This window comes from Rhizobium favelukesii (assembly GCF_000577275.2).
Lineage (GTDB): Bacteria > Pseudomonadota > Alphaproteobacteria > Rhizobiales > Rhizobiaceae > Rhizobium > Rhizobium favelukesii.
In genome coordinates, this window is sequence record NZ_HG916852.1 from 233,263 (window position 1) to 288,815 (window position 55,553).

Genomic DNA, 55,553 nt, shown 5'->3' on the forward strand with positions numbered 1-55,553 from the left:
CGGCCGCAAGTTTCTTCGAGAGGATCGAGGCGGTGATGAGCGGGATCGAGTCGACGGTCGCCGTCACATCCCGCACGGCGTAGAGCTTGCCATCGGCAGGAGCAAGGGCTCCGGTCTGCCCGATGATAGCGCATCCGACATCCTTCACGACCTTGCGAAAGAGGGTTGCGTCGGGGGTGATGGTGTAGCCGGGAATGGCTTCGAGCTTGTCCAATGTTCCGCCGGTATGGCCAAGGCCACGACCGGAAATCATCGGAACCGCCAGGCCGCATGCTGCGGCGATCGGCGCGAGCATCAGGGAAACGTTGTCGCCGACACCGCCTGTTGAATGCTTGTCGGCGATCGGACGGTCGATGTCGGTCCAGCTCAGCGTGTCGCCCGAGTGCGCCATTGCAAGCGTCAGGGCCACGACCTCTTCGCGCGACATGCCCTTGAACCAGACTGCCATGGCAAAGGCGCCGATCTGCCCCTCCGAGAGCTGGCCGGACGCAAGTGCGGCAATGAACGACTGAATGTCCCCTTCGGAAAGCGTCTCGCCGTTTCGTTTCTGGCGGATGATCTCCTGCGGGATCATTTCAATAGCTCGATGCAGCGGCGGGCGCGGATTGCGTGCCGCTAAGAACGGCAAGGATATCGTCGAGCAATCCGGACGCACCGAAGCGGAAGGTGGATGGCATGGGCCAATCCGGTGCCATGATCGTCTCCGCAAGGCTCAGATAGAGCGCAGCGTCTGCCACCGATCCGATACCACCCGCCGGCTTGAAGCCGACCTTACGGCCACTCTGGCGGATGACCCGCAACATGATGTCGGCAGCTTCCAACGTCGCATTGACGGACACCTTGCCGGTGGACGTCTTGATGAAATCAGCGCCGGCCTCGATGGCGAGTTCGGAGGCGCGACGGATCAGCGCCGCGTCCTTGATTTCGCCAGTCTCGAGAATGACCTTCAGAAGAACCGGATCCTTGCACTCGGCGCGGACGGCCGCAACCATGTCGGTGACGGCCTTGCCGCTACCCGTCATGAACTTGCGATAGGGGATGACGAGGTCGATTTCGTCGGCGCCATCGGCAATCGCCTCGCGAGTTTCGGCGGCGACGTCGGCAACTTCCATCTCGCCGGAGGGGAAGTTGACCACGGTCGCAATGCGCACCGGATGGCCTGTGCCGAGGACGGCGCGGGCGCGGGCAACGAAGCGTGGCCAGATGCAGATCGCTGCCGTGCTGCCAAAAGGGGTCTGAGCCCGGGCGCACAGCGCATCGATCTGCGCCTCGGTGCAATCATCCTTGAGGTTGGTGAGATCGAGGAGGGAAAGGGCGACGGCCGCCGTCTCCTTGCTGGAATGACTGGTCATTGTTCGCGTTCTCCTGCAATCATTTCTTTCAGTATGGCAGCGAGGCGAGCGCCGCCGATCGGAGCCATGTCCTTGGTTTCGTCATGGCTCAGTTCGCCGCCGGTCATGCCGGCTCCATAGTTGGTGATAACGGACGCTGCCGCAACCCTTAAGCCCAGCATTCGCGCGATAATGACCTCCGGCACGGTCGACATGCCAACGGCATCCGCGCCGAGAATGCGGGCCATCCGGATTTCAGCGGGCGTCTCGAAGCTCGGACCAGAAAACCACATATAGACGCCTTGCGACAATGCGATGCCGATCGTCGCTGCAGCCTTACGCATCTTGTCGGCTAGGCTTGCATCGTAAGCGCTTGTCATGCCCACGAAGCGTCGGTCACTTTCCTCGCCGATCAGCGGATTCATGCCGGAATAGTTGATGTGATCGGTGATCTGCATCACCGAGCCGGGCGGCATGTCGTTTCGCAAGGAACCGGCGGAATTAGTCAGGATCAAGGTTTCAATGCCAAGACCCTTGAGTACCTCGATCGGCAGCCGCATCGCGCTCGCATCGCCTTTCTCGTAAAAGTGGACCCGGCCGGACAGCATGACGACCGGGACACCACCAAGCGAACCGGCAACCACCTCGCCGGCATGGCCCGAAACAGCGCTGACCGGAAAGCCGGGCAAATCATGGTACGGAATGCGATGCGCGTCTGTCAGTTGGCCGACCAGCGAACCGAGGCCGGAGCCAAGCACAATGCCGTAGCGCGGCGAAAGGCCGCCGAGCTTGCCGGCAAGCACGTCCAGCGCGGCACTCATCCGAGTTCGGTCTCGAAGCTGAAGGGCAGGAGCTCGTCCATGGTCATCGTCTTCTTCACGCCGGCTTCGTCGCAGAGATAGATCTTCGTATCCTTGGAAGCGAACTCCGAGATCTTCTGCCGGCAACCGCCACAGGGCGGGCAAAGGGGCAGCTTCTCGGCGATAACAGCCATTTCGACGATTTTCTTGGCACCGCCCATGATCATGGCGCTGATAGCGGTCGGCTCCGCACACCAGCCCTGCGGGAAAGACAGGTTCTCGATATTGGCGCCGGTATAGACCTTGCCATCCTCGGCGCGGATCGCTGCACCGACCGGGAACTTCGAATAGGGGGCATGAGCGAAAGCCATGGCTCCGCGAGCGGCCTCGAAAAGATCGTGGGACATGTTCTCAACGTTCCTTCGTATAGGGGATACCCCCCGCCTTCGGCGGGATTGCCACGCCGATGAAACCGGCGAGCAGAATGCAGGTGAGGATATAGGGCAGCGCCTGGAAGATCTGCACCGGCACTTCGCCGATCAGAGGAACCTGCTTGCCCTGCATGAAGTTCGCCAGCGCATCGAGGAAGCCGAAGAGGAGGCAGGCGAACATGACGGGTACCGGCTTCCACTTCGCAAAGACCAGCGCCGCAAGCGCAATGTAGCCCTTACCGGCCGACATATCCTTGATGAAGGCTGCCGATTGCGCGATCGCCAAGTAGGTTCCGGAGAAACCGCAGAGGATGCCGGCGCACATCACCGCACGATAGCGCAGCCAGCTCACCGAAATGCCCGCCGTATCGACCGCGCCGGGATTCTCGCCCACCGCCCGCAATCGCAAGCCGAAGCGAGTGCGATAGAGGATCCACCAGGAGAGGGGAACGGCAAGGAAGGCAAGGTAAGTCAGGATGTTGTTGCCCGAGATCACGTTGGCATAGAGCGGACCGATGACGGGAACGCCGCGGATTGCATCGGCACCGGGCAGCACGATCGGAGCAAAGCGGGCGTCCGGAAGCAGCTGCGGCGTGCGACCGCCCTGGCCGAACCAGGCGCCGCCGAGAACGATCGTGATACCGGCGATGAAGAAGTTGATCGCCACGCCCGAGATGATCTGGTTGCCGCGATTGGTGATGGAGGCGAAGCCATGCACGAGGCTGAGCGCCATTGAGCAAATGATACCGGCACCAAGACCGAGCCAAGCTGAGCCGGTCAGGTAGGCGACGCACGCCGCCGCGAACGCCGAGCCAAGCATCTTGCCTTCGAGGCCAATGTCGAAGATGCCGGCACGCTCGGAGAACAGACCTGCCAACGCGGTGAAGATCAGCGGGATCGACAAGCGGATCGTGGAGCTCAGGACGCTGATGAAGATGTCATAATAATCCATCGTCCGTTCCCCCTCACGCGGCCTTGAACTGTTGGTAGGCGCGAACCATCGCAGGTCTGAACATGTATTCCAGCGCGCCCGCGAAGAGGATGACGAGACCCTGGATAACCAGGATCATTTCGCGCGTGATGTTCGGCATCTCGAAGGAGATCCAGTCGCCACCCTGATAGAGGATGCCGAAGAGGACCGCCGAGAAGATGATCCCGACAGGATGATTTCTTCCCATCAGCGACACGGCGATGCCAACGAAGCCGGCTCCACCGACAAACTCTACCTGCAGACGGGCCGAGGAGCCCATCACCGGATTAAGCGCCATCATGCCGGCCAGCGCGCCGGAGAGCAGCATCGCGATCATGACGGTACGGGCGTAGGGGATGCCGGCATAGGCTGCCGCGCTTTGGCTGACGCCAAGCGTCCGCATTTCGAAGCCGAGCTTGGTGCGCCAGATCAGCAGCCAGACGAAATAGGCGGCAATGAGCGCGATAAGGAAGGAGACGTTGAACGGTGCGGCGCCAAGCTTGGCGCCGAAAAGGTTCATAAGCCAGCCGAGTTTCGGCAATTGACCGCCTTCAAGGAATGTCCGTGTTTCCGGAGCCATCTTGCCAGGCACGATAAGCACATGCACCAGCAGATACACCATCAATGCTGCGCCGATATAGTTGAACATGATAGTGGTGATGACGATGTGGCTGCCGCGCTTGGCCTGAAGGAAAGCCGGGATGAAGGCCCAGGCGGCACCAAAGAGGCCCGCGCCCACCACCGCCACCGGCATGGTCACATACCATGGCACATAGTGGTCGAGCGCCAGCGCCACCAGCGCGCAGCCGAGGCCGCCGAGATAGGCCTGGCCTTCCGAACCGATGTTGAACAGGCCCGCGTGAATAGCCACCGCTACGGAAAGTCCGGTGAAGATGAAGCTCGTCGCATAGTAGAGCGTAAAGCCGATGCCTTCGCCGCTACCGAGCGCGCCTTCGATCAGCAGCGACAGGGCCGCAAGCGGGCTCTCCCCGATCAGCCAGACGACGAAGCCGGAGATCAGGAAGGCGACGAACAGATTCAACAGCGGGATGAGGCCGTAGTTGATCCAATTTGGAAGTGGAACTGAAGCGGTGCTCATGAAGGCCTCACGCGGCAATGCCGGCCATCATCAGGCCGAGGGTCTGTTCACCGGCATCGGGCGTCTTCTCGCCGACGACATGGCCGGCAAACATGACAAGGATACGGTCTGAAAGGGCGCGGATTTCGTCAAGCTCGACGGAGACAAGCAGGATCGCCTTGCCTTGGTCGCGCATCTCGATGATCCGGCGATGGATGAATTCGATGGCGCCGATATCGACGCCGCGCGTCGGCTGGCCGATGATCAGCGCCGTCGGATCGCGCTCGATCTCGCGCGCCACGACGATCTTCTGCTGGTTGCCGCCGGAGAAGTTCGCGGTCTTCAGCCGCGGGTTCGGCGGACGGATGTCGTATTTCTCGATCTTCTCCATGGCGTCCTTGCGGATCGCGTCGAGATCGAGCAGCGGGCCTTTGCTGTAGTCAGGATTGCGGTGGTAGCCGAGAACGGAGTTCTCGTATTCCTCGAACTTCAGCACCAGCCCCATGTGATGCCGGTCTTCCGGAATATGGGCAAGGCCAAGCTCGCGCAAGCGCGCCGGATCGGCTTTGTCGATCGTTTGCCCGTCGAGGAAGATTTCGCCGGAATGCGGCTTGCGGATGCCGGCAATCGCCTCCAGCAATTCGGACTGCCCGTTGCCGGCGACGCCAGCAATGCCGACAATCTCGCCGGCGCGGACATCGAAGGACACGTTGTCGACCATGATGACGCCGCGATTGTCCTTAACCGTGAGGCTGCGGACCGACAGGATCACCTTGCCAGGATTGGCCTCACCCTTCTGAACACGCAGCAGGACGCGGCGGCCGACCATCAGCTCGGCCAGTTCCTCGACGGTCGTCTCGGATGTCTTGCGGGTCGCCACCATCTCGCCGCGGCGCATGACGGAAACGGTGTCGGTGATCGCCATGATCTCGCGCAGCTTGTGGGTGATCAGAATGACGGTCTTGCCTTGGTCGCGCAGGACGCGAAGGATTTTGAACAGATGGTCGGCTTCGGCCGGCGTCAGCACGCCCGTCGGCTCGTCAAGAATGAGGATCTCGGCGCCGCGGTACATGGCCTTGAGGATTTCCACGCGTTGCTGCAACCCGACCGGAAGCTCTTCGATCAACGCATCGGGATTGACCTCGAGGCCGTAGTCCTTTTCCAGGCGCCGCAGCTCGGCCCGCGCAGAAGAGACTCCCTTGGCGAGCAGCGCACCGCCCTCGGCCCCAAGCATGATGTTTTCGAGCACCGTGAAATTGTCGACCAGCATGAAGTGCTGGTGCACCATACCGATCCCGGTGGCGATCGCAGCCTGGCTGTCCTTAATGGTCACGGGATTGCCGTTGACGCGAATCTCACCGCTATCGGCATGGTAGAAACCGTAGATGATCGACATCAAGGTCGATTTCCCGGCACCGTTTTCCCCGATGATGCCGTGAATCGTACCCTTGGCGACGGTAAGATTGATGTCTTTGTTGGCGTGAACGGCACCGAATTTCTTGTCGATGCCCACAAGTTCGATAGCGGGCGTGTCTGTCACAGCAGGCTCCAAATACGAAAAGGGCGTATGACGGAGTAACTCCGCCATACGCCCGTCTCAGTCACGGATCACTTCGGGCAAGCGTTGTCCGTCGTGTAGTCGTGAACCTTGATGGTTCCCGCGATGATGCCTTCCCTGGCCTTGTCGAGCGCAGCCTGCATTTCCGGCGTGATCAGCGCCTTGTTGTTGTCGTCGACGGCAGCGGCAACGCCGTCCTCCTTGACGCCGAGCGCCTGGACGCCGGCCGTGAACTTGTCACCCTTGACATCGCTGAAACCGTTGTAGACTGCGAGGTCAACACGCTTGACCATCGAGGTCAGGACGGAGCCCGGGTGAAGGTGGTTCTGGTTGCTATCGACGCCGATCGAGAGTTTCTTGTTGTCGGCAGCCGTCTGCAAGACGCCGAGGCCGGTTGCGCCCGCTGCCGCGTAGATGACGTCCGCGCCCTGATCAATCTGGTTCTTGGTGAGTTCGCCACCACGTACCGGGTCATTCCAAGCAGCCCCCGTCGTGCCGGTCATGTTCTGGAACACTTCGACATCAGCCTTGACGGAGCGTGCGCCCTGCTCGTAGCCGCATTCGAACTTGCGGATCAGCGGAATGTCCATGCCGCCGACGAAGCCGACCTTGCCGGTCTTCGAAGCGAGGCCAGCAAGTGTGCCAACGAGGAAGGAACCTTCTTCTTCCTTGTAGACGACGGAACGGACGTTCGGTTTGTCGACGACGGCGTCAACGATGACGAACTTTGTGTCGGGAAATTCAGCCGCGACCTTCTCGATGGCCGAGGTCCAGGCGAAGGAGACGGCGATAACCGGGTTGAAGCCACGGCTTGCGAAGTTGCGGATTGCCTGTTCGCCCTGGGTGTCGCCGGTCGGCTCGAAGTCGCGATAAGCGATCCCCGTTTCCTTCTTGAACTTCTCGGCGCCATTATAGGCTGCTTCGTTAAAGGACTTATCGAACTTCCCGCCGGTACCGTAGACGAGCGCCGGCTTGACGTCGGCGGCGAGCGCCGTCGTGGACATGGCAGCCACGGCCAGGAGAGTCAGAAGGGATTTTTTCATGAGTTGCAGCCCTATTGTTTCTAATTGTTTGGGTCCTCCCGCAAGCCTGTTCCAGGCATGTCTGCGGAACCACCGACCTCCCCCCGGAGGCCTGGCTGGCGCATCCTTGCATGGCTCAAAAAAAATTTCACGAGAAATTTTTCGGCTGGTAAAAATTTGCCGCAATTGCCAAAAATCAGCTCATGCGGGCTGATTTTTGCGCAAAATCATCGTTGGGCTGCGATTTTTCTAGCCAAGCGGGCAGCTTGAGCCGGTTTCGCGTAGGACCGCATATCCGTTCGGATTCGAGGCCAACGAGATAGGTAGCGACTTGGATTATGCAGCGAAACGGCCCGCGACCGGCGGCTTTTTGTAGCCCGCCATCCACAACAGAAGCGATAGCACCAGAAATACCGCGAAGGCCGGCTGAAGCATGAGCCACTGGAAGGCAAGTGTGTAGAACCGCGGGTGGATATAGTAGGCAATGCTCGATTGCAGTGCTTCCAACGACGACGGATTCAAATCCTGCCATGCGTCACCCATGGGCGTTATGACCACGGAAGAGGCGGCAACGGACTGGATTGAATCGATCGTTCCGGCAATCACGGCAACAGCCAGGGCAACAAGACTTGCCAAACGCAAAAGGAAACGCATCGATCTCTCCGGCCACTAATGCACCGGGCTCTCGCCCGGCCAGCCGCGCCATTCGCCACCCAAATTAAAGATAGTTACGGGTGGGTGGAACTGCAATGGAGGCCCTGGCCGCACTTTTACCGGAAGAAGTCAAAAAACTGTTAGATTTGGGTTGATCGGCGAAAATTCATCGGTATATATCGCGGCCGTTCCGACGATTTGCATCTTAGCCGATGCAGACCGCCTAAAGGACAGGTGGCCGAGTGGTTTAAGGCGCACGCCTGGAACGCGTGTGTACGTGAAAGCGTACCGTGGGTTCGAATCCCACCCTGTCCGCCATCTCACCTATTGTCCAGTGCGGAGACATAGGTAATAAAACGTGCCTAACACATGGGTGACAACCTCGTGCCGAACGGGTTGTCGATGGTTTGCAAAGTCCGCTGCTCCAGGTCGATATATCCCAGATCATAGTGCATGAAACTGACGAGCCAAATACCGTCGTCGACTTCCGTGATTCCGAGTTCTGGCCGGCCATGACGGTTGAGATATTGATCTTCTTGCGGTGCATGCAGATGCGGCCGCCCGAAAGATCGTGCGACAACTCTTTCAGATTCCACCCTCTCTTGCTTGCGTTCCGTTGGGCATCGGCAAGCGAACTACCCAACTCGAAATTGCGCAAGCCATGAAGTGTTTTGCGCGCACACTATGCCGCTGTTCGACACCGACGCGATCACCGCAAAGAAGAAGCGGCAAACTAAACACAAGGGATGGCGCATCATCAGAAGAGAAATTATGCTCGTCATCACGAATGGAACGCTTATCCGCAAGGGGCCCGATAGCTGACGACGCAGCCGTTTCTTCGGCGAGATCGTAGACACGAGCAATGGAGCATCCTATATTAGCAATTGGTACTACCTTTGACTAAGGAAGCTGGCATGGCATCTCCTACCTCGCTCAAGCTCGATGACGAACTGAAAGGCCGAGTCCAACACTTGGCCGAAGTCCGTCGCCGCTCGTCTCACTGGATCATGCGTGAGGCGATTGAGCAATATGTGGAACGTGAAGAGAAACGGGAGGCGCTGCGGAGTGAAACACTCAACGCCTGGGATGAATTTCAGGAAACCGGCCTGCACGTGACTGGCGATGAGGTCGAAAAATGGCTTTCGACCTGGGGAACCGACGACGAGCGCGCTCCACCTGAATGCCACAAATAATCTTCTCCCCGGCCGCCGTTCGTGACCTTGAAAGACTTCGGGAATTCTTGCGGCCGAAAAATCCCCTGGCGGCAAAGCGAGCGGGTGAAACTATTCTCAAGGGCCTACGGGCACTTGGCGCACATCCTTACATGGGCCGCCTCGTTGAGGATCTGCCTGATCAGTATCGGGAATGGCTCATTGATTTCGGTGACAGCGGATATCTTGCGCGCTACCGTATCGATGAGGATATCTTGACGGTCCTCGCCGTGCGCCATCAGAAAGAGGTTGGCTTTTGATGGCACCGTCGTATCGATTTTCCGGCAAAGCTCGCGTAGCCAAGAGCTTCAGTCGCAACATGGCGGCGGGGATCTCGGTTCGATTCCTATCAAGAGCCCAGAGCTGTCCACCGCATCTTCTTCAACAGCGGACCGCGTTCGAAACGCCAACCCCGGGTTCGCGATGTGTTCCGACCAAGCATCTCCAGACGCTCAGAGCACACCGCCTTAACAATCTGAAGTAGCAAATCGGTTTGCTTGGCAAGCCAGTCAAGAGCCTTCCCGCTGATCTCGAAATGCTTCGAATAACGGGGTTTTACATAGGCCTCGTTGAGGGTGTTGAACCAGGCGCGCTCACGATGCTGCTCGCGAGGAAAGGCTTCTGCCAGACGCCGTCCTGTTCTTCGGCTAGAGAGCGGAGGAATTTGATGTTGTGGGAAGGTGGACCGTAGTTGGTCGGCCGTGAAGAACTCGCAAGCCGTTGATTTGATCTAAGAATCGAGGGGTCTGCAGATTTTCTAATTGCAGGAAACGGCCGCCGAACAGGCTGTTTCCTTGCAAAATCAGTTTGAGGTTTCCCTGGTTGGCGAAGCGTGATTCACTGGGTTATCGCGATGAATCGGAGAGCCAGGAATGGGTAAACCACGCGAACGGCGCGAAACGGGTGAACAGGATTTGTTCCGATCCCGGCTGGACCAGATCATCAACATGAAGCACGAACTGGTGCGCCTGGCGCAGGCGATCGACTGGCCTGTGTTGGAAGCCCGCTTTGGGACGGTGTATTCGGACGGAGCGGGCATGCCGCCATTGCCGACGCGGCTGATGGCGGGGCTGGCCATTCTTAAGCACACGTTCAGCCTGTCGGACGAGGCCCTGTGCGAGCGCTGGGTGGAGAACCCCTATTTCCAGTACCTGTGCGGCGAGGAGTTCTTTCGGCACGACCTATCGTTCGACCGCTCCTCGATGACGCGCTGGCGGCAGCGCATGGGCGAGGAGCGGATCGCCGCGCTCTTGCAAGAGAGCCTGGCCGTGGCTGTCAAGACAGGCGCGATGAAGCCGCAGGATACGCGGCAGGTGATCGTGGACACGACCGTTCAACCGAAGAACGTCATGTTCCCGACGGATGCCAAGCTTATTCACCGGGCGCGCGAACGGTTGGTGCGGCTGGCGAAGAAAATGGGGCTGGATCTGCGCCAGACCTATCTTCGGGTCGGTAAATTCGCCCTGATCCAATACCAACGCTACGCTCATGCGAAGCAATTCAAACGGGCCGGCAAGGCACTGCGCAAGTTGAAGACCTATCTCGGCCGGATCGTTCGCGACATCGAGCGTCAGATCGCCGGTGACGAACAACTCGACGCGATCTTCAAATGGTCGCTCTATCAGGCAAAAACGGTCATCGAGCAGCGGCAACGTCAGCGTGGCCGCAAGATCTATAGCCTGCACGCCGACGAGGTCGAGTGCATTGGCAAAGGCAAGGCGCACAAGCCTTACGAGTTCGGCGTGAAGGTGTCCGTGGCCACAACACTGAACCGTTCAAAGGGCGGGCAGTTCGCCCTGCACGCGGCGGCGCTGCCCGGCAATCCGTACGACGGCCACACGCTCGCGACCGTCGTTCCGGATATGGAAAAGATGATCGGCAACGAGGTCACCCGCATTCTGGCCGACGCTGGATACCGCGGCCACAATGCTCCCGAAAGTCACAAGCTGAGGGTCTTCACCAGCGGCCAGAAGCGCCGCCTCACGCCCGCCATCAAGCGCCAGATGCGACGACGATCGGCGGTCGAACCCGTCATTGGACACCTCAAGAGCGAACACAGAATGGACCGCAATTATCTCGCTGGCGAACAGGGGGATGCCGTCAATGCCGTTCTGGCCGCAGCCGGATACAACTTTTCCCTCCTGCTGCGATGGTTCAGGCAGCTTTTGTGTCTGGTAGCCGCACTAATCTCCACGTCCCAGAGCCGATCGATACCGCAGCTCAATGTCTGATAGCGAGTTCTTCACGATCGACTAGTTGGTTGGCGTCAGCAGGACGCAGGAATAGGCCTGCTCGATCGATTGATGAAGCTCAAAAGCGGCCACGCGAAGCTCCTGCTCTGGAACATAGAACCGACATCCCTTCAGAAATGTCCGTGCCAGCGAAAACCGATCCACATAATGCTCACTCGCCACTCGCAATTGATCCGCCGGTGAGAGTGGCTTGGGTTCCGCAAGCGGCTCATCATCCAGTTCATAAAGGACGATACCTTCCTTGCGGATATCGGCGAAGAAATATTGTCCTTCCTTCAGGTAGGCGTTCACCTCGCGCCTGGAATGAACGATGAAGCTCACGGCGTTTCGATCGACCTTTCGTGGATCAACCGGTCGGGGGCCTTGTACCAGTAATCGGCGAACTCGCAGAGTTTGCGATTGTTGACGATGATCAGGAGATCGAAGTCCGACCGATAGCCCTTCATCGTGAAGGGTTCATCCACCCAGCCTCCCTTGGGCATAGGAGCCGAACAGGACGATCTTCAGGATACGACCGCGCTTCTTGAAGTCTGCAGTGCCGTCCGTCAGCGCGTCTTCAAATTCCTCATGGAGGATTTCCAGAATGCGGCCAAGCTCGCGCTGCTTGGGGTAGCGGAATATGATCGACGGACGACTGCATGGAAGACCGATAGGTGAAAGATCCTGCACCGTCCACCCGCAGTTTTAATAGTCTCCACCTTGCTTGAAGGACACGGGCGAGATACCCCGGACGTCGTGACGGGGGCCATAGCCGCAAAAGGCCTTGCCCGGAAGCAAGGCCTCTTTAATTCAGACCCAATCCGGCGCTGAGAAAGGCGCGACGGAAGGATCGCCGATCCTAGCCGACGGCAGCTGCGCTTTGGTCGCGCTTCGGCAACTTCCAACCCGGTCGGACAAAGTGGCAGGTGTAGCCGTTCGGAATGCGCTCCAGATAATCCTGGTGCTCCGGTTCCGCCTCCCAGAAGGCGCTCACCGGAACGACCTGGGTGACGACCTTGCCGGGCCACAGGCCCGACGCGTTCACGTCAGCGATGGTGTCTTCGGCGGTCAACCGCTGTTCCTCGTTGTCGTAGAATATCGCCGACCTGTAGCTGGCGCCGAGGTCGTTGCCTTGCCGGTTGAGCGTCGTCGGGTCATGGATCTGGAAAAAGAATTCGAGGATGTCGCGGTAGCTGATCTTCGAGGGATCGAACATGATCTCGATTGCCTCGGCATGATTGCCGTGATTGCGATATGTCGCATTCGCCACCTCGCCACCCGTGTAGCCCACGCGAGTTGACACGACGCCGGGATAGCGTCTGATGAGATCCTGCATACCCCAAAAGCAACCGCCCGCCAGTACCGCACGCTCTACAGTCATTGGATCGTCCTTTCAGTCAAACAATGCGCGTCAAACATAGGCAGCCCGCGCCTTGCCCCGTAAATGGGGAGTGGAACCGACTTTTGCCAGTTCATGTCTCCCTCCGGCCGTTTCGTATCTGCCGCTGCGAATTACCGCTTCATGTCGGGGCAGACGTATGGAGCCTTCGCCGCAGCATAGGTGCGCTCGACAACATCCTTTCCTGCGGTGATCTGAAGAGTGAGACCATCCGAGGAAACGGCTTTTATTTTGGCCCGTATCGTCGCTCCGTCCTCGTCCCATGAAAGCTCGTTGGGGGACAATTGCTTCCAAGTCCTGAGAGCATAAGTCTCCCAGCAGGAGTCGATAAGGAGTTTGCCTTTCGGCAGAAAGATCATCATTGGACCGGGCAGGCCGGACTGCGCTTTGGCTTCTATCCACGGCGTGCCGACCAGCAAAGCTGTGACAGCCTTCTCAGCAGCAAGGGTTGGTGTTGAGAGAAGCAATGCGGCGATCGGGCCGGCTGCTGCAACTGGGGTTATCCTCAAAGTCGTTCTCCATAGGCCGGAATCGCCGCCCCGAGCATCAATCACGATTGGGCGAGAATGTGGCCGGACCCTTACGCGCACTGCGCACTGTAAAATAGGATCGGCATTTCAGGACGAACGTCCAAGCGTGGCGCTTAAACGAGCACCGCCTGATCGACGCGATCTTCCGTTCCAAAGAACTTCAGGTAGCGCTGAACCTCTGCGGGATCGCCCGTTGCCTTCTGCGGATTGTCCGACAGTTTCACGGCGGGGCGGCCATTGGCGTCGATGACCTTGCAAACGATGGAGATCGGGTTGAGCCCGGAGATCTCCGTCGGCGCGCAGCCGACGAAATCGTTGGTGAGGTTGGTGCCCCAGCCGAAGCTCATCCGCACCTTGCCCTCGAAGTGCTTGTAGGTGTCGATGATCGCATCGACGTCGAGCCCGTCCGAGAAGATGAGCAGCTTCTGGCGGGGATCGCGACCCATCTTTTTCCACCACTCGATGATCTTCTCGCCGCCCTCGATCGGCGGGGCGCTATCCGGACGGAAGCCGGTCCAATCGGCGACCCATTCAGGCGCGTCGCGCAGGAAGGCGGCCGTGCCGAACGCATCCGGAAGCACGATCAGCAGGTTGCCGCCGTAAAGCTTGTTCCAGTCCCGCAGAACCTTGTAGGGCGCATTGAGCAGTTCCTTGTCTGTTGCGGCGAGCGCTGCGGCCACCATCGGCAGCTCGTGGGCGTTCGTGCCCACGGCCTCCAGATCGGAATCCATGGCGAGTAGGACGTTGCTGGTGCCGGTGAAGGCAGGGCCAATGCCTTCCTTCAATGCTTCGACGCACCAGCGCTGCCACAGGAAGCTGTGGCGGCGGCGTGTGCCGAAATCCGAGATGCGGAGACCAGGCAGTTCACGCAGCCGCTCTACCTTCTCCCACATCCTTGCCTTCGCGCGGGCATAGAGAACATCGAGCGTGAACGGCCCAAGCGCCTTCATCGCAGAGCGCGACCGCAGCTCATTGACGATGGCGAGCGCCGGGATTTCCCACATGGTCGTCTCCTTCCACGATCCGTGGAAGTCGAGCCCATACTGGCCGTCGCGCTTCGACAGCTCATATTCTGGCAGCTGGAAATGAGAGAGCCAGGCGAGAAACTCAGGCTCGAAGATCTGCGCGCGCCCGTAGAAGCTGTTACCTGCGAGCCAGATCATCTCCTTCTTGGAGAGGCGGAGCGAACGGGCATGGTCGAGTTGCTCGCGCAGTTCGCCCTCGTCGATCTCTTCGGCCAGCAGCACCCGTTTTGTGCGGTTGATGAGCGTGAAAGTCGCGTTGACGTCTGGATAGAGTTTCCAGATCATCTGCAACATGAGCAGCTTGTAGAAGTCGGTGTCGATCAGGCTGCGAACAATCGGATCGAGCTTCCAGGTGTGATTGTAAACGCGCCGTGCGATATCGGTCTTGGCCATGAACTCCGCCCATTTCCGAACCGGACAAATCGCGCCAAAAGCCGACGCACGAAGACCGGCTCGTGTGCTTTCTTATCGAAAAATCGGTCGATAAAGTCCAGCGCAAATAGAAATGTACCCCTGCCGGCAATCCGGCAGGGCTTGCTGGTGACCGCCTTGACCCGCCGCGTTCTTATTGCGCAGGCGCATTCGGGGTTGCCGGTGCCATGTTCGATGCCGGCGGCTGGGACGGTGTCTCGGTTGGTACGGCCTTGCCGTTCTGCAGCGAAGGCGATGGCGCCGGTGACGGCTGCTGCGACTGAAGCTGCTGTCCCGGCTGCTGCGGCGCGACCTCCGCCGACTCCTTCTTGCCCCAGATTTCAACGGGGATCCATACGATGAAGGCAAGCATCAACGCGACGATCAGGACCGTAAGAATACGAGTGCCCATGCGGCCCTGCTTCGCCTTGACTGGCGAAATCGTCTCTTCGGCGTGGAGCTTGCCGTCGGATTGTTCCCAGCGCGTTTCCGTCTGGTGAGCCATGCCTTTCTCCTTCCGGTGTCGCGCGAGCCATGGTCGGCCCGGGCGCTTCATCTGGGAGAAAAACGAATGGCGCGCAGCATGGTTCCTGCGCTCAATAGCCTGCCTGTCGGTCGACAATGAATTGCAGCGGCTCGCCGCTCTCATAGCGCGCGATCTGGTGCTCGACGTGCCGGAAGAGCGCGGTCTCGTCGGATACGGCTGCATCGTGCGGCGTGATGAACACGTTCTCCAGCCCCCAGAGCGGATCGTCGGACGGCAGCGGCTCGACCGCGAATACGTCGAGCGAGGCGCCGCCGAGCACGCCGTTCTGAACCGCGGCGACAATGTCGGCCTGGACCTGGCTTTTGCCGCGGCCGGCATTGATGAACACCGGCTTGCCGAGCGCGCCGCCCTGCCGCAGTTTTGTGAACAGCTTGGCATTGTAGAAGCCGGTGGTCTCAGGGGTCAGCGGCAGCAGGCCGACGAGAAAATCCGTTCGGGACAGGAATTCATCGAGCTCACCGGCGCCGAACGTCTCGACGCCGTCGATCTTCTTGCCGCTGCGCGACCATCCGATGACGTCGAAACCCATGATCATCAGCTTGCGTGCGGCGTCCTGGCCTAGCACGCCCAGTCCCATGATGCCGACGGTGATCTCGGCTGCCTCAGGCGGAACGAGCTTGCCCCAGATGCGCGCGCGCTGGTCCTTGTCGTGCTGGTATTGTTGCCTGAGGTGCATGAGGCACTGCATCACGACCCATTCGCTCATACGGGTCGTCAGGCTCCGATCGACGAAACGGACGATCGGAACGTCGGGCAACCCTGGAAGGTTCATGAAGCTGTCGACGCCGGCGCCGCCGGAGAAGATGGCCTTGAGGTTCGGGGCACGTGTAAAAAGATCCGCGTCCGGCTTCCAGAGTAGCGCATAGTCAATGCCGGTCAGATCACGATCCTTGCTCGCTGGGTCGGCAATATTGATGCTGCCGCGATCCGGAAAGGCCGTCTTGAGGATGCGGGCAACGGTCTCAGGGTCGAACTTGAGGTCGACGAGGATGGGCGGTCTTGCGGTCATGGTGTTCTTTACTGTTGGACGGCGGGTGTCGGAACCGCCTCGATGTTGAAGGCGGCAGCCATCAGGGCCTTGGTATAGTCGTCCTTTGGCGCGCGAAAGATCTCCGCGGACGGACCCTGCTCGACGACCTTCCCGAAGCGCATGACGATGACGTCGTTTGCCAGCGCCTTCACCACTTTCAGGTCATGGCTGATGAACAGGTAGGCGAGGTCATGCTTCTTCTGCAGATCGCGCAGCAGGTCCACGACCTGTGCCTGAACGCTCATGTCGAGCGCGGATGTCGGCTCGTCCAACATCACGAAGCGCGGCTTCAGCACCATGGCGCGAGCAATGGCGATGCGCTGGCGCTGGCCGCCGGAAAACTCGTGCGGATAGCGCCAGCGGGTCAGCGGATCGAGGCCGACTTCCTCCAGCGCCCAGCAGACGCGCTGATCGCGCTCCTCGTAGGAGAGTGACCGCTCATGCACCTTGAGGCCTTCCGCGATGATGTCGCCAACCGACATGCGGGGGCTGAGCGAGCCGTAGGGGTCCTGGAAAACGACCTGCAGCTGATTGCGCAGCGGACGCATTTCCGTGAATGAATAGCTGGCTATATCCGTGCCGACGAAGCTGATTTGACCTTGCGAGGAGATCAGCCGCGTCAGCGCCAGGCCCAACGTTGTCTTGCCGGAGCCGGATTCGCCGACGACGCCGAGCGTCTGTCCGGCGCGCAGCTGGAGATCGATGCCGTCCACGGCCTTCACATGATCGACGACCTTGCGCATCAGGCCGGCCTTGATCGGGAACCAAACGCGGATATCGGCCCCCTGCATCACGACCGGCTTGGAGGGATCGGCAAGCGGCGGCTCACCGCGCGGCTCGGATGCCAGCAGATGCCGGGTGTAGTCGTGCTTCGGATTGCGGAAGACCTCTTCCACCGTACCAGTCTCGACGATCTTGCCCTTGGTCATCACGCAGACGCGGTCGGCGAATTTGCGAACGATGCCGAGGTCGTGGGTGATGAAAAGCATGGACATGCCATGCTGGCCCTTCAGTTGCCGCAGCAGCTCCAGAATCTGCGCCTGCACGGTGACGTCGAGCGCGGTCGTCGGCTCGTCGGCAATCAGCAACTCCGGGCGGTTGGCGAGCGCCATGGCGATCATCACGCGTTGTCGCTGCCCACCGGAAAGCTCGTGCGGATAGGCGTTCAGGCGCTTTTCCGGCTCGCGGATGCCAACCTGGTTCAGCAATTCAAGGATCCGCTTGCGGGCAGCCTGCCCGGTCAGGCCCTGGTGCAGTTCGAGGATCTCAGCAATTTGCTTCTCGATCGTGTGCAGCGGGTTGAGCGATGTCATCGGCTCCTGGAAGATCATCGTGATGTCATTGCCGCGCACCGCGCGCAATGCTTTGTCGGATGCCTTCAGCAGGTCCTTGCCCTTGAACAGGATTTCGCCCGAGGGATGGCTTGCCGCCGGGTAGGGAAGCAGGCGCAGGATCGAATTGGCAGAGACCGATTTGCCGGAGCCGGACTCGCCAACCAGCGCCACGACTTCGCCCTTGCGGATATCGAACGACACGTGATCGACAGCCAGCGATGTATCTCCGCCCTGGTGGAAAGCCACCGAAAGATCGCGAACGGAAAGCAGTGTTTCGGCAGCGTCACTCATTGAAACGTCTTCCTGGGATCGAATGCATCACGAACCGCTTCGCCGATGAAGATCAAGAGCGACAGCATGATCGACATGGTGAAGAACGCGGTCAGCCCGAGCCACGGCGCCTGCAGGTTCGCCTTGCCCTGGGCGATCATCTCGCCGAGCGAGGGCGAACCGGGCGGCATGCCGAAACCGAGGAAGTCGAGCGAGGTCAGCGTCGTGATTGAGCCCGACAGGATGAACGGCAGGAAAGTGAGCGTCGCCACCATCGCGTTTGGCAGCAGGTGACGCCACATGATCGTCCGGTTGTTCACCCCGAGCGCGCGGGCAGCGCGCACATATTCGAAGTTGCGGGCCCGCAGGAATTCCGCCCGCACGACGCCGACGAAGCCAACCCACGAGAAGAGCAGCATGATGCCGAGCAGCACGAAGAAGCCGGGCGGCAGGATGGCCGCGATGATCAAGAGGATGTAGAGCACCGGCATCGACGACCAGATCTCGATGAAGCGCTGCAGCAGCAAGTCCGTCCAGCCGCCGAAGTAGCCCTGGATCGCGCCGGCGCTGACGCCGATGATGGCGGAGCAGATCGTCAGGACCAGGCCGAACAAGACCGAGACGCGGAAGCCGTAGATCACACGGGCAAGCACATCGCGTGCCTGATCGTCCGTGCCGAGCCAGTTGAGATTGCCAAAGTTGCAGCCGCGGTCGGCCGCTCCCTGCGGATAGCCGGAGCAGCGCTCCTCCTTGCTCATCAGCCAGAAGGGCGGTGTCGGGGCCGAATGCGGGATGTTCGAATTGACAGAGCGATAGGAGTAGCGGATCGGCGGCCAGATCATCCAGCCGTTGGCATTGATCTCGTCGGTGATGACGTCGGAGCGGTAATCCGTCTCGGCCAGGAAGCCGCCGAACTTCTCCTCGGGATAGTTGACGACTACGGGAAACAGGATCTCGCCCTTGTAGGAGGCGACGATCGGCCGGTCATTGGCGATGAACTCGGCAAACAGGCTGAGCACGAACAGGATGAGGAACAGAAAGAGCGACCAGTAGCCGCGCCGGTTCGCCTTGAAATTCTTCCAGCGGCGGACGTTGGTCGGCGACTGCAGGCCTTTGCGAGGCGGCTTGACCGGCGTCGCGGTCGTCGGATTGGCGGCGGTGTCCATCAGACGTCCCTCCGCTCGAAGTCGATGCGCGGATCGATCCATGTGTAGATCAGGTCGGAGATCAGGCTGACGAACAGCCCGAGCAGCGAGAAGATGTAGAGCGTCGCAAAGACGATCGGATAGTCGCGGTTGACGACCGAGAGATAGCCGAGCCGCCCCAGCCCATCGAGCGAGAAAATGTTCTCGATCAGCAGCGAGCCGGTGAAGAAGGCGGAGATGAACGCGCCGGGGAAGCCGGCGATGATGATCAGCATGGCGTTGCGGAACACATGGCCGTAAAGCATCTGCCGCTCGTTCAGCCCCTTTGCCCGCGCGGTCACGACATATTGCTTCTTGATCTCCTCGATAAAGGAGTTCTTCGTCAGAAGCGTCGTCGTCGCAAACGCCGCCAGCGAGAGCGAGATCAGCGGCAATGTCAGATGCCAGAAGTAGTCGAGCGGCTTCTGCCACCAGGCGAGCTGATCGAAGTTATCTGAGACAAGCCCGCGCAGCGGGAACCAGTCGTAGAACGATCCGCCGGCAAAGAGCACGATCAGCAGGATGCCGAACAGGAAGCTCGGAACGGCATAGCCGATGATGATGATACCTGAGGTCCAGACGTCGAAGGTGGAACCGTCCTTGACCGCCTTGCGGATGCCGAGCGGGATCGAAATGCCATAGGAAAAGATCATGATCCAGACGCCGAGCGAGGCCGAGACCGGCAGCTTTTCCTTGATCAGTTCGAGCACGGATGTGTTGCGGAAGAAGCTCTCGCCGAAATCGAAGCGGATGTAGTTCCACATCATCTCGCCGAAACGCGTCAGCGGTGGCTTGTCGAAGCCGAACTGCTTTTCCAGTTTGGCGATGAGTTCCGGATCGAGGCCCTGGGCGCCGCGATATTTCGAGCTGCCTTCGTCAAGTCCGCTGCCAAGAAGATCACCGCCGCCACCGGAAATGCGCGCGTCTGCGCCCTGCGCATCGCCGGTCAGTTGCGCGATGACCTGCTCGACCGGACCGCCGGGAGCGAACTGAATGACGGTAAAGGAGATGGCCATGATGCCGATGATCGTCGGGATCATCAAAAGCAGACGGCGAAGGATATAGGCTCCCATCAGTGAAGACCCTTCCGGCAAAGCTCGCGTCGTATGCCGTCCAGTCTATCGCCGTTCAATCGGTGCAGTCTCCTTGTGGTGTCGCCCGGCACGCAGTGCCTTGTCCTGATTCGCATTGTTCATTTGGAGCCCAGTCACCTCAGCAATGCAAGTCCGCCCGCCTGCCTGCCTATTTCGCATCTTTCGACCACCAGACATCGGGAAAGCCGATGGAGTAAGTCGGCAGTTCCGCGGGATGGGCCAGCTTGTTCCAATAGGCTATGCGCGAGTTATTGCTGTAGAAAAGCGGGATGACATAGTGATTGGCGAGCAGGACGCGGTCCATTGCCTTAATCGCGGCGACCTGTTCATCACGATTGGGCGCGAAAATGATCATCCGGATCAGGGCGTCGATGGCTGGATTGGCGATGCCGGCGTAGTTGCGCGAACCCTGCTGGTTTGCGGATTGCGAGCCCCAATAATCCATCTGCTCATTGCCCGGGTTCATCGTCTCGGCCCAGACAGACCAGATCATGTCGTAGTCGAAACTTCTGACGCGGTTCGTATATTGGGAAGCGTCAACGGTGCGCAGGCGCGCGTCGACGCCAATCTTCTTGAGGTTGTTGACAAACGGCATCACCGAGCGCTCGAAGGACGGGTTGGACAACAGGATTTCGAAGCTCATCGGCTGGCCGGTCTTGGTATTGACCATACGGTTGCCCTGAAGCTCGTAGCCCGCCTCCTTGAAAAGCCCGATTGCCTTTCGCAGGTTGTCGCGAAGCTTCTGCGGGTCGCCAGCGACCGGATTGGCGTATGGCGTGGTGAAGACTTCAGGAGGAACCTGATCTTTCAGGCTTTGGAGAATTTCGAGTTCGCGCCCTTGCGGCAACCCGGATGACGCAAGTTCCGTGCCCCAGAAGTAGCTGTCGATGCGCTTGAACGCATTGAAAGCGAGGTTGCGGTTGAGATCTTCGAAATCGAGAGCGTAGTTTAGCGCTTCGCGAACGCGTGGATCCTTGAACTGATCGCGTCGCAGATTGGGCGTTAGCGCCTGCATGACGCCGACGGCGCGCAACGCATTCGGCACCTCTTCACGGATCACGCGGCCATCCTTAATGGCGGGAAAGTCATAAGCCTTGGCCCAACGGCTCGCCTGCGTTTCCTGGCGGTAATCCACGTTGCCGGCACGGAAGGCCTCGAACTCGACCTCGCGATCTCCGAAGAAGGTGTAATTGACATTGCGGAAGTTGTTCTGGCCGACATTGACGTTGAGGTCCTTGCCCCAATAGTCGTCGCGGAGTTCGTAGCGGACCGTGGATCCGGCGGTGAATGCGGCAATCTTGTATGGACCGGAGCCCAAGATCGGCTCCAGCGTGGTTTTGGTAATATCGCGCGGCTTCCCATCCGAACCCGTCCCTTCCCACCAATGCTTCGGCAGGATCATCAACTGCCCGAGGATGTTCGGAAGCTCCTTGTTGCCCTTCTCATCAAAGATGAAGGTCACGTCGCGGTCGCCGGTCTTTTCGGCGCGAACGACATGCTTGTAATAGTTGGCGTAAAGCGGGTTCAGTTGCTTGAACTTGTCCAGGCTGAAGATGACGTCCTCAGGTGTAACCGGCTGACCGTCCGCCCACTTTGCTTCGGCGCGCAGCCGGAAGGTTGCGCTCGATATATCCGCCGGAAAGGAAATGCCCTCGGCCAAAAGTCCATAGCTGGCGAGCAGCTCATCATCGGCGGACTTGGTCAGCGTCTCGAAAACCAGCGCCGCGCCGTCGGCAAGTTCGCCCTTCGCCGGCAACGGGTTGAACGTGTCGAAGGTGCCGGTCGTCGAAAGATTGAGCGTCCCACCCTTCGGCGCATTCGGGTTAACGTAATCGAAATGCTTGAAGCCGGGCTTATATTTGAGTTCGCCGATGCTCGAAGTTCCAATTTGGAAGTTCTGTTCCTGTGCCTGAACCGGTAGGGCCAACCAGCTCAAAGCGACCAGCGCAACAATCAAACGTCTTTTCGACCACGTACGCGCCATTCGCCAACCCCGATTGCTTTTCGCTTTCATCGACAATAGGCGAAAAGCGGGCGAAAAAAAGATGATATGACAGTTTTTGTCAGGCTCGCGGGATCGGACCCTTTTGTTGCCCGGGTAAGATTGGCTCATTTCCTGCTTATGCAAAACATCGATTCACCAAAATTGCCTTTCACGGTAGATTCGACGCAAAATCACTCGGCCGCGGCCACAGACGTTCAGGACATGGCATGGCTCTCCATACCGCTCGGACTTTCCAAACATTCTTGAAATTGGCATTCGCCGGCGTGCTCGGTGCAAGTCTCGTCGCCGGCGATGCCAGCGCCGAGCAGAAGCAGCCAAGTCCCGGGAGCGCCAAGGCCCTCTTCGGCGCCGTCGCCTTGCCAAATCAAGGGGCGGCGCAGCCCTTCGGCTTCTACGCGAAAGGCTGCATGTCCGGCGCCGTCGCACTTCCGACCGATGGCCCCACCTGGCAGACCATGCGGCTGTCGCGCAATCGCCACTGGGGCAATCCCGCCATGATCTCTCTCTTGGAGCGGCTGTCCCGGGATGCGGCAAAGTATGACGGATGGCCAGGCCTTTTGGTCGGCGATATCTCGCAGCCGCGCGGCGGGCCGATGTTCAACGGCCACGCCTCGCACCAGATAGGACTTGATGCCGACGTGTGGCTGACGCCGATGCCCGCTCACCCGATGAGCGTCGAGGCGCGCGAAACCCTGCCCTTCACGACGATGCTGCAGAAGGGTGCCTTCCTCACCATCAATCCGGATGTCTGGACCGAATCGCGCGCCCGGCTTTTGATGCGTGCGGCCAGCTACCCGCAGGTCGAGCGGATCTTCGTTAATCCGGCCATCAAGAAAAAGATGTGCGATACCTGGAGAGGCGATCGCACCAATCTCGGCAAGCTGCGCCCGATCTACGGTCACGATTCCCACTTCCACATCCGCATCAAGTGCCCACCGGGCGCAGCCTCGTGCAAGCCGCAAGCGCCGGTTCCTGCTGACGATGGATGCGGCAAATCGCTGGCATGGTGGTTCACGAAGGAACCATGGGCGCCGCCGAAGCCGCCGAAGCCCGGTACGAAGCCGGCCAAGCCGCGCGAAGTGATGGTCTCCGATCTTCCGAATGCCTGCTCGTCGGTTCTCGCGGCGCCGTCCGTCGGTTCGGTGCAGACGGCCACCTTTGGCGCCGCCGCCGCTGCTGCCCCGGAGGTCGCGCCGATGGCGCTGGTGCCTGCCGCGGCGTCTGACGAGGCGCTGCCGGCCATCGGACCGGTACCGGACGACAAGCCGTCCGACGAATGACGCTGCCGGCCGGGGCGGTGGTCTTTCAAAAGACGGACGCTTCGTATAGAAGCAACCAAATCGATTGAATTTCAGGTGGAGGTTCTGTTCATGGCCGGCGGCAAGTGCCTTGCATTGATTGCGCATGACCAGAAGAAGGACGACATGGCGGAGTTTGCGCGCCGCAACCGCGAGACATTCGCAAGCTGGAAAATCGTCGCCACGGGCACGACCGGCGGTCGGGTGATCGAGGCGGCTCCGGACCTCGATGTGACCCGCTTGAAAAGCGGCCCGCTCGGCGGCGACCAGCAGATCGGGGCTCTTATTGCCACCGGCGAAGTCGATGCGCTGATCTTTTTTGTCGATCCTCTGACGCCGATGCCGCATGATGTCGATGTCAAGGCTTTGATGCGGCTTGCAATCGTCTACGATATTCCGATGGCGCTCAACGAAGCGACCGCCGACAAGCTCATTGCCACCCTTCACGCGTAACCGGCGCTTGAAAAGCGCGCACGCACGGAACCCGCCATGCCACAGCTCGATACCAGCGAAACCGCCATGCCCTTTCCGATCCTGATCGGCGACATTGGCGGCACGAATGCCCGTTTTGCGATTATCCCGGACGCCGCGGCAGAGCAGATCCATTTTCCCAACGTTCGCACCGCCGATTTCGAGACGATCGACGATGCGATCCGCAGCTGCATTCTCGAAAAGAGCAGCTTGCGGCCGCGCTCGGCGATCTTGGCGGTGGCCGGGCCGATCAGCCGGGACGAAATACCGCTGACCAATTGCGACTGGGTCGTCCGCCCGCGAACCATGATCGATGGCCTCGGTATCGAAGACGTCCTCGTCGTCAACGATTTCGAAGCGCAAGCACTGGCAATCGCTAATCTCTCTGATGACAACCGCGAGCGCCTTGGCGATGCGTCGGGCGACATGATTGCATCCCGCGTCGTCCTCGGCCCGGGCACCGGTCTCGGTGTCGGCGGGCTCGTCCACGCGCGAGGCTCCTGGATTCCCGTGCCGGGCGAGGGTGGTCACGTCGATCTCGGGCCGCGTACCGCGCGCGATCTCGAGCTCTTCCCGCACGTGGAGACGATCGAAGGCCGGATTTCGGCAGAGCAGATTCTCTGCGGCCGTGGCATCGTCAACCTCTACCGGGCAATTTGTGCCGCTGATGGCATTGCCCCCGCCTATTCCGATCCGGCGGACATCACGTCGCACGCGCTCGCCGCTTCCGATAAGGTCGCCGTCGAGACGATTAACCTGTTCTCGACCTATCTCGGCCGCGTCGCCGGTGACATGGCGATGATCTTCATGGCCCGCGGTGGCGTCTTCCTGTCGGGCGGCATCTCGCAGAAGATCCTTCCGGCGCTGAGAAGGCCGCAATTCCGCGCTGCGTTCGAGGACAAGGCGCCGCATTCCGAGCTGCTTGCGACGATCCCGACCTATGTCGTCACGCACCCGCTTGCGGCTCTTGCGGGTCTCTCGTCCTATGCCCGCAAGCCCGAGAGCTTCGGGGTCTCGACGGATGGGCGTCGCTGGCGGGCGTAACGGCTCTGGTCAAAAGCCTGCCAACTCTTTATAGAGCCGCGCGAGCGCACGCAGTCATGAGGACATGCGTGTCCTGACACACAGGAAGACGGATTTTTGCAAGCACTGGACACCCAGCAGAAGCCTGTAACGAGCGACAGCATCACCGGCATCTTGAAGCGCATCATCGCAGAAAACGGCCGGGATCATCTCTGGGGCTATGTTTTTGCTATCAGCTGCCTCGTCATCGTTGCCTTGTCGACGGCGTATACCGCCTGGATCATGAAGTCGGTGATCAACGAGGCGTTCGCAAACCGGCGCGCGGATATTGTCTGGGCCATCTGTTTCACCATCTTCATTGCCTTCGTGCTGCGCGGTTTCGCGAGCTATGGCCAGGCGGTGGTCCTCTCCAAGATCGGCAACAACATTGTGGCGCGGTATCAGCAGCGCGCCTATTCGCACCTGATGAAATTGTCGCTCGGCTACTTCAACCAGACGCGCTCGGCCCACGTTGTTGCGCAGCTCAACCAGAACATCAGCGGCATCCGTGATGTGATGAACCTGACGATCACGTCGACAGTGCGCGATCTCCTGACGTTCATCTCTCTGCTGGCCGTGATGATCATCCAGGATCCGCTGCTCAGCCTCGCGGTTTTCGTTCTGGCGCCGCCTCTTCTTTACGCGTTGCGATACGTGTCGAAGCGGCTTCGCACGGCGACCAAAGATGCAATCCACGTCAACAGCCATGTCGCCGGCGCGATGCAGGAAACCATCCAGGGTATCGCCATCGTCAAGGCCTTCACCATGGAAGGCCAGTTGGAGCACAAGGTTGACAGGCTTGTGGAGAGCGCCGAACGGCGTGCGAACCGTATCGCTCGTCTATCCGAACGGACAGCGCCGCTGACGGAAAGCTTTGCCGGCCTCGCGGTCGCCAGCGTCCTTGCCTACGCCGCTTACCGCACGATCTACAACAATATTCCGCCGGGCGCCTTCTTCTCTTTCGTGATGGCCTTGCTACTGGCCTACGATCCCGCACGCCGCCTCGCACGTCTGCAGGTGCAGATGGAGCGTGCCGTCGTCAACGCGCGCATGATCTATGAATTCCTCGATACGGTGCCGCATCAGCGCGATGTGCCTGGCGCGAAGGCGCTTGTGGTCAAGGAAGCCAAGATTGAATTCCGCAACGTCTCCTTCGCCTATGGCGAGGATGATGTGTTGCGCCATGTCAGCTTCCTTGCCGAAGGCGGGAAGACGACGGCGCTTGTCGGGCCATCCGGTGCCGGCAAGTCGACGATCATCACGCTCATTCCGCGCTTCTACGACCCGAAGGCTGGGCAAATCCTGATCGACGGCCAGGACATTGCGCATGTGACGAAACAGTCGCTGCGTGAGCAACTGGCCTATGTCTCCCAGCAGCCGTATCTCTTTGAGGGTACGATCCGCGACAATATCCGCTACGGCCGCCCGGAGGCGACCGATGAGGAGGTCGAGCGCGCCGCGCGCCTTGCCTACGCACACGACTTCATCCTGGCACAGCCCCATGGCTACGACACCCCAGTCGGAGAAAACGGCGTGACGCTTTCCGGCGGTCAACGCCAGCGCCTGTCGATTGCCCGCGCCCTCGTGCGCAACGCTCCGATCTTGCTGCTGGATGAAGCGACCTCGGCGCTGGACACGGAATCGGAGGCGGCGGTCCAGAAGGCACTCGATGGGGCCATGGTTGGCCGCACGGTGGTCGTCATTGCCCACCGCCTTTCGACGGTTGTCCGCGCCGACAAGATCGTGGTTATGCAGCAGGGCCGGATCATGGAGGAAGGCAATCACGAGAGCCTTGCACAGCGCAGCGACGGTCTCTACGCTCGCCTCAACAATCTGCAGAGGCCAGCAGCCTCGGATGCCCGCTGACACATAGGATGATCGACTGACATGAGCGATGCTGCGATGAAACTGGTAGTGGTTGGAGCAGCGGGACGCATGGGGCAGACGCTCATACGGCTTGTCGATTCGATGGATGGGGTCACGCTGCATGCGGCTGTGGCCCGCCCCGGCTCACCGTTCGTCGGCAAGGATGCCGGCGAAATTGCGGGTCTTGGGACGAACGGCATCACTGTCGGGGACGATCCCCTCGCGGCGTTTCTTCATGCCGATGGCGTCCTCGATTTTACGACCCCGGCAACAACGAACGAATTCGCCGCACTTGCCGGTCAGGCGCGCATCGTCCATGTGATCGGGACAACCGGCTGCTCGGCAGAGGACAACGCGAAGATTACGGCGGCCGCCCGTCACGCCCGGGTGGTGAAGTCGGGCAATATGGGCCTCGGCGTGAATCTGCTCAGCGTCCTTGTCGAGCGGGCCGCTCGTGCGCTCGATCCGGCCGACTGGGACATCGAAGTCCTCGAAATGCATCACAAGCGCAAGGTTGACGCGCCCTCGGGCACGGCGCTGCTTCTTGGCGAAGCGGCGGCCAAGGGCAGGGGCATCGATCTCGTATCGAAGTCGGTGCGCTCGCGCGACGGTCACACCGGTCCGCGCGAGGAAGGCACCATCGGCTTTGCGACACTGCGCGGCGGCTCGGTTGTCGGCGAGCACTCCGTGATCTTTGCCGGCGAGGGCGAAACGGTGACGATGTCGCACAGCGCCACCGATCGTTCGATCTTCGGCCGCGGCGCCGTCAAGGCGGCGCTCTGGGCGCGTGACAAGAAGCCCGGTCTCTATTCCATGCTCGACGTGCTCGGGCTCTCTTCAAGGTAATCTTTTTCGGAGGCATTTTTCATGAGCGGCACCCTCGTTCTCGTTCGCCACGGCCAAAGCGACTGGAATCTGAAGAACCTTTTCACCGGCTGGAAGGATCCGGAGCTGACCGAGCTTGGCATCCAGGAGGCCAACACCGGCGGCAAGGCGCTGGCCGACTACGGCATCAAGTTCGATGTCGCCTTCACCTCCGACCTGAAGCGCGCTCAGGACACGCTGACGATCATCCTCGACAATGTCGGCCAGCCGGACCTCGAGACGCTCAAAGATCAGGCGCTCAACGAGCGCGATTACGGCGATCTCTCGGGCCTCAACAAGGACGATGCCCGCGCCAAGTGGGGCGAGGAGCAAGTCCACATCTGGCGCCGCTCTTATGATGTTCCGCCTCCGGGTGGCGAAAGCCTGCGCGACACCGGCGCCCGCGTCTGGCCTTACTACCTGACGGAAATCCTGCCCCGCGTGTTGCGCGGCGAAAAGGTGCTCGTCGCCGCCCACGGCAATTCGTTGCGCTCGCTGGTGATGGTGCTCGACCGCCTGACCAAGGAACAGATCCTGGCGCTCAACCTCGCGACCGGCGTCCCCATGGTCTACAAGCTCAACGCCGATTCCACCGTCGCTTCCAAGGAAGTGCTCGGCGACATGTCCGGCGCGCATTGAGTTCAAAGGCGCCGCGCATCATCGGGCGCGCGGCGTTTTTTGAATTTTGCCCGGTTCTAGCTCTTTGCTGCGTCCGTCGCGCGAGGCGACTGCGCGCGGGCCGCCTCGAAATCCGGCAGACGATTGGCGATCCACTGCCAGAGCGCCACGACTTCTACCAGAAGCTCGCCGCCAAGCGGCGTCAGTTCATATTCCACTCGTGGCGGCACCTGCGGGTAGAGCGTTCGCGTCACCAGACCGTCGCTCTCCAGCGTCCGTAGCGTCTGCGTCAGCACCTTCTGACTGATCCCCTCCACCCGTTCCAGAACGCGCGAAAAGCGCAAGGGGCCGTTGGCCTTAGCCAATATGTGCATGACCCGCAGCGGCCATTTGGCGCTGGCGCGTTCCAGCATCTCGCGAGCAAGCGCGTCCTGCGCGTCCATCAGCGTTTCGCAGAAATCGAATGTACCATCGTCCAGGCCAGTTACCATTGGGTATGTATAGCTCCTGTGGGTACCTTCTTTCAAGATGAGACTGATTTGCCTATATGGCCTTCCGGCGGATCAAGGAGATTTCCATGTCACAGGTTTGGTTGATTACAGGCAGTTCTCGTGGGCTCGGCAGGGCGCTTGCTGAAGGGGTACTGGCGGTGGGGCACAAATTGGTCGCAACGGCGCGCAATCCGTCGCAACTTGAGGATCTCAAGCAACGCTTCGGCGACAACGTCCTGACAGCCACCCTCGATGTCGCCGATGAGCGGTCTGCCGCATCGGCCGTGAAGTCGGCGGTCGACAGGTTCGGCCGGCTGGATGTTCTCGTCAACAATGCAGGTTACGGCGATGTCGGCTCGATTGAGGATACAAGCCTTGCCGACTTCCGTGCCCAGATCGAAACGAACCTCTTCGGAACGATCATCGTCACCAAGGCCGCGCTACCGATAATGCGAGAGCAGGGTTTCGGACACATCATCCAGTTCTCCTCCGTCGGCGGTCGCATCGGCCCGGCGGGGCGTGCGCCTTACGCTGCCGCCAAATGGGGCGTGGAGGGCTTCTCGGAAGTTCTGGCCAAGGAGGTCGGCCCGCTCGGCATCAAGGTGACGATCATCGAGCCGGGCGGCTTCAGGACCGACTTTGCCGGCTCGTCCACTACACTTCGGGAAGGCCGGCCGGAATACGAGGACACCGTCGGAAAGATGGCGCGCTATCAGCGCGATTATAACGGCAGGCAGCCGGGAGATCCGGCAAAGGCAGCCGCCGCCGTCGTCCATGTTGCCGGCCTTGCCGAACCGCCACTGCGCTTGCTGCTCGGCAGCGATGCGTTGCGCGGCGTCGAGCAGAACGACGCTGCACGAGCCAAGGAGCATGCGGCTTGGCGCGAACTTAGTGTCTCAACCGATTTTGAGCCCGGCGGCTGACGAACGGTCAGGCCCGGATCAGCAATCATCGTCACGAGCTGCTCGCGACTGGATGTGACGTTCATGACTTTGCCTCTGATGATACGGTTGATGCAGCACCTTGCCGGAGAAGCCAGGTACACAAGGGATAAGGGCAGCGATCGCGCCAGCAAGGCCGTGAGCCAGCAGGCGACGGTGGGGTGGCGCGTTTCTTCTAGCGCTCTGCCGCGTCCGTTGCGGACTCGAAGTCCGGCAGGCGATTGGCGATCTGCTGCCCAAGCGTCACGACTTGCACGGCAAGCTCGTCGCCACGCGGCGTCGCAAGATGCGGTCGGTCAAGCAGCTGCGCTAGCCGGCCAATCGCGACAAATCCGAGGACGGCTATAGCACCGACGACGGCGGCAACCGCGAGCGACCACGATACGCCGATGTTCTCCATCATGAACGCGAGGACAAATGGGGCGGTCGACGAAATCACCAAGCGGATGGACAACACCTTGCCCTGTCGTCGCCCGTACCCTTCGCTGCCAAAGAGTGCCAGCGGCAAGGTTCCCTGCACGATGCTGCTCAGCCCCGAGCCAAGACCGAAGACGACGGCGAAGACCAATGCGCCTGGTACGGACGGGGCGGTGACGATCAGAGTGACCAGGGCCGCCGGCAGCAACACCGCAGAGATGAGCGCCAGCGTCAGCTGCGACAGTCCGCCCCCGAAGACCATGTTGATGAAGCGGCTCAGCACCTGCGACGGGCCAAACACCGTGCCGACCATCACCGCCAGGGCTCCAAGCCCAAGTCCGGATAGCACCGGAACCATGTGCACGAGGAGTGCTGCGTTGACGAAGCTCTCCAGAGCAAACCCCATGACCATCAGGATGAAGGCCGGCGTTCGCACGGATGGCGGAAGGCTCGGTTCGACGTGCTTTGCCGCTTCGTTCTTCTCCCGTTTGCGGGTTTCGCTGACGCTGCGCGACAACCATGCATGAATGGGAAGGCAGACCAGAAGATTGATAGCAGCGAAGATCAGATACACGTGCTGCCAGGACATGTGCGCGTTGGCCACCGTGGTGATCGGCCAGAAAATCGTCGAAGCAAAGCCAGCGATCAGTGTCAGATAGGTGATGCTGCGCTGGGCAACCTTCGGCCTGATCTGGACGAGCAAAGCAAAGGCGCCCCCATATTGCACCAGATTGGACGCCGTCTCGATCGCGATCAGTGCGGCGACGAAGGCGATCTTGCCGGGAGCGAAGGCGCACGCGGCAAGCGCTGCGGCCGCAATCGCCGAGCCCGCCGTCATGACACGGCCGGCGCCAAAGCGGTCAATCCACCTGCCCATGGTCGGCGCCGCCAGGCCGCCGATCAGGAGAGCTACGGACAGCGCACCAAAAATCCATTCCGAGGACCAATCGAGATCCCGCGCCATATCCGGCGCAAGGATGCTGAAGCTGTAATAGAGCGTTCCGTAGCCGATGATCTGCGTCAGACCGAGGGCGAGGATTGCCGCGACAGGGGAGCGTTCGGTGCTGGTCGTCGTCATAGGGAATTGAGGCTCACGCGCTGTTCGAGTTTTTCGGCCTCCTCCTTCCGCTCGCTGTAGCGATCGGTGAGATAGGCCGAAGCATCGCGCGTCAGCGAGGTGAACTTCACCAGCTCCTCGCACACATCGACCACGCGGTCGTAATAGGAGGAGGGTTTCATGCGGCCGTCGGCATCGAACTCCTGGAAGGCCTTAGCCACCGACGACTGGTTCGGAATGGTGATCATCCGCATCCAGCGGCCGAGGATGCGCATCTGTCCGACTGCATTGAAGGACTGCGAGCCGCCGGAAACCTGCATGACGGCTAGCGTCTTGCCCTGCGTCGGGCGCACCGAGCCCACCGCCAGCAGGATCCAGTCGATCTGCGCCTTCATGATGCCGGTCATCGCGCCATGACGTTCGGGGCTGACCCACACCTGGCCTTCCGACCATTCAGACAGCGCGCGCAGCTCCTGCACCTTGGGATGCGTCACCGGAGCGCCGTCGGGAAGCGGCAGGCCTTCCGGATTGAAGATCCTAACCTCGCAGCCGAAGTGATCGAGCAGCCGTGCCGCCTCCTGCGCAAGCAGGCGACTGTAGGATACAGTCCTCAGCGAGCCACAAAGGATCAGAATGCGCGGCTTGTGGGTCGAGAAGGGCGGCCGCAACGCCGAGAGATCCGGCTGGCGCAGATGCTGCGGGGATACGGCAGGCAGATCAGACAATGCGCTTGCCCTCGCCGTCGAGCACCTGTTCGCCATCCTCCTTGGTGAAGGCGCCCTTGTGGGTGCCGGGGAGAATATCCAGAACGACTTCGGACGGGCGCGCAAGCCTGGTGCCGAGCGGTGTGATGACGAACGGCCGGTTGATCAGGATCGGGTCTTTCAGCATCGCGTCGAGCAGTTGATCGTCGGTCAGGGCAGGGTTATCGAGACCGAGCTCCGCATAGGGCGTGCCCTTTTCCCGGATTGCTTGGCGCACGGTCAACCCTGCGTCGGCGATCATCTTCACGAGCTGCGCACGCGACGGCGGGTCCTTCAGGTATTCGATGATATCAGGTTCGATGCCGGTGTTGCGGATCATCGCCAGCGTGTTGCGTGACGTGCCGCACTGCGTGTTGTGATAGATGGTAACGTTCATAACTTTGCCTCTGACGATGCGGTTGATGTAGCACCTGGCCGCAGAAGCCAGGTACACAGGATGAGGGCAGCGACCGCGCCAGCAATCTCTGCCAACCAGAACCCCGGTAGATCGACCGGGCGGATCCCGGAGAAGGTGTCGGTCAACGACCGTGCCAAAGCGACGGCGGGATTGGCGAATGAGGTGGAGGCGGTGAACCAGTAAGCGGCCGTGATATAGAGCCCCACAAGCCAAGGCACCGCCCTCTGTTCGAACTTGATGCCGGCGAGGATGACCGCCACCAGCCCGAACGTCGCGACTCCTTCGGAGAACCACTGTGCGCCGCCGGTACGAGCCTTGCTCGACATTTCGACCAGCGGCAGGCCGAACATAAGGTGAGCTGCGATTGTGCCGGCCACGCCGCCGGCAATCTGAGCCAGGATGTATCCCCCAAAGTCACGCTTCGGCAACTTGCGAGAGATAGCGAAAATCAGCGAGACCGCAGGATTGAATTGGGCTCCGGAGATCGGGCCGAGGATGGTGATCAGGACCACCAGGATTGCGCCGGTCGCCAGCGTGTTCCCCAGCAATGTCAGGCCAACATCCTGAGTCAGCGATGCTGCCATGACGCCAGATCCGACCACTGTTGCGACCAGCATGGCTGTCCCAAGTCCCTCTGCGACCAGCCGGCGCGGCAGATCGAACCGGGTCATCGGCTTGCCCTGGATGGCTTTAAGGTCGCACCCTCCAAGGTGCCGATCTGATGGAGATGCGTCTCCAACGCGAGCTTGTCGATCGATGCAAGCGGCAGGCTGACAAAAGCCATGATCCTATTCTTCAGAAAGCGAGCAGCCTGGGCAAAAGCGCGACCCTTTTCGACGTCGCTGCCTTCGACGGCGGCCGGATCCTCCACACCCCAGTGGGCGGTCATGGGATGGCCGATCCAAACCGGACAGGCCTCGCCGGCGGCCCTGTCGCAGACCGTGAAGATGAAGTCCATCTCCGGCGCCCCCGGCTCGGCAAACTCGTCCCAGCTCTTCGAGTGGAAGCCGTTCGTTGGGTAACCAAGCGCCGCAAGCTCCTTCAGCGCCAGAAGGTTAACCTCACCGTTTGGCTGGCTGCCGGCTGAATAGGCTTTGAAGCGGCCATTGCCCTCGGCATTGAGAATGGATTCGGCCAGGATCGAGCGGGCGGAATTGCCCGTGCAGAGAAAGAGCGCATTGTAAACGCGGTCAGCGGTCATTGCAGGTTTTCCTCCATTTTAGGGGTGCAGCAGGCCGCGACCTTAGCGGCGGGCGCGCAGATTTCCGGGTGCCCGGAGCAGCAGTCTTCCATCAGGAACCGAACCAGGCCGCCGAGCGCCTCATAGTTCGCGGTGTAGATGATCGATCGTGATTCGCGCTGCTGCGCGATCAGTCCTGAGCGTTCCAGCTCCTTCAGATGGAAGGAGACGTTGGACGGTGATACCTCCGCTTGTTCTGCGATCGCCCCTGCCGCCATGCCGTTCGGGCCGGCGACCACAAGCATGCGGACGATGTGCAGGCGGGTTTCCTGTGACAGCGCGCCAAATGCGACGAGGGCTTGACGTTGATCCATATTTCAACAATCCTTGAATGATTGAAATGAGGAATAACGCAGATGGACGCGATCGACAATAGCGACGTTCAGGAAGACGATATCAGCCTCGGCCTATTGCTCAGCACACTTGCCGATGCCAAAGATTCTCCGCTGATATTCTACTACGATGGACAACCGGTGAAGCCTGGCTACCACGTCACTGAGGTCAAGGCCGGTCGGTTTTCGGCGCTGGACTGCGGCGCCAACCCGGAAGCATGGACGGAGATTTTCATTCAGCTCTGGGATATCGAGGAGGGCGACCGCACCCATATGCCTGCTGGCAAATTCTCCGCGATCATCCGCAAGGTCACGGAGCACGTGAAGCTCGATGATTCAGCCAAACTGACCTTTGAAGTCAGCGACGGCGTTCAACCGATGCAGCTCTACCGCGCCGCGATGCCAACGCTGCGCGCCGGCACTGTGCACGTCGAGCTATCGCCGCGGCCCGCCAGCTGCAAACCGCGCGATCGGTGGCTTGCGGAACAACAGGCACGATCGTGTTGTGCCCCCACGGCGGGAAGTAACGCCTGTTGCGCTTGACGCCGCACGGCAATGACGCATTACCGTCAGGATAAGGCGTCTAAATCCAATGCCAGCTTTGGAGGGCCGGGTTCTCCAGCGCGCCCGGCCTTTCTCAGTTCTCGATGGTGAACTGCACCCGATCCGCCGAAAACCGACTGATCGCATATTGCACTGGCACACCCTTTAGATCCGTGTTCATCGCCTTGGTGATCAGGACGATCGCCCCCGGCGTCAGTTCCAGTGCCGCCAGATCGGCGGCGTCGGCATGGGCGGCGGTGACCTCCGTCGTCGCGCGTACATAGTCGGATAGGCCGAATTCGGCAAAGGCCCGGGTGATCGATTCCGTCTTCTCGTAGGCCGCCGGCATGCCGGCAAAGCGTTCGGCAGGAAACCAGGCCGTGGCGCAGGAGACCGGCCGATTGTCGGCCTTGCGCACCGTTTCCATGCGGATCACCGGTGTCCCCTGCCGCAGCTTCAACCAGCGGGCCACCTCGTCGTCCGCTCTCTCTTCGCTATGCCCAAGCAGCAGTCCGCGCATTTCGCGCGCCTGCTCACCGATACCGGTCGTGAACCGCGTGCGTCGGGTGATCGGAAAGTTCAGCCGTTCCTTACGTTCGATCAGTGTGCCGCGGCCCTGCACAGCGCGCACGATGCCCTCCTGGGCAAGCGCGGCGATCGCGCTGCGCACCGTATGGCGGTTGACGCCGAACTGCAGCGCCAGAACCGTCTCCGGCGGCACCATACCCGCCTCGTCATAAACCCCGGCGCTGATTGCCTGGCGAATGCGGTCGGCAATCTGGCGCCATAGCGCAACGCCTGTCTGTCTTTGTACCTGTCCAGCCATTTTGCCCCTTGATGTCACACGCTTGTCACGTCGGCGATTTAAGCGTAACTATATCTTGTATAGTTGTCTATATCAATAGACATTTAAAGGATGCGGCAATGAGCTTGGCGGAGACGAATGAGCCGGCGGCGGCAGGCGGACGCAAGCGCGTCATCGACCTGCTCGCACGTGCAGAGCGACCGGAATTGGTTAAAGCATGGAACGGCCTGGCGGAGAAACCGGTGGTCCAGCCGGTGCGCGGGCCGGAAACGGGCCTCGTCATGGTCCGCGGCCGCATGGGCGGCGGTGGCGCACCGTTCAATCTCGGTGAGGTGACCGTGACGCGTGCGACCGTTCGTCTCGCTTCCGGCACCGTCGGCCACGCCCAGGCGCTTGGCACGGACCGCGAGAAGGCGCGGCTTTCCGCCATTTTCGATGCGCTTTGGCAGGAGGCTGCGACGCAGCAGTTTGTCGAGCAGACGCTGCTTGCGCCGATCGCTGCCCGGGTGGCCGCAGAAGAGCGCCGCAGGGCCGACGAGACGGCCGCGACGCGCGTCGATTTCTTCACCATGGTTCGCGGAGACGACTGATGAGCCTCAAGACGGAAGCACTGATCGGCGGCTTTGCTGAACCGGTCTTCCACGCACAGAGCGTGTTCAAGCTGCTGATGGATGCGATGGCGCGTCCCGGCACGATCCAGACGGTCGCCCCCGATGCGACGCCGCCGGCGCCGCTCGGCATTGCCGCCGGCGCGATCGCGCTAACGCTCTGCGATCACGATACGCCCGTATGGCTGTCTGCCGGTCTCGCAAAATCGGCCGTGCCTCAGTGGCTCGGCTTCCACACCGGCGCGACGGTAACGCCTGAGAAGGCCGAAGCGCGCTTCGCCTTTGTCGAAGCGGGTACAACGCTGTCCCCCTTCGGTCTCTTTGCCGCCGGGACGCAGGAATATCCTGATCGCTCGACCACCCTGGTCATCGAGTTGGCGGATCTCGAGGCAGGACGCAGGCTCGCCCTGATGGGGCCGGGCATTGAGACGGTGACGGACCTTGCGCCGATCGGTCTGCCCGATACCTTCCCCCGCCTCTGGACGGAGAACCGTGCGCTCTTCCCGCGCGGCATCGACATCGTGCTGACCTCGGGCAACCGTTTCGTCTGCCTGCCGCGCACCACCAAGATCACCGCAACGGAGATGTGACCCCATGTATGTTGCTGTCAAAGGAGGCGAGGCCGCCATTGCCAATGCCCATCGCCTGCTGGCGGATCGCCGCCGCGGCGACCGTTCGCTGCCGGCTATCGGCATCGACCAGATCGTGGCGCAGCTGGCGCTCGCCGTCGACCGCGTCATGGCGGAAGCCTCGCTTTACGATCGCATGCTCGCAGCTCTCGCCGTTCGCCAGTCGCGCGGCGACATGATCGAGGCGATCTTCCTGCTGCGCGCCTATCGCACGACGCTGCCGCGTTTGGGCTATTCCAACCCGATCGACACGGCCCGGATGAAAATCGAGCGCCGTGTTTCGGCAACCTACAAGGATCTCCCGGGCGGCCAGTTGCTCGGCCCGACCTTCGATTATACCCACCGCCTGCTCGACCCGTCGCTCCTGGCAGATGACGCCGTCGACGAGCCGGCGCTGCGCGATGCCGAATCCGGCCGCGTCATGCGCGTTTCGGAAATCCTCGCTCAGGAGGGCCTGATCGAGGGTGATGGCGAAATGCCTGAGGATCACGAGATCGGCGATCTGACGCGCGAGCCGATGGAGTTCCCGATGACGCGCGACCTGCGCCTGCAGGCGCTTGCCCGCGGCGACGAAGGCTTCCTCTAGGCGCTCGGCTATTCGACCCAGCGCGGCTACGGCCGCAACCACCCCTTCACCGGCGAAATCCGCATCGGCGAGGTCGAGGTGGAGTTCGATGTTCCCGAACTCGGCTTTTCTGTTTCCCTCGGCACCATCCAGGTCACGGAATGCCAGATGGTCAACCAGTTCAAGGGCTCGTCCAAGGCGCCACCGCAGTTCACCCGCGGCTACGGCCTGGTCTTCGGCCAGAGCGAGCGCAAGGCGATGTCGATGTCTCTCGTCGACCGGGCGCTGCGTGCCGAAGAGCTCGGCGAGGACATCACCGCTCCGGCGCAGGACGAGGAATTCGTCATTTCGCACGCCGACAACGTCCAGTCGACCGGCTTCGTCGAGCACCTGAAGCTGCCGCACTACGTGGACTTCCAGGCTGAACTCGACCTGGTCCGTCGTATGCGCAGCGAATTTGTAGCCGGCCGCGCCGGTGGCCGCGACACCATCAAGGAGGCGGCCGAATGACGAGATCAGTCGCCGCCTCCACCGTCGTCAGCATCGCAAGTGGCATCGCCGCCACCAGCATGTCTGACATCGCCGCCGCCATCAGCAGCTACACCATTTGTCTTCGGCTTGAAGAGGAAGGGGAGGACGACGAAGCAGGTCATTACAGCCAAGATCACGAGCGCTTCGCTCGAAGTGTCGGCTTCCATTGTGACCTTCCGTCTGTCTGGCCCCTGCAACCACAGGGCAATCAAAGATGACCGATCTAGCCACCTACAATTTCGCTTATCTGGACGAACAGACGAAGCGGATGATCCGTCGCGCCATCCTGAAGGCGATCGCCATTCCCGGCTATCAGGTGCCCTTTGCCTCGCGCGAAATGCCGATGCCTTACGGCTGGGGAACCGGTGGCGTGCAGGTGACGGCCTCGATCATCGGTCCGGACGATGTGCTGAAGGTCATCGATCAGGGCGCTGACGACACCACCAACGCCGTCTCGATCCGCGCTTTCTTCCAGAAGGTCGCCAATGTCGCGGTCACAACGCACACCAAGGATGCGACGATCATCCAGACGCGCCACCGCATTCCGGAAGAGAAGCTTGGACCGAACCAGGTGCTCGTCTATCAGGTGCCGATCCCGGAACCGCTCCGCTTCCTCGAGCCGCGCGAGACCGAAACCCGCAAGATGCATGCGCTGGAAGAATATGGCCTCATGCATGTAAAGCTTTACGAGGACATTGCGCATAACGGCCGCATCTCCAAGACCTATGCCTATCCGGTGAAGGTTGCCGGCCGCTACGTCATGGACCCGTCGCCGACGCCGAAGTTCGACAATCCGAAAATGCACATGTCGGATGCGCTGCAGCTCTTCGGGGCAGGGCGCGAGAAGCGCATCTATGCCGTTCCGCCCTATACCGATGTGGTCAGCCTCGACTTCGACGATTACCCCTTCGAGATTCAGCGCTTCGGCAAGCCCTGCGCGCTGTGCGGAGCCGAAGAGGTTTATCTCGACGAGGTCATCCTCGACGACAAGGGCGGCCGCATGTTCGTCTGCTCCGACACCGACCACTGCGAAGACCGCCGCGCCAAAGGGCATGTCGGCGAGATGTTGGCACCCAATCAGGAGGCCGCCGAATGACTGACGCCCCGCTTCTCAAGGCCAACGACGTCTCAAAGTTCTACGGCAATCGCATCGGGTGCCGGAACGTCTCCTTCGAGCTCTGGCCCGGCGAAGTGCTCGCCATCGTCGGTGAATCCGGCTCGGGCAAGACGACGCTTCTGAACTGCATCTCGACCCGTCTGATGCCGACCACCGGCAGCGTCGAATACCACATGCGTGATGGCGCCTATCGCGATCTCTATCGTATGAGCGAGGCCGAACGCCGCTTTCTGATGCGCACGGACTGGGGTTTCGTGCATCAGAATCCGGCTGACGGTCTGCGCATGATGGTGTCTGCCGGCGCCAATGTCGGCGAGCGCCTGATGGCGATCGGTGACCGCCACTATGGCAACATCCGCTCGACGGCGGTCGATTGGCTGCAGCGCGTCGAAATCGATGCGGGCCGTATCGACGATCAGCCGCGCGCCTTCTCCGGCGGCATGCGTCAACGCCTGCAGATCGCCCGCAATCTGGTCACCGGTCCACGCCTCGTCTTCATGGATGAGCCGACCGGCGGCCTCGATGTCTCGGTGCAGGCCCGCCTGCTCGACCTCGTGCGCGGTCTTGTCAACGATCTTGGCCTTGCCGCGATCATCGTCACCCACGATCTCGCCGTCGCACGCCTGCTGTCGCATCGCATCATGGTGATGAAGGATGGCCATGTCATCGAGCACGGCCTGACCAATCGCGTCCTGGACGATCCGCGCGAGCCGTACACGCAGCTCCTTGTCTCCTCCATTCTGCAGGTCTGATCGCGCATGCTGTTTGGAAGCCGGCTACCGGCTTCGCGAGTAAGCGAAAACTAAGGAAAGAAATCATGGCAACGCCCCTTGTTGTTTCTGAAGTCGCCAAGAGCTTCACCATGCACCTGCGCGACGGCATCAAACTGCCGGTCGTTTCGGACGTGTCCTTTTCCGTGGCATCCGGTGAATGCGTCGTCCTCGGCGGGCCGTCTGGCATCGGCAAGAGCTCGCTTCTGAAAATGATCTACGGCAATTATGCCGTCGACAGTGGCCAGATCCTGATCAAGCATCAGGACAGGATCGTCGATCTGGCGACCGCGGATCCGCGCACGGTCATCGACGTGCGCCGCCACACACTCGGCTATGTCAGCCAGTTCCTGCGCACTGTGCCGCGTGTCGCGGCGATCGACGTGGTCGCCGAGCCGCTGGTCGCGCGCGGCGAGAAAGCCGACGCCGCGCGGGAAAAGGCCGCCGAACTGCTGTCGAAACTGAACCTGCCGGAAGCGCTCTGGCAACTTCCGCCCGCCACCTTCTCCGGCGGTGAGCAGCAGCGTGTCAACATCGCCCGCGGCTTTATCACCGAGCACACGGTTCTCCTGCTCGACGAGCCGACCGCCTCGCTCGATGCCAAGAACCGTGCCGTGGTCGTCAGCATGATCGAGGAAAAGAAGAAAGCGGGCGTCGCCCTTCTTGGAATTTTCCACGACGAGGAAGTGCGCGAAGCTGTCGCCGACCGCATTCTCGACGTCCAGACGTTCTCGCCGCGAAAGGCAATTGCCGCATGAACCGCAAGATTGGCATCGAGCCCTATTTCCATGAAACGGCATCCGTCACGAACACCACCTTTGGCCGCTTCACGGAAGTCTCGGAGCGCTGCCGCATCGACGAGGTCGAGTTCGGCGACTATTCCTACGTCATGCAGGACGGCTCCATCTGGTGCGCGACGATCGGAAAGTTCGTCAACATCGCCGCATCGGTGCGTATCAATGCCACCAACCACCCGACCTGGCGCGCGACGCTGCACCACTTCACCTACCGCGCTGCTGACTACTGGCCGGACGCCGATATGGAGGCCGATTTCTTCGCATGGCGCCGCTCCAACCGCGTCGTCATCGGCCATGATGTCTGGATCGGTCACGGCGCCACCATTTTACCCGGCGTCAAGATCGGCAATGGTGCGGTCATCGGCGCCGGTGCCGTGGTCTCCAGGGACGTTGCACCCTACACCATCGTCGGTGGCGTGCCGGCAAGGCTCATCCGCGAACGCTTCCCGAAGGAAATCGGCGAGCGGATGGATCGGCTTGCCTGGTGGGATTGGGAACATGACCGCCTGCGGGTCGCCTTGCCTGATTTTCGCAATCTGAGTGCCGAGGATTTCCTCTCGCGCTACGAACAGTGAACGAAGCCCCCCTGGGTTCGCTCCGGGGGCCGCTTAACGTCCTGCAGGCCTCCGGGGCGGTTCAAGGCTTGCGGAGACGGTCACTCCGCGGCCCGTCAGGAGAGCCTACGGCCTCGGATTCTTTGCCAATTGCCACTCACCGGTCGCGTCCGCCTCGACGCGCTTGTTGCCGCGGTAGAAGATCGGTAGACCGGTTTTTTTGTCCATCGAGAAACGGCTGGGCGTATATTTTTCGTCTTCATGCCCACGGGTGGCGAGGCCGAGTGCCTCCTTAAATTTGCCGGCGTTGCACAGGCTTTTGAAGAGAGTTTGATCCATCGCTTTTGCTCCAGTATCCTTTCTAAACTGCCTGCCATTGACGGGTGATTGGGTCAACCATCAATGACGGACGCTCTCATCGCCTGCTGTCCGGACTGACCGGGCGTGCAATCGCACAGCAAAGCTTCTGATCGGTAGCTCTCGTCCAATCCTTCACCCGGCACGCAGCGGCAACAGCACGCCGGCCCGGCCGGATTTCGGCATCAGGGACGCGCCCACCAAGGCCCCGATTGTGACAGTCCTTACATAAAACTGACATTCCCCATTCATGAAGCGGGACTAATGCACTGGCTCATATCGCATCTGGACTATGAGGAAGAGCATGATGTTCGAGCTGAGGAATGTCACCCGCCGTTTCGGAAGCAAGACAGCCGTCGATTCCGTGACGCTCGACATTCCTCAGGGCCAGATGGTCGGCATCATCGGCCGTTCCGGCGCCGGCAAGTCTACGCTGCTTCGCATGATCAACCGCCTGCAGGAGCCGACCTCGGGATCGATCCAGTTCGCGGGTGTCGAGGTTTCCAGCCTCCGCGGCCAGGCGTTGCGCAACTGGTAGCGCGATTGCGCCATGATCTTCCAGCAGTTCAATCTCGTTCCGCGTCTCGACGTGTTGACCAACGTCATGCTCGGCCGTCTGAACCATCGCCCGACCGCAATGAGCCTGCTCGGTGTCTTCACCCGCGAGGAGCGCATTCATGCGATCGCAGCTCTTGAGCGCCTCGGCATCGAGCAGACGGCGCTGCAAATGGCCGGCACGCTCTCCGGCGGCCAGCAGCAGCGCGTCGCCATTGCCCGCGCTCTGATGCAGAACCCGAAGATGGTGCTTGCCGACGAGCCGATTGCCTCGCTCGATCCGCTCAACGCCAAGATCGTCATGGACGCACTGCGCGACATCAACGAGCGCGAAGGCATCACCGTCGTCACCAACCTGCACACGCTGGATACGGCTCGCAACTACTGCGAACGCATCGTCGGCATGGCCGCCGGCCGTGTCGTCTTCGACGGCAAGCCGTCCGAACTGACGGCCGGTGCCGTCAAGCAGATCTACGGCACCGACAGGGACGGCGCCGGCATCGACGAGACGATGACCTCGACCTCGATCAACATTCCCGCGGCCGCGGCCGCGCAACAATCCGCTGGCCTGCAACCGCTGGCGCTGGCCGGTCTCTGATAGGGGCGGCCTCGATCGCAAGCCCGCGTTACGGGCAAACTTCTTCTTAAACAGAGTTGCCGGGGACACCGGTCAATCAGGAGAGAACCATGTTGAAGAAAGCACTTTTTGCCGCGACGGCGCTGTTTGCGCTTGCCGGCGTTTCGCATGCTGCAGACCTCAAGGAATTCCGCGTTGGTATTCTCGGCGGCGAAAACGAAGCTGACCGTCTGCGCAACTACGCTTGCCTTGCAGACCACCTGAAGACCGAATTCGGCTTCGAGAAGGTTTCGCTCTTCCCGGCTGCTGACTATGACGGCGTTATCCAGGGTCTGCTCGGTGGCACGCTCGACTTCGCAGAACTCGGCGCGTCCGGCTACGCTGCTATCGCTATCAAGGACGAAAAGGCTGTGACCCCGATCCTGACGACGGTCCAGAAGGACGGCTCGACCGGCTACCACTCGATCGGTCTTGCTCTCAAGTCCTCGGGCATCAAGGACATCAAGGATGCCAAGGGCAAGAAGCTCGGCTACGCCGATCCGGACTCCACCTCGGGCTACCTCATTCCGCTGACACAGATCCCGAAGGACACGGGCATGCCGAATGACAAGTACTTCGCCTCCACGCAGTTCAACGGCGGCCACGAGAACAACCTTCTCGCTGCCTACGACGGCAAGGTCGACATCGCTGTCGACGACTCTTCGGGCATCGGCGATTTCAAGGACGGTTACACCTCTGGCACCTTCCGCAAGGCTGTCGACAAGGGTACCGTAGACCCGAACAAGCTCGTCGAAGTCTGGCGTTCGCCGTTGATCCCGAACGGTCCGCTCGTCGTTCGCAACGAACTCGGCGCCGATTGGCAGGCAAAGCTCACCGACTTCTTCACGAAGCTGCCGAAGATGGACGCCAAGTGCTTTGCAGCCATCGAAGGCGGCGACTACCAGGGCTACACCAAGGTTCAGCCTGATTTCTACAACGCTATTATCGACGCTCGTAAGGCTGCCATCGGCGGTTGATCGATCCTGATAGCTGGAGGGCGGCCGTTACGGCCGCCCTTTGCCCTGCGAAGAAAGCGGACACCGTTCATGACTTTTGCCGATCCCAACGCCCACGCGCCGGCCACGCCGCAAAGCGCCCGTGAAATCGGTGACGCCTGGGGCAAGATGGTGGCTCGCCGCCGCCTCTATACCGGCCTCGGTCTGGTGATCCTGCTTGCCGCCTTCGTCGCCTCGGTACGCTTTGCCGACGAGAGCAATGCCGGCCATTTCTTCGATCGCCTGCCGCACCTCTTCGATTTTCTGAGCTGGCTCATTCCCAAGGATTGGAACGACGTCTGGCGCGCGTTGTTCGATATCGCAAGCCCGATGCAGAAGACGGGCGAAGAGTATAATTTCGCCGAGGGTCGCGTTCCGGTCTGGGGTGGCTTCTATATCCCCGAATATTTCGAGCTGATGATCATCACGATCAATGTCGCGTTGGTCTCGACCATCATCGGCTTCATCTTCGCCGTACCGCTCAGCTTTCTTGTCGCCCGCAATCTGGCGCCCTCCAATCCGTTGCGCATCGTTGCCAAGCGGCTCACCGAATTCCTGCGCGCCTTTCCCGAGATCGTCATCGCCGGCCTGTTTTCGGCGATTCTGTCGATCGGCCCGGTCGCCGCCATCATCGCCGTCAGCTTGCACACCATCGGCGCGCTCGGCAAACTTTTCTACGAAGTCGTCGAAAACATCGACATGAAGCCGGACGAGGGCATGAAAGCCGTCGGCGCCAGCTGGTCGGAGCGCGTGCGTTTTGCCGCCCTGCCGCAGGTCATGCCGAACTTCGTCTCCTACGCACTGCTGCGCCTTGAGGTCAACGTCCGCGCCTCCACCATCATCGGTGCGGTCGGCGGCGGCGGTATCGGCGAGGAACTGAAGCTCTCGATCTCGCGCGGGTTCGGCGCCAAGACGGTCGCGCTCGTCCTTTTGCTTTTCATCACCATCGTTGCGGTCGACCAGTTCTCCGCATGGCTGCGCCGCCGCCTCGTCGGCGAGCACGCCTTCCTTTTGCAGCATTGAGGTCCGCCATGACGGTGATCGACGCCAACCGGATGCATGAGATCGAGCAGCGCTACCCGGAGTATTTCAAGCGCTCCTTCCAGCAGCGCTTCGGCGGTCTGATGGCCGTCATCGCGACGCTCGTCTATGCGCTCTACGCAACCTGGTTCTTCGACCTGCCGAAACTGCTTGCTGATGCCCATTGGGAGCGCGTCGGCCTCTATCTCAGCCAGTGGGTGAGCTACGACGTGCAGCCGGAGTTCCGTATCGGCGACGACGGCATTGCGGTCAAATATCCGCGCTTCTCGCCGCTCGGTGACGACCCGCATCCCAATTGGGTCATCAACAATCCGGATGGCAGCGTCACCGTTTCGGTCAGCGGCACGGGCCGCACTGTTGCCGTCTCCAAGACGGAAACGACGGTGACTGCCCGCGGCGTCAGCGTGCCGGTGGAAGTCTCTAGCGGCGCGCCGAAGGTTATCGGCCCCGTGCCGAGCTGGATGACGGTCTATGACGACAACGTCCTGGCCGATCTCGGCTTTGCCGGCGATGTCAGCATCTCGGTTGATCGCGTCAAGGTGCGCAAGCGCTTCCTCGGCTGGGCGAATTTCGTCTTCGACACCCAGTCCCCCTTCTTCGACAAGCCGGTGGGCGAGGTGCTGAGCCTGATTGTTTCGGGGCCGGAACTGACCCGGCCAATCCAACCTGTCGCTCGCATTCGACAATGTCTGGAACAACAGCGCCTGGCAGCATGGCGACGTCTGGACCAAGCTGTTCCAGACCATCGTCATGGCCTTCCTCGGCACGCTGCTCGGCGCCCTGCTGGCCTTTCCGCTGGCCTTCTTCGCCGCGCGCAACATCACGCCGAACCGCGTGGTCAACCAGGTGCTGAAGCGAGCCTTTGATTTCCTGCGCTCGGTCGACATGCTGATCTGGGCGCTGTTCCTCACCCGTGCCTTCGGGCCCGGTCCGCTCGCCGGCAGCGGCGCCATCTTCCTCACGGAGACTGGCACGCTCGGCAAGCTCTATTCCGAAGGCCTCGAGAATATCGACAACAAGCCGCGCGAAGGCATCAAATCCACGGGCGCCTCCACCGTGCTCACCCATCGCTACGGCATCATCCCGCAGATCGTGCCGGTCTTCGTCAGCCAGACGCTCTACCAGTGGGAATCGAACGTCCGCGGTGCGACCATCATCGGCGCCGTCGGTGCCGGCGGCATCGGCCTCAAGCTCTGGGAAGCGATGCGCACCAACGCCAACTGGGAAAACGTCGCCTACATGGTGCTGTTGATCCTCATCGTCGTCTTCCTGTTCGACATGGCCTCGAACGCGCTGCGCCACCGGCTGATGGGCACCAAGGTCCACTGAAAAAGCGCGGGATCGTTCGGGATCATCATCATTCTGTCACGGAAATCTTTTAGCCGGAAGCCAGCTTGCGGTGGCGGTCAAATCACTGAAGACTGCCATCCGCATTCCGATTGATTCCCAGGATACGAGCCTTGCGCTACGCACTCTATTTCACACCGCCGAAGGACGATCCTTTGAACGGAACGGCTGCGCTCTGGCTCGGCCGTGATGCCTTCACCGGCGAAACTTACCCGGCTCCCGATCATTCGGACCTGCCTGCCGCCGAGCAGTTCGAGTTGACCGCCGAGCCTCGTCGCTACGCCTTCCATGCGACACTCAAAGCCCCCTTCGCGCTCGCCGCCTCGGTCACCGAACAGGACCTGCTTCAAGTCGCCGAGGATTTCGCCGCCCGCACGCCGGCGTTTGAAATCCCCGAGCTGGTCCTGGGGCAGTTGGGCAAGTTTTTCGCTCTCGTGCCGGCTTCGCTGCACCCGCCGCTTCAAGATTTCGCGGCAACGGTGGTAAAATTCTTCGAACCGTTCCGGGCCGCCCTGTCGGAGGCCGACATTGCCCGCCGGAACCCGGAGACGTTGAGCGAGAGCCAGCGTGCCAATCTGTTGCGCTGGGGCTATCCTTATGTGATGGATGACTTCGGTTTCCACATGACGCTGACCGGCCAGGTGCCGGAGGAGCGCGCCGGCGTGATGAAGGCCATTCTGACCGAGCGTTTTGCCGCGTTCACCGGCCGGCCGCTCGCGATCACGGGCCTTGCCGTTTTCGTTGAAGAGGCGCGTGGCGCGCCGTTCAAAGCCCATTCCTGGTGGCCGCTTGCTGGCGCCAAAAACTGAAAGACCTGATCCGATGACCACAGAAACCGTCTTCTCCAACGCCCGCATTGTCCTCGAGGATGAGATCGTCGAAGGATCGGTCCTCGTCCGCGACGGCAAGATCGCCGACATCTCGACGGGCAGCTCCACAGTCGGCGAGGATTTCGAAGGCGATTATCTGATCCCGGGTCTCGTCGAACTGCACACCGATCATCTCGAGGGCCACTATTCGCCGCGCCCCGGCCTGCGCTGGAACATGATCGCGGCGATCCAGGCCCACGACGCCCAGATCGTCACCTCCGGCATCACGACCGTTTTCGACTGCCTGCGCATGGGAGCCGACGAAGACGGCGGCTTCGAGCACGGCGAAATGCGTGGGATGGCCGATGCCATCCAGAAGGCCGAGCAGGAAGGTCGGTTGCGCGCCGAGCACCTGATCCACCTGCGCTGCGAAGTCTCCGCCGACAATGTTTTGGAACATTTCGCCGACTTCGAGAACGATCCCTACGTTCGCCTCGTATCGCTGATGGACCACGCCCCGGGTCAGCGTCAGTTCCAGACCATGGACCAGTACATCTTCTACTACCAGAAGAAGCGCGGCCTCTCCGATGCCGAGTTCGCCCGCTTCATCGAAAAGCGCGTTGGCGAATCCGAGCGCAATTCCACGCCGCACCGCATCGCGATTGCCAAGGTCTGCGCCGAGCGTGGCATCACCGTTGCCAGCCACGACGACGCAACGTTGGCGCATGTCGACGAAGCCATCGAAAACGGTGTTCGCCTGGCGGAATTCCCGACCAGCTTCGATGCCGCCAAGGCCTCGCATGAGCACGGCATGAGCGTGCTGATGGGCGCGCCGAACATCGTGCGCGGCAAGTCGCACTCCGGCAATATCGCCGCCCGCGATCTCGCCGAACGCGGCGTCCTCGACGTGCTGTCCTCGGATTACGTGCCGCTCAGCCTGCTCTACGCGCCGTTCCTCATTGCCGACGAGGTCGAGAGCATTTCGCTGCCGAAGGCGATCGCCATGGTCACCGCGACGCCGGCCCGTACCGTCAGCCTCAATGATCGCGGCCGCATCGCAACCGGTCTGCGCGCCGATGTCGTCCGCGTTTTCCGCGACCACGGCGTTCCCGTCACCCGCTCCGTCTGGCGCGAAGGGCGCCGCGTCGCATGATGCCCTCGCACGAGCCCCACATCGTTCCCGGAACCGAGCGCGGCATCATGGTCGTCGTCGTCGGTCCGAGCGGCGCCGGCAAGGACACGCTGATGGCGCTCGCAGCCAAGTACTTCCGGGGACGCCCGGACGTGCATTTCGTCCGTCGCGTCATCACCCGTGACAGCGAGGCCGGCGGGGAACATCATCTCGCCGTGTCGGACCAGGGCTTCGCCTCCATGGAGCAGGCCGGAAGCTTCTCGGTTTGGTGGGAAGCGCACGGCCTGAAGTATGGCATTCCGGCGGAGGTGTCGGTATCCCTTGCGCAGGGAAATCTGGTCGTCGCCAATGGCTCCCGTTCGGCGCTTCACCATTTCAAGGCCGTTTTTCCGCGGCTAAAGGTTATCAATGTGACGGCGCGTGCCGAGGTGCTGGCAAGCCGCCTGGAGGCTCGCGGCCGCGAGACACATGAAGATATCATGGCAAGGCTCGCCCGCGGCCCGCTCACCGTCCGCGGCGACTACGACGTCGTCGACCTCGACAACAGCGATTCACGCGAAGAGGGCGAACGCCGCATGGTCGAGGCGCTGAGCGCCTGCCTGGCGGAGATCGGCTAAGGGACAACGATGCGGCCGGTCAGGGTGGTCGACTATGACCCGAAATGGCCCGACCTCTTCGAGGCCGCAAGGGCCGAACTCCTCGATCTGGCCGCCGATCGTATTCTCGCGATCGAGCACATCGGCAGCACTTCGGTTCCGGGCCTGGCCGCCAAGCCGAAAATCGATCTCGATGCCGTGCTCGCGAATGAAACGGCGTTGGCCGAGCTCGGCGCGTTGCTTCCATCCGCCGGTTTTCGGGATCACGGCGATCCCCAAGGCGAAGGCCGCTGGACCTTCACCCGCGATCACGATTGCTATGGCCTGCGTCTCTATCTCTGCACATCAGGCAATCCGGCTCACCGCGACCGCCTCCTATTCCGCGATTATCTCAGGCTCGACCCGGACCGGGCGGCAGAGTATCAGTCGCTGAAACGGCACCTTGCCAAAGAGGCCGACGGCGATTGGGACGTCTATACCGATGGCAAAAGCGACTTCGTAGCCGAGACGCTGCGGCTGGCTAAGGCCGAGACCGAGTTGCCGCGCGGATAATTTTCTTGTGCGATAAAAGACTTGGGAGGGATCTCAACCACTTGTCCAGCCGCATATTGATCGCGTCATTGGACAAGGAGCCGGATCGCGAACCGGATTTGACAGAACTGGTCGAAAGTCCGGCGTCCGGTGATGGTTGCGACAGGTGGATCGAAGGCCGTCAGGGTCGACGGTCCATCTGGAAGGGAGGGGCTGTCAGACGCTCCTGTTGGCCCAGAAGCTCCGGAAACCTCGATACGATCGGGCAGGCTATACCGCCTGACAATCCACATCCACCAACACCACCGCCTGCCCATTCCCACCCGAGCCATGCCGTCGTGGAGATCTCTCCGGCGCGAGGTTTTCTGTTGTCTGCGGCAGCCGTATCAGGGGCTGCCGCAAACGAAGCGATCACTCGCTCTCGCCGCTGCGCGCAGTCACGATCTCTCTTTTGCCGACATGATTTGCCGGGCCGACGAGGCCTTCCTTCTCCATGCGTTCGACAAGCGAAGCTGCGCGGTTGTAGCCAATACCGAGACGGCGCTGAATGTAGGAGGTCGAGCACTTCTTATCGCGCAGGACGACCTTGACGGCCTTGTCGTAGAGATCGTTGCCGTCCTCGGCCGCCATGTCGCCCTTGTCGAAGACGGCGCTGTCCTCGTCGTCGACCTCTTCCTCTTCGTCTGCCGTGACGGTGTCGAGATATTCCGGCCGACCCTGCGTCTTCAGATGCGCGACGACCTTCTCCACTTCGGTATCCGAAACGAACGGCCCGTGCACGCGGGCAATACGCCCGCCGCCCTGCATATGAAGCATGTCGCCCTGACCGAGCAGCTGCTCCGCGCCCTGTTCGCCAAGGATAGTGCGGCTGTCGATCTTCGACGTCACCTGGAAGGAGATGCGTGTCGGGAAGTTCGCCTTGATGGTGCCGGTGATGACATCGACGGACGGACGCTGAGTGGCCATGATCAGGTGGATGCCGGCGGCGCGCGCCATCTGCGCCAGGCGCTGGATCGCCCCTTCGATTTCCTTGCCGGCGACCATCATCAGATCGGCCATCTCGTCGACGATGACGACGATGTATGGCATCGGCGTCAGGTCCATTTCCTGTTGCTCTTCGATCGGCGCACCGGTGCTCCTGTCGAAGCCGGTCTGGATCATGACGTGGATGGTCTCGCCCTTGTCGCGTGCCTGCGCCACGCGGCTGTTGTAGCCGTCGATGTTGCGCACGCCGAGGCGCGACATTTTGCGATAGCGATCCTCCATCTCGCGCACCGCCCACTTCAGCGCCATGACCGCCTTCTTGGGGTCGGTGACAACAGGCGTCAGCAAATGCGGGATACCGTCGTAGACGGAGAGTTCGAGCATCTTTGGATCGACCATGATCAGGCGGCATTGCTCCGGCGACATCCGGTAGAGCAGCGACAGGATCATCGTGTTGATGGCGACGGACTTGCCCGAGCCCGTCGTGCCGGCGACGAGCAGGTGTGGCATCTTCGCGAGCTCGGCGATCACGGGCTCGCCGCCGATCGTCTTGCCGAGGCCGAGCGCCAGCTTGTAGCCGCTCTTCTCGAAATCCTGGCTCTCGATCATCTCGCGGAAATAGACGGTTTCGCGCAGCACGTTCGGCAGTTCGATGCCGATGACATTGCGGCCGGGGACCACCGCAACGCGTGCAGAGAGCGCCGACATCGAACGGGCGATATCGTCGGCCAGGCCGATGACGCGTGAGGATTTGACGCCCGGCGCCGGCTCGAACTCATAAAGCGTGACGACGGGACCGGGGCGGACATGGATGATCTCGCCCTTGATGCCGAAATCCTCAAGCACGCTCTCGAGAAGACCGGCATTCTGCTCCAGCGTCTCCTGCGACATGATCTCGCCAACCCGTTCCGGCGGCTCCTGCAGCAGTGAATGCGATGGGAATTCATAACCGGAGGCATCGATCCTGGAGGGGACAATCTTCTGCGCAGCAAAACGCGGTGCGGGCGCAAGCGGCTGCGGCGCCTGTGTGCGGACCGGCACCGGAGCGATGGGCTGCGTTTTCGGCTGGGCCGCCGACGCTTCCTCGACATGGGGCTGCGTTGCGCGGTTGCGTGTCAAAGCAGGGGCTGGCGCAGCCGGGGCCGGGATGATTGGCGACGGAGCTGGCGCCTGTGCAACAGCTGCTGCGGGCCGTTGGCGGCCAGGCTGCCATTCCAAGATCCGGAACCGGCTGATGATCGATTCCGGACTGACCTCGGGCCTCGGCAGGGAAACCTGAGGAAGCAAGATCGGTTCGGCCGGAGCTTCTTCGAAGGCCATGACTTCCCAGAATGCGAAGTCCGAGATGGACGCCAGTTCGGTGGATGCGCGGATATGCGTTTCAGCATCGGGCTCGACCAAAATCGCCGGCGGCGCAGTTGCAGCCTGCGGCATCTCAATCACGGCCGAGGTCTCCGGTTCGTAAACGTCGAACGGAACGTTGACGACGACCGGTACCGGCGGCTGTGCGCTGACACAGATGTCTGCCGCAACGTGTTCCTGTGTCGCAAGAGGCGGCGTGTGAACCGGGAGGACCGGCACGCGTTTAGGATTGATCAGATTCTCGGGCGTGCGGGTGAACCGCACGTTCGGAGCCAGTGAAAAATTGCTCTGCCAGATTGGTGCCGTAGGCTTCTCGCCCGCGTGTTCCTGCAGCTGTTCACCTTCGACTTCCGTGGAAATATCCTCGGCCCCTGTCAGATTGGTTCTAGGAAAGCGCATACGACCGCTACTCACTCATGATTAGCAACTATTACCCGCTTCCGGATTAGGAAAGGAAGGTTAATAAGTTCCTTCTGCCTGCGCGGTGTTCCGGCGGAAAAGTACAAGAAAAATGTTTTATATCAATGGCTTGCAAGGTAATGAAAATTTTAATGGATTTTCGACGAAGCGCTCAGTGCGCTTCGTCCCAGTTGGTCGCCGACCGCGCATCGACCTTCAGCGGCACGCGCATTTCAAGCGCCGGCATAGTGGCATTTTCCATGACCGAAACGATGATCGGCGTTGCCTTTTCGACGTCGGCATCCTCGACCTCGAAGATCAATTCGTCATGCACCTGCAAGAGCATGCGGACGCGGTCGCCAAGTCCCGCCTCCGCCAGCGCCGGCTCCATCTTGATCATCGCCCGGCGGATAATGTCCGCGGCCGATCCCTGGATCGGGGCGTTGATGGCCGCACGTTCGTTGAAGGCGCGCACCGACGGATTGGAAGAGCGAATCTCCGGATAGTTGATTCGCCGCCCGAAGATCGTTTCGACGTAGCCCTTGTCGCGTGCCATTTGCTTTCGGCTGTCCATGTAATCACGGATGCCGGGGAAGCGCTCGAAGTACTTCTTGATATAGTCGCCCGCTTCCGAGCGTTCGATCGACAGCTGATTGGCAAGACCGAAGGCGGAAATGCCGTAGATGATGCCGAAGTTGATTGCCTTCGCTCGACGCCGCACCTCGGACGGCATGCCCTCGACTGGTACGCTGAACATCTCCGATGCGGTCATGGCATGAATATCGACGCCGTCAGCAAAGGCCTGCGTCAGCTGCGGAATCTCGGCGACGTGCGCGAGCACGCGCAGCTCGATTTGGCTATAGTCGGCCGAGATCAGCTTGTGGCCCGGTGTCGAAATGAAGGCGGTGCGGATCTTGCGACCTTCCGCCGTGCGAACGGGGATGTTTTGCAGGTTCGGTTCTGAGGACGAGAGACGGCCGGTCGTCGTCGATGCCAGTGAATACGAGGTGTGAACCCGCTTCGTCTCGGGATGGATGTATCCCGGCAGCGCATCCGTGTAGGTCGACTTCAGCTTGGTCAGCTGGCGCCAGTCGACGATCTTGCGTGGCAACTCGAAGCCTGCGGCTGCGAGGTCTTCCAAGACGCTTGCCGATGTGGACCACTGGCCGGTCTTCGTCTTGCTGCCGCCGGCGAGCCCCATCTTGCCGAACAGGATGTCGCCCAGCTGCTTCGGCGAGCCGATGGTAAAGCGCCCACCTGCAAGCTTGTAAATCTCATCCTCCAATGCGGCGGCGCCCTGTGCGAGGTCGCCGGACAGACGCGACAGAATTTGCCTGTCGACGGTGACGCCGCGCGCTTCCATGTGCGCCAGAACAGGAAGCAACGGCCGCTCAAGGCGCTCGTAGACCGTGGTCAGCTTTTCGGCGGCAAGGCGCGGCTTCAGAACGAGCCAGAGCCGCAATGTGATGTCGGCATCTTCGGCGGCATAGTGCGTGGCGCGGTCGATGTCGACGAGGTCGAATGTAATGTTCGACTTACCACTGCCGGCCACGTCCTTATAGGCAATCGGGGTGTGGCCGAGGAACTTCTCCGACAGCGGATCCATTCCGTGCGCGCCGGTTCCAGCGTCCAGCACGTAGGAAATGAGCATCGTATCGTCAAAGTTCTTCGTTTCGACGCCGTAACGCTTCATCAGCAGGTAGTCGTATTTGAGGTTCTGGGCGACCTTCAGGATCGACTCGTCTTCCAGCAGTGCCTTCAGTCGGGGAAGGGCATCGCGCATCGGAATCTGATTGTCGGCAAGTCCGCCGCCGAGCAGATCGCCGATGCCTGTCTTGTGGCCGATCGGAACATAGGCGGCGCGGATGCTGGTGCCGGTGGGATCCTTGTCGTTTTCGGCAATCGCCATCGAAAATCCGACGAGCTCGGCCTGCATCGCATCGAGCGACGTGGTTTCGGTATCGAAGGCAACCAGTCCCGTGTCGCGCGCATCGGCAATCCATTTGTCGAGCGTCGCGACATCGCGGATGGTGGCGTAGCGCGAATGGTCGAAGGGCAGGGACGCGAACGCTTCGGCGCGCGCCTTGGCAAGATCGCCTGGCAGGAAAGTGCCTTCACGACCGTTTGCGCCATTCGCTTTCGCGGGAACGGGCACCGACTCGCCGGCGACGTCGGGAATGCCGCCGGCAACCGGCTCCGGCTGGGCGATGTCGAGATCGGGGCCGCGTGCCGCGGCACCCCACTCCACCGGAACGTCGATGGCGTCGATGGCGCTGGCATCACAATCGCAGGCGTCAGCCACGCGCCGCGTCAGCGATGTGAACTGCATTGCCTTCAGGAAGCCGATCAGCTTCGGCCCGTTCTGCGGCTCCAGGATGAGCGCTTCCAGCCCGAGCTCCAGCGGCACGTCCGTGCGCAACCGCACCAGCTCACGCGACAGGCGGGCCTTATCGGCGTTTTCGATGATCGCCTGGCGGCGCTTTTCCTGCTTGATCTCCGTCGCACGCTCCAAAAGCGTGTCGAGGTCGCCATACTCAGCCAGAAGCTGCGCAGCTGTCTTAGGGCCGATGCCGGGGATGCCCGGTACGTTGTCGACCGAGTCGCCGGTCATCGCCTGAAGATCGATCATCTTCTCGGGCGCCACGCCCCATTTTTCGATGACATCGGGAACGGCGATCTGCTTGTCCTTCATGCTGTCGTACATGTGGACGTTCGGCGTGACGAGTTGCATCAGATCCTTGTCCGAGGACACGATGGTCACGTCGGCGCCGACCGCTTCGGCCTGGCGAGCATAGGTCGCGATGATGTCGTCGGCCTCGAAACCTTCGGTCTCGATGCACGGCAGGTTGAAGGCGCGCGTCGCGTGGCGGATGAGGCCGAACTGAGGAATGAGTTCATCGGGTGGCGTCGAGCGGTTTGCCTTGTAGGCGTCGTAGAGATCCTTGCGGAACGTCTTTGCCGAATAATCGAAGATGACGGCCAGATGCGTTGGGGTCACGCCAACCGATGTGTCGCGCGCATCGGTCAGGAGTTTCCACAGCATGTTGCAGAATCCCGACACCGCGCCCACCGGCAAACCGTCGGACTTGCGGGTCAGGGGCGGGAGTGCGTGAAAGGCTCGAAAGATGAAACCGGAGCCGTCGACAAGGAAAAGATGATCGCCTTTTTTCATGGCGTCATGGATAGCGCGGCCACCCCGGAAGGTCCATATAAAGTTCCGAGGCGAAAAGATTCTGCCTCACCAAACTGTTACTAATTTGTAATAGTCAATCTTTAGCTTTCCCTTGAAAAGCCACATTCGCGATCACAAATGATTACTACCGGCGTTTGATCGTGTTGATCGCGTCGAGGGTCTGATAGCTGGCTTGTCCCCCGCCGCATCGGACTTGGACAAAGGCCTTATCCCCTCTCCGGGCCTTTGTCCCCATTTTAGAGCCGCCATAGCCACACCTCCAGGCTATGGCGGCTTTGTTTTTCTGCTCTATCTTCCGACCGACAGCCTGCGATGAAAGTATTTGTGGTACATCGCATGCGATTTGTTGAATTGTTTTGTCGAGTATTTTGCGCCTAACTGAGAAAATGGGAATTAATCGTATGGACTCGGGAGCCTATCTTGCCAGCCAGCTGGCCAAGGGCTTCGCTCGTTCGCTGCAGCAGCGCGCGGCGAGGCTCGGCTTTTCGCCAGGGCAATTCCCGGTTCTTCTCGAACTCTGGGCCGAAGACGGGCTCACGCAGAAGCAGTTGCTGGCTCGCGTCGATATCGAACAGGCGACCATGGCGAACACGCTTGCACGCATGGCGCGCGACGGGCTGATCGATCGCCGTCCGCATCCGTCCGACAAGCGCGCCCAGCTGATCTTCCTCACGGACAAGGCCAAGGGCATGGAAGACGACGCGATCGAGGCGGCGCGTGAAGCCGACCTCGCGCTCTTTCAGGGCTTCAAAAGCTTCGAACGCGAATTGACCCTCGAATATAT

54 protein-coding genes, 1 tRNA gene and 6 pseudogenes (2 of these 61 only partly in view) are annotated in these 55,553 nt (G+C 61.1%); 28 read left to right on the forward strand and 33 right to left on the reverse strand.

Features of this window, described 5'->3' with window-relative positions; all coding sequences use genetic code 11:
- The 9 genes from deoA to LPU83_RS39450 all read right to left on the reverse strand — a co-directional run.
- A protein-coding gene (gene deoA, locus LPU83_RS39410; RefSeq protein ID WP_024313423.1) for a thymidine phosphorylase crosses the window boundary here: on the reverse strand, window positions 1-574 show its 5' portion. Its footprint begins 743 nt before the window's first position; 574 of the gene's 1,317 nt are visible here — the first part of the coding sequence; its start codon is at window positions 572-574; the stop codon falls past the left edge of the window.
- A gap of 1 nt (window position 575) precedes the next feature.
- Window positions 576-1,352, reverse strand: coding sequence for a deoxyribose-phosphate aldolase (gene deoC, locus LPU83_RS39415; protein WP_024313424.1), 777 nt, complete (start codon window positions 1,350-1,352; stop codon window positions 576-578).
- A complete protein-coding gene (locus LPU83_RS39420; RefSeq protein ID WP_024313425.1) occupies window positions 1,349-2,152 on the reverse strand; it encodes a purine-nucleoside phosphorylase in 804 nt (267 codons plus the stop codon). Before LPU83_RS39420 ends, deoC begins: the two co-directional genes overlap by 4 nt.
- Window positions 2,149-2,538, reverse strand: a complete 390-nt coding sequence (locus LPU83_RS39425) for a cytidine deaminase (RefSeq protein ID WP_024313426.1) — start codon at window positions 2,536-2,538, stop codon at window positions 2,149-2,151. Before LPU83_RS39425 ends, LPU83_RS39420 begins: the two co-directional genes overlap by 4 nt.
- Before the next feature lie 4 nt (window positions 2,539-2,542).
- Window positions 2,543-3,514, reverse strand: a complete 972-nt coding sequence (locus LPU83_RS39430; protein ID WP_024313427.1) for an ABC transporter permease — start codon at window positions 3,512-3,514, stop codon at window positions 2,543-2,545.
- A 13-nt stretch (window positions 3,515-3,527) separates the two neighbouring features.
- Window positions 3,528-4,631 (reverse strand): ABC transporter permease, encoded by a 1,104-nt coding sequence (locus LPU83_RS39435; RefSeq protein WP_024313428.1) that lies wholly within the window; start codon window positions 4,629-4,631, stop codon window positions 3,528-3,530.
- A 7-nt stretch (window positions 4,632-4,638) separates the two neighbouring features.
- On the reverse strand, window positions 4,639-6,150 hold the full coding sequence (locus LPU83_RS39440) for an ABC transporter ATP-binding protein (protein ID WP_024313429.1): 1,512 nt from the start codon (window positions 6,148-6,150) through the stop codon (window positions 4,639-4,641).
- A 68-nt stretch (window positions 6,151-6,218) separates the two neighbouring features.
- Window positions 6,219-7,211, reverse strand: coding sequence for a BMP family lipoprotein (locus LPU83_RS39445; protein WP_024313430.1), 993 nt, complete (start codon window positions 7,209-7,211; stop codon window positions 6,219-6,221).
- A gap of 315 nt (window positions 7,212-7,526) precedes the next feature.
- A complete protein-coding gene (locus LPU83_RS39450; protein ID WP_024313431.1) occupies window positions 7,527-7,844 on the reverse strand; it encodes a hypothetical protein in 318 nt (105 codons plus the stop codon).
- Between the two features lie 228 nt (window positions 7,845-8,072).
- Between LPU83_RS39450 and LPU83_RS39455 the strand changes: the two genes are divergently transcribed.
- Window positions 8,073-8,162 (forward strand) — tRNA-Ser (locus LPU83_RS39455).
- 44 nt (window positions 8,163-8,206) lie between these two features.
- Here the strand turns inward: LPU83_RS39455 and LPU83_RS75340 are convergent.
- Window positions 8,207-8,403: pseudogene (locus LPU83_RS75340) on the reverse strand (IS481 family transposase); the annotation flags it as partial.
- A gap of 355 nt (window positions 8,404-8,758) precedes the next feature.
- Here LPU83_RS75340 and LPU83_RS39465 point away from each other — a divergent pair.
- The gene (locus tag LPU83_RS39465) at window positions 8,759-9,037 is read left to right on the forward strand and encodes a CopG family ribbon-helix-helix protein (protein ID WP_024313432.1); all 279 of its coding nucleotides are present in this window, start codon (window positions 8,759-8,761) and stop codon (window positions 9,035-9,037) included.
- A complete protein-coding gene (locus tag LPU83_RS39470; RefSeq protein ID WP_024313433.1) occupies window positions 9,025-9,315 on the forward strand; it encodes a type II toxin-antitoxin system RelE/ParE family toxin in 291 nt (96 codons plus the stop codon). The genes LPU83_RS39465 and LPU83_RS39470 overlap by 13 nt, the downstream gene beginning before the upstream one ends.
- A gap of 89 nt (window positions 9,316-9,404) precedes the next feature.
- On the opposite strand, the pseudogene LPU83_RS73965 reads toward LPU83_RS39470, so the two are convergent.
- Window positions 9,405-9,751 (reverse strand): annotated as a pseudogene (locus LPU83_RS73965) (HEPN domain-containing protein); the annotation flags it as partial.
- Between the two features lie 176 nt (window positions 9,752-9,927).
- On the opposite strand from LPU83_RS73965, the gene LPU83_RS39475 reads away from it, so the two are divergent.
- A complete protein-coding gene (locus LPU83_RS39475) occupies window positions 9,928-11,286 on the forward strand; it encodes an IS5 family transposase (RefSeq protein WP_037068906.1) in 1,359 nt (452 codons plus the stop codon).
- A 161-nt stretch (window positions 11,287-11,447) separates the two neighbouring features.
- Here the strand turns inward: LPU83_RS39475 and LPU83_RS39480 are convergent.
- From LPU83_RS39480 to LPU83_RS39525, 10 genes and pseudogenes are all read right to left on the reverse strand, one after another.
- Window positions 11,448-11,947: pseudogene (locus tag LPU83_RS39480) on the reverse strand (nucleotidyltransferase domain-containing protein); the annotation flags it as partial.
- Between the two features lie 198 nt (window positions 11,948-12,145).
- Window positions 12,146-12,667: a peptide-methionine (S)-S-oxide reductase MsrA gene (gene msrA / locus LPU83_RS39485; protein ID WP_024313434.1), complete on the reverse strand. Its 522-nt coding sequence runs from the start codon at window positions 12,665-12,667 to the stop codon at window positions 12,146-12,148.
- A 131-nt stretch (window positions 12,668-12,798) separates the two neighbouring features.
- Window positions 12,799-13,194, reverse strand: a complete 396-nt coding sequence (locus tag LPU83_RS39490; protein WP_024313435.1) for a hypothetical protein — start codon at window positions 13,192-13,194, stop codon at window positions 12,799-12,801.
- A 134-nt stretch (window positions 13,195-13,328) separates the two neighbouring features.
- Entirely contained in the window at window positions 13,329-14,633 is a 1,305-nt protein-coding gene (gene pncB, locus LPU83_RS39495; RefSeq protein ID WP_024313436.1) for a nicotinate phosphoribosyltransferase, read from the reverse strand.
- A gap of 172 nt (window positions 14,634-14,805) precedes the next feature.
- Window positions 14,806-15,156: a hypothetical protein gene (locus LPU83_RS39500; protein ID WP_024313437.1), complete on the reverse strand. Its 351-nt coding sequence runs from the start codon at window positions 15,154-15,156 to the stop codon at window positions 14,806-14,808.
- Window positions 15,157-15,247: 91 nt separating this feature from the next.
- The gene (locus LPU83_RS39505; RefSeq protein ID WP_024313438.1) at window positions 15,248-16,207 is read right to left on the reverse strand and encodes a 2-hydroxyacid dehydrogenase; all 960 of its coding nucleotides are present in this window, start codon (window positions 16,205-16,207) and stop codon (window positions 15,248-15,250) included.
- An 8-nt stretch (window positions 16,208-16,215) separates the two neighbouring features.
- A complete protein-coding gene (locus LPU83_RS39510; protein WP_024313439.1) occupies window positions 16,216-17,853 on the reverse strand; it encodes an ABC transporter ATP-binding protein in 1,638 nt (545 codons plus the stop codon).
- The gene (locus tag LPU83_RS39515) at window positions 17,850-18,998 is read right to left on the reverse strand and encodes an ABC transporter permease (protein ID WP_024313440.1); all 1,149 of its coding nucleotides are present in this window, start codon (window positions 18,996-18,998) and stop codon (window positions 17,850-17,852) included. The genes LPU83_RS39510 and LPU83_RS39515 overlap by 4 nt, the downstream gene beginning before the upstream one ends.
- Complete coding sequence (locus LPU83_RS39520; RefSeq protein WP_024313441.1) at window positions 18,998-20,089, reverse strand: microcin C ABC transporter permease YejB; 1,092 nt, start codon at window positions 20,087-20,089, stop codon at window positions 18,998-19,000. Before LPU83_RS39520 ends, LPU83_RS39515 begins: the two co-directional genes overlap by 1 nt.
- Before the next feature lie 169 nt (window positions 20,090-20,258).
- Window positions 20,259-22,094, reverse strand: coding sequence for an extracellular solute-binding protein (locus tag LPU83_RS39525; RefSeq protein WP_024313442.1), 1,836 nt, complete (start codon window positions 22,092-22,094; stop codon window positions 20,259-20,261).
- Window positions 22,095-22,321: 227 nt separating this feature from the next.
- Here LPU83_RS39525 and mepA point away from each other — a divergent pair, with 227 nt between their 5' ends.
- The 6 genes from mepA to LPU83_RS39555 all read left to right on the forward strand — a co-directional run bounded on the left by mepA (window position 22,322) and on the right by LPU83_RS39555 (window position 28,315).
- Window positions 22,322-23,395, forward strand: coding sequence for a penicillin-insensitive murein endopeptidase (mepA, locus tag LPU83_RS39530; RefSeq protein ID WP_024313443.1), 1,074 nt, complete (start codon window positions 22,322-22,324; stop codon window positions 23,393-23,395).
- Between the two features lie 90 nt (window positions 23,396-23,485).
- Entirely contained in the window at window positions 23,486-23,866 is a 381-nt protein-coding gene (locus LPU83_RS39535; protein ID WP_024313444.1) for a methylglyoxal synthase, read from the forward strand.
- A 36-nt stretch (window positions 23,867-23,902) separates the two neighbouring features.
- On the forward strand, window positions 23,903-24,928 hold the full coding sequence (locus LPU83_RS39540) for a glucokinase (protein WP_024313445.1): 1,026 nt from the start codon (window positions 23,903-23,905) through the stop codon (window positions 24,926-24,928).
- Between the two features lie 96 nt (window positions 24,929-25,024).
- Window positions 25,025-26,812, forward strand: coding sequence for an ABC transporter ATP-binding protein (locus LPU83_RS39545; RefSeq protein ID WP_024313446.1), 1,788 nt, complete (start codon window positions 25,025-25,027; stop codon window positions 26,810-26,812).
- A 21-nt stretch (window positions 26,813-26,833) separates the two neighbouring features.
- On the forward strand, window positions 26,834-27,658 hold the full coding sequence (gene dapB, locus LPU83_RS39550; protein ID WP_024313447.1) for a 4-hydroxy-tetrahydrodipicolinate reductase: 825 nt from the start codon (window positions 26,834-26,836) through the stop codon (window positions 27,656-27,658).
- A gap of 21 nt (window positions 27,659-27,679) precedes the next feature.
- Window positions 27,680-28,315 (forward strand): 2,3-bisphosphoglycerate-dependent phosphoglycerate mutase, encoded by a 636-nt coding sequence (locus tag LPU83_RS39555; protein ID WP_024313448.1) that lies wholly within the window; start codon window positions 27,680-27,682, stop codon window positions 28,313-28,315.
- A gap of 56 nt (window positions 28,316-28,371) precedes the next feature.
- On the opposite strand, the gene LPU83_RS39560 is transcribed toward LPU83_RS39555, so the two are convergent.
- Window positions 28,372-28,785 carry a winged helix-turn-helix transcriptional regulator gene (locus LPU83_RS39560; RefSeq protein ID WP_024313449.1) on the reverse strand — a complete coding sequence of 138 codons (414 nt, stop codon included), beginning with the start codon at window positions 28,783-28,785 and terminating at the stop codon, window positions 28,372-28,374.
- Between the two features lie 86 nt (window positions 28,786-28,871).
- On the opposite strand from LPU83_RS39560, the gene LPU83_RS39565 reads away from it, so the two are divergent.
- Window positions 28,872-29,708 (forward strand): oxidoreductase, encoded by an 837-nt coding sequence (locus LPU83_RS39565; protein ID WP_024313450.1) that lies wholly within the window; start codon window positions 28,872-28,874, stop codon window positions 29,706-29,708.
- A 193-nt stretch (window positions 29,709-29,901) separates the two neighbouring features.
- Here LPU83_RS39565 and arsK read toward each other — a convergent pair whose 3' ends face one another.
- The 6 genes from arsK to LPU83_RS39595 are packed head-to-tail and all read right to left on the reverse strand — an operon-like array spanning window position 29,902 to window position 33,915.
- On the reverse strand, window positions 29,902-31,221 hold the full coding sequence (arsK, locus tag LPU83_RS39570; protein WP_037068911.1) for an arsenite efflux MFS transporter ArsK: 1,320 nt from the start codon (window positions 31,219-31,221) through the stop codon (window positions 29,902-29,904).
- Window positions 31,218-31,961 carry an arsenical resistance protein ArsH gene (arsH, locus tag LPU83_RS39575; protein ID WP_029709906.1) on the reverse strand — a complete coding sequence of 248 codons (744 nt, stop codon included), beginning with the start codon at window positions 31,959-31,961 and terminating at the stop codon, window positions 31,218-31,220. The genes arsK and arsH overlap by 4 nt, the downstream gene beginning before the upstream one ends.
- Window positions 31,918-32,340 (reverse strand): arsenate reductase (glutaredoxin), encoded by a 423-nt coding sequence (gene arsC / locus LPU83_RS39580; RefSeq protein WP_024313453.1) that lies wholly within the window; start codon window positions 32,338-32,340, stop codon window positions 31,918-31,920. The genes arsH and arsC overlap by 44 nt, the downstream gene beginning before the upstream one ends.
- Entirely contained in the window at window positions 32,337-33,032 is a 696-nt protein-coding gene (locus tag LPU83_RS39585; RefSeq protein ID WP_024313454.1) for an MIP/aquaporin family protein, read from the reverse strand. Before LPU83_RS39585 ends, arsC begins: the two co-directional genes overlap by 4 nt.
- Window positions 33,029-33,562, reverse strand: a complete 534-nt coding sequence (locus LPU83_RS39590) for an arsenate reductase ArsC (RefSeq protein WP_024313455.1) — start codon at window positions 33,560-33,562, stop codon at window positions 33,029-33,031. The genes LPU83_RS39585 and LPU83_RS39590 overlap by 4 nt, the downstream gene beginning before the upstream one ends.
- A complete protein-coding gene (locus LPU83_RS39595; RefSeq protein ID WP_024313456.1) occupies window positions 33,559-33,915 on the reverse strand; it encodes an ArsR/SmtB family transcription factor in 357 nt (118 codons plus the stop codon). The genes LPU83_RS39590 and LPU83_RS39595 overlap by 4 nt, the downstream gene beginning before the upstream one ends.
- A gap of 42 nt (window positions 33,916-33,957) precedes the next feature.
- Here LPU83_RS39595 and LPU83_RS39600 point away from each other — a divergent pair, with 42 nt between their 5' ends.
- A complete protein-coding gene (locus tag LPU83_RS39600) occupies window positions 33,958-34,476 on the forward strand; it encodes a DUF6428 family protein (protein ID WP_024313457.1) in 519 nt (172 codons plus the stop codon).
- A gap of 94 nt (window positions 34,477-34,570) precedes the next feature.
- Here the strand turns inward: LPU83_RS39600 and phnF are convergent, their stop codons facing one another.
- The gene (gene phnF, locus LPU83_RS39605) at window positions 34,571-35,302 is read right to left on the reverse strand and encodes a phosphonate metabolism transcriptional regulator PhnF (protein WP_024313458.1); all 732 of its coding nucleotides are present in this window, start codon (window positions 35,300-35,302) and stop codon (window positions 34,571-34,573) included.
- 98 nt (window positions 35,303-35,400) lie between these two features.
- Between phnF and phnG the strand changes: the two genes are divergently transcribed.
- The 3 genes and pseudogenes from phnG to LPU83_RS39620 all read left to right on the forward strand — a co-directional run bounded on the left by phnG (window position 35,401) and on the right by LPU83_RS39620 (window position 37,593).
- Window positions 35,401-35,871 (forward strand): phosphonate C-P lyase system protein PhnG, encoded by a 471-nt coding sequence (phnG, locus tag LPU83_RS39610; RefSeq protein ID WP_024313459.1) that lies wholly within the window; start codon window positions 35,401-35,403, stop codon window positions 35,869-35,871.
- Complete coding sequence (phnH, locus tag LPU83_RS39615; protein WP_024313460.1) at window positions 35,871-36,479, forward strand: phosphonate C-P lyase system protein PhnH; 609 nt, start codon at window positions 35,871-35,873, stop codon at window positions 36,477-36,479. The genes phnG and phnH overlap by 1 nt, the downstream gene beginning before the upstream one ends.
- Window positions 36,480-36,483: 4 nt before the next feature.
- Window positions 36,484-37,593 (forward strand): annotated as a pseudogene (locus tag LPU83_RS39620) (carbon-phosphorus lyase complex subunit).
- A gap of 5 nt (window positions 37,594-37,598) precedes the next feature.
- Here the strand turns inward: LPU83_RS39620 and LPU83_RS39625 are convergent.
- The gene (locus LPU83_RS39625; protein WP_024313461.1) at window positions 37,599-37,781 is read right to left on the reverse strand and encodes a hypothetical protein; all 183 of its coding nucleotides are present in this window, start codon (window positions 37,779-37,781) and stop codon (window positions 37,599-37,601) included.
- Between the two features lie 47 nt (window positions 37,782-37,828).
- On the opposite strand from LPU83_RS39625, the gene LPU83_RS39630 reads away from it, so the two are divergent.
- The 4 genes from LPU83_RS39630 (at window position 37,829) to LPU83_RS39645 (ending at window position 40,873) form a co-directional block, all read left to right on the forward strand.
- Window positions 37,829-38,710, forward strand: coding sequence for an alpha-D-ribose 1-methylphosphonate 5-phosphate C-P-lyase PhnJ (locus tag LPU83_RS39630; protein WP_024313462.1), 882 nt, complete (start codon window positions 37,829-37,831; stop codon window positions 38,708-38,710).
- Window positions 38,707-39,483, forward strand: a complete 777-nt coding sequence (gene phnK / locus LPU83_RS39635) for a phosphonate C-P lyase system protein PhnK (RefSeq protein ID WP_024313463.1) — start codon at window positions 38,707-38,709, stop codon at window positions 39,481-39,483. The genes LPU83_RS39630 and phnK overlap by 4 nt, the downstream gene beginning before the upstream one ends.
- 65 nt (window positions 39,484-39,548) lie before the next feature.
- Window positions 39,549-40,259 (forward strand): phosphonate C-P lyase system protein PhnL, encoded by a 711-nt coding sequence (gene phnL, locus LPU83_RS39640; RefSeq protein ID WP_024313464.1) that lies wholly within the window; start codon window positions 39,549-39,551, stop codon window positions 40,257-40,259.
- Entirely contained in the window at window positions 40,256-40,873 is a 618-nt protein-coding gene (locus LPU83_RS39645) for a DapH/DapD/GlmU-related protein (protein ID WP_024313465.1), read from the forward strand. Before phnL ends, LPU83_RS39645 begins: the two co-directional genes overlap by 4 nt.
- A 105-nt stretch (window positions 40,874-40,978) precedes the next feature.
- Here LPU83_RS39645 and LPU83_RS39650 read toward each other — a convergent pair whose 3' ends face one another.
- Window positions 40,979-41,191: a hypothetical protein gene (locus LPU83_RS39650; RefSeq protein ID WP_024313466.1), complete on the reverse strand. Its 213-nt coding sequence runs from the start codon at window positions 41,189-41,191 to the stop codon at window positions 40,979-40,981.
- A gap of 325 nt (window positions 41,192-41,516) precedes the next feature.
- Between LPU83_RS39650 and phnC the strand changes: the two are divergent.
- The 8 genes and pseudogenes from phnC (at window position 41,517) to LPU83_RS39690 (ending at window position 48,852) form a co-directional block, all read left to right on the forward strand.
- Window positions 41,517-42,362 (forward strand): annotated as a pseudogene (gene phnC, locus LPU83_RS39655) (phosphonate ABC transporter ATP-binding protein).
- Window positions 42,363-42,451: 89 nt separating this feature from the next.
- Entirely contained in the window at window positions 42,452-43,357 is a 906-nt protein-coding gene (gene phnD / locus LPU83_RS39660) for a phosphonate ABC transporter substrate-binding protein (RefSeq protein ID WP_024313467.1), read from the forward strand.
- Window positions 43,358-43,426: 69 nt separating this feature from the next.
- On the forward strand, window positions 43,427-44,398 hold the full coding sequence (gene phnE / locus LPU83_RS39665) for a phosphonate ABC transporter, permease protein PhnE (RefSeq protein ID WP_024313468.1): 972 nt from the start codon (window positions 43,427-43,429) through the stop codon (window positions 44,396-44,398).
- An 8-nt stretch (window positions 44,399-44,406) separates the two neighbouring features.
- Window positions 44,407-45,745 (forward strand): annotated as a pseudogene (gene phnE, locus LPU83_RS39670) (phosphonate ABC transporter, permease protein PhnE).
- 131 nt (window positions 45,746-45,876) lie between these two features.
- Window positions 45,877-46,572 (forward strand): DUF1045 domain-containing protein, encoded by a 696-nt coding sequence (locus tag LPU83_RS39675; protein WP_024313469.1) that lies wholly within the window; start codon window positions 45,877-45,879, stop codon window positions 46,570-46,572.
- Window positions 46,573-46,585: 13 nt separating this feature from the next.
- On the forward strand, window positions 46,586-47,725 hold the full coding sequence (locus LPU83_RS39680) for an alpha-D-ribose 1-methylphosphonate 5-triphosphate diphosphatase (protein ID WP_024313470.1): 1,140 nt from the start codon (window positions 46,586-46,588) through the stop codon (window positions 47,723-47,725).
- A complete protein-coding gene (phnN, locus tag LPU83_RS39685) occupies window positions 47,722-48,321 on the forward strand; it encodes a phosphonate metabolism protein/1,5-bisphosphokinase (PRPP-forming) PhnN (RefSeq protein WP_024313471.1) in 600 nt (199 codons plus the stop codon). The genes LPU83_RS39680 and phnN overlap by 4 nt, the downstream gene beginning before the upstream one ends.
- 9 nt (window positions 48,322-48,330) lie before the next feature.
- Window positions 48,331-48,852: a GrpB family protein gene (locus LPU83_RS39690; protein WP_024313472.1), complete on the forward strand. Its 522-nt coding sequence runs from the start codon at window positions 48,331-48,333 to the stop codon at window positions 48,850-48,852.
- A gap of 390 nt (window positions 48,853-49,242) precedes the next feature.
- Here the strand turns inward: LPU83_RS39690 and LPU83_RS39695 are convergent, their stop codons facing one another.
- Entirely contained in the window at window positions 49,243-51,576 is a 2,334-nt protein-coding gene (locus LPU83_RS39695) for a DNA translocase FtsK (protein ID WP_024313473.1), read from the reverse strand.
- 172 nt (window positions 51,577-51,748) lie between these two features.
- Window positions 51,749-54,748 carry a DNA polymerase I gene (gene polA, locus LPU83_RS39700; RefSeq protein WP_024313474.1) on the reverse strand — a complete coding sequence of 1,000 codons (3,000 nt, stop codon included), beginning with the start codon at window positions 54,746-54,748 and terminating at the stop codon, window positions 51,749-51,751.
- 422 nt (window positions 54,749-55,170) lie between these two features.
- Between polA and LPU83_RS39705 the strand changes: the two genes are divergently transcribed.
- Window positions 55,171-55,553, forward strand: the 5' portion of a protein-coding gene (locus LPU83_RS39705) for a MarR family winged helix-turn-helix transcriptional regulator (RefSeq protein WP_016552356.1). The gene runs 34 nt beyond the window's last position; 383 of the gene's 417 nt are visible here — the first part of the coding sequence; the start codon lies at window positions 55,171-55,173; its stop codon lies off the right edge, out of view.

Excerpts from the sequence above, each read along its gene's own strand:
- LPU83_RS39475 (WP_037068906.1), top strand. The coding sequence starts at position 9,928 with ATGGGTAAACCACGCGAACGGCGCGAAACGGGTGAACAGGATTTGTTC.
- LPU83_RS39690 (WP_024313472.1), top strand. The coding sequence starts at position 48,331 with ATGCGGCCGGTCAGGGTGGTCGACTATGACCCGAAATGGCCCGACCTC.
- LPU83_RS39595 (WP_024313456.1), bottom strand. The coding sequence starts at position 33,915 with ATGGATCAACGTCAAGCCCTCGTCGCATTTGGCGCGCTGTCACAGGAA.
- phnF (WP_024313458.1), bottom strand. The coding sequence starts at position 35,302 with ATGGCTGGACAGGTACAAAGACAGACAGGCGTTGCGCTATGGCGCCAG.
- LPU83_RS39540 (WP_024313445.1), top strand. The coding sequence starts at position 23,903 with ATGCCACAGCTCGATACCAGCGAAACCGCCATGCCCTTTCCGATCCTG.
- deoC (WP_024313424.1), bottom strand. The coding sequence starts at position 1,352 with ATGACCAGTCATTCCAGCAAGGAGACGGCGGCCGTCGCCCTTTCCCTC.
- arsH (WP_029709906.1), bottom strand. The coding sequence starts at position 31,961 with ATGGCGAACAGGTGCTCGACGGCGAGGGCAAGCGCATTGTCTGATCTG.
- LPU83_RS39680 (WP_024313470.1), top strand. The coding sequence starts at position 46,586 with ATGACCACAGAAACCGTCTTCTCCAACGCCCGCATTGTCCTCGAGGAT.
- phnH (WP_024313460.1), top strand. The coding sequence starts at position 35,871 with ATGAGCCTCAAGACGGAAGCACTGATCGGCGGCTTTGCTGAACCGGTC.
- LPU83_RS39445 (WP_024313430.1), bottom strand. The coding sequence starts at position 7,211 with ATGAAAAAATCCCTTCTGACTCTCCTGGCCGTGGCTGCCATGTCCACG.
- LPU83_RS39525 (WP_024313442.1), bottom strand. The coding sequence starts at position 22,094 with ATGGCGCGTACGTGGTCGAAAAGACGTTTGATTGTTGCGCTGGTCGCT.
- LPU83_RS39630 (WP_024313462.1), top strand. The coding sequence starts at position 37,829 with ATGACCGATCTAGCCACCTACAATTTCGCTTATCTGGACGAACAGACG.
- msrA (WP_024313434.1), bottom strand. The coding sequence starts at position 12,667 with ATGACTGTAGAGCGTGCGGTACTGGCGGGCGGTTGCTTTTGGGGTATG.
- LPU83_RS39535 (WP_024313444.1), top strand. The coding sequence starts at position 23,486 with ATGGCCGGCGGCAAGTGCCTTGCATTGATTGCGCATGACCAGAAGAAG.
- phnE (WP_024313468.1), top strand. The coding sequence starts at position 43,427 with ATGACTTTTGCCGATCCCAACGCCCACGCGCCGGCCACGCCGCAAAGC.
- LPU83_RS39420 (WP_024313425.1), bottom strand. The coding sequence starts at position 2,152 with ATGAGTGCCGCGCTGGACGTGCTTGCCGGCAAGCTCGGCGGCCTTTCG.
- LPU83_RS39600 (WP_024313457.1), top strand. The coding sequence starts at position 33,958 with ATGGACGCGATCGACAATAGCGACGTTCAGGAAGACGATATCAGCCTC.
- LPU83_RS39625 (WP_024313461.1), bottom strand. The coding sequence starts at position 37,781 with ATGGAAGCCGACACTTCGAGCGAAGCGCTCGTGATCTTGGCTGTAATG.
- LPU83_RS39515 (WP_024313440.1), bottom strand. The coding sequence starts at position 18,998 with ATGGACACCGCCGCCAATCCGACGACCGCGACGCCGGTCAAGCCGCCT.
- LPU83_RS39500 (WP_024313437.1), bottom strand. The coding sequence starts at position 15,156 with ATGGCTCACCAGACGGAAACGCGCTGGGAACAATCCGACGGCAAGCTC.
- phnN (WP_024313471.1), top strand. The coding sequence starts at position 47,722 with ATGATGCCCTCGCACGAGCCCCACATCGTTCCCGGAACCGAGCGCGGC.
- LPU83_RS39695 (WP_024313473.1), bottom strand. The coding sequence starts at position 51,576 with ATGCGCTTTCCTAGAACCAATCTGACAGGGGCCGAGGATATTTCCACG.
- LPU83_RS39465 (WP_024313432.1), top strand. The coding sequence starts at position 8,759 with ATGGCATCTCCTACCTCGCTCAAGCTCGATGACGAACTGAAAGGCCGA.
- phnD (WP_024313467.1), top strand. The coding sequence starts at position 42,452 with ATGTTGAAGAAAGCACTTTTTGCCGCGACGGCGCTGTTTGCGCTTGCC.
- LPU83_RS39510 (WP_024313439.1), bottom strand. The coding sequence starts at position 17,853 with ATGAGTGACGCTGCCGAAACACTGCTTTCCGTTCGCGATCTTTCGGTG.
- LPU83_RS39450 (WP_024313431.1), bottom strand. The coding sequence starts at position 7,844 with ATGCGTTTCCTTTTGCGTTTGGCAAGTCTTGTTGCCCTGGCTGTTGCC.
- phnL (WP_024313464.1), top strand. The coding sequence starts at position 39,549 with ATGGCAACGCCCCTTGTTGTTTCTGAAGTCGCCAAGAGCTTCACCATG.
- dapB (WP_024313447.1), top strand. The coding sequence starts at position 26,834 with ATGAGCGATGCTGCGATGAAACTGGTAGTGGTTGGAGCAGCGGGACGC.
- LPU83_RS39585 (WP_024313454.1), bottom strand. The coding sequence starts at position 33,032 with ATGACCCGGTTCGATCTGCCGCGCCGGCTGGTCGCAGAGGGACTTGGG.
- LPU83_RS39560 (WP_024313449.1), bottom strand. The coding sequence starts at position 28,785 with ATGGTAACTGGCCTGGACGATGGTACATTCGATTTCTGCGAAACGCTG.
- LPU83_RS39425 (WP_024313426.1), bottom strand. The coding sequence starts at position 2,538 with ATGTCCCACGATCTTTTCGAGGCCGCTCGCGGAGCCATGGCTTTCGCT.
- LPU83_RS39590 (WP_024313455.1), bottom strand. The coding sequence starts at position 33,562 with ATGACCGCTGACCGCGTTTACAATGCGCTCTTTCTCTGCACGGGCAAT.
- LPU83_RS39565 (WP_024313450.1), top strand. The coding sequence starts at position 28,872 with ATGTCACAGGTTTGGTTGATTACAGGCAGTTCTCGTGGGCTCGGCAGG.
- LPU83_RS39505 (WP_024313438.1), bottom strand. The coding sequence starts at position 16,207 with ATGACCGCAAGACCGCCCATCCTCGTCGACCTCAAGTTCGACCCTGAG.
- LPU83_RS39470 (WP_024313433.1), top strand. The coding sequence starts at position 9,025 with ATGCCACAAATAATCTTCTCCCCGGCCGCCGTTCGTGACCTTGAAAGA.
- pncB (WP_024313436.1), bottom strand. The coding sequence starts at position 14,633 with ATGGCCAAGACCGATATCGCACGGCGCGTTTACAATCACACCTGGAAG.
- LPU83_RS39645 (WP_024313465.1), top strand. The coding sequence starts at position 40,256 with ATGAACCGCAAGATTGGCATCGAGCCCTATTTCCATGAAACGGCATCC.
- LPU83_RS39435 (WP_024313428.1), bottom strand. The coding sequence starts at position 4,631 with ATGAGCACCGCTTCAGTTCCACTTCCAAATTGGATCAACTACGGCCTC.
- arsC (WP_024313453.1), bottom strand. The coding sequence starts at position 32,340 with ATGAACGTTACCATCTATCACAACACGCAGTGCGGCACGTCACGCAAC.
- LPU83_RS39650 (WP_024313466.1), bottom strand. The coding sequence starts at position 41,191 with ATGGATCAAACTCTCTTCAAAAGCCTGTGCAACGCCGGCAAATTTAAG.
- phnK (WP_024313463.1), top strand. The coding sequence starts at position 38,707 with ATGACTGACGCCCCGCTTCTCAAGGCCAACGACGTCTCAAAGTTCTAC.
- LPU83_RS39555 (WP_024313448.1), top strand. The coding sequence starts at position 27,680 with ATGAGCGGCACCCTCGTTCTCGTTCGCCACGGCCAAAGCGACTGGAAT.
- mepA (WP_024313443.1), top strand. The coding sequence starts at position 22,322 with ATGGCTCTCCATACCGCTCGGACTTTCCAAACATTCTTGAAATTGGCA.
- LPU83_RS39430 (WP_024313427.1), bottom strand. The coding sequence starts at position 3,514 with ATGGATTATTATGACATCTTCATCAGCGTCCTGAGCTCCACGATCCGC.
- arsK (WP_037068911.1), bottom strand. The coding sequence starts at position 31,221 with ATGACGACGACCAGCACCGAACGCTCCCCTGTCGCGGCAATCCTCGCC.
- polA (WP_024313474.1), bottom strand. The coding sequence starts at position 54,748 with ATGAAAAAAGGCGATCATCTTTTCCTTGTCGACGGCTCCGGTTTCATC.
- phnG (WP_024313459.1), top strand. The coding sequence starts at position 35,401 with ATGAGCTTGGCGGAGACGAATGAGCCGGCGGCGGCAGGCGGACGCAAG.
- LPU83_RS39520 (WP_024313441.1), bottom strand. The coding sequence starts at position 20,089 with ATGGGAGCCTATATCCTTCGCCGTCTGCTTTTGATGATCCCGACGATC.